53 protein-coding genes and 2 pseudogenes (1 of these 55 only partly in view) are annotated in these 57,671 nt (G+C 66.7%); 29 read left to right on the forward strand and 26 right to left on the reverse strand.

Features of this window, described 5'->3' with window-relative positions; genetic code table 11:
• Positions 1–1,647, reverse strand: partial view of an ATP-binding protein gene (locus ACRXBZ_RS38520; protein WP_433883281.1) — the 5' portion only. The gene continues 666 nt to the left of window position 1, outside the view; 1,647 of the gene's 2,313 nt are visible here — the first part of the coding sequence; it begins with the start codon at positions 1,645–1,647; its stop codon lies beyond the left edge, outside the window.
• Between the two features lie 41 nt (positions 1,648–1,688).
• Complete coding sequence (locus ACRXBZ_RS38525; RefSeq protein ID WP_433883282.1) at positions 1,689–1,907, reverse strand: hypothetical protein; 219 nt, start codon at positions 1,905–1,907, stop codon at positions 1,689–1,691.
• A 79-nt stretch (positions 1,908–1,986) separates the two neighbouring features.
• Between ACRXBZ_RS38525 and ACRXBZ_RS38530 the strand changes: the two genes are divergently transcribed.
• The 8 genes from ACRXBZ_RS38530 to ACRXBZ_RS38565 all read left to right on the forward strand — a co-directional run bounded on the left by ACRXBZ_RS38530 (position 1,987) and on the right by ACRXBZ_RS38565 (position 13,421).
• Entirely contained in the window at positions 1,987–3,471 is a 1,485-nt protein-coding gene (locus ACRXBZ_RS38530) for an aldehyde dehydrogenase family protein (RefSeq protein ID WP_433883283.1), read from the forward strand.
• Between the two features lie 121 nt (positions 3,472–3,592).
• Complete coding sequence (locus ACRXBZ_RS38535) at positions 3,593–5,755, forward strand: hydantoinase/oxoprolinase family protein (protein ID WP_433883284.1); 2,163 nt, start codon at positions 3,593–3,595, stop codon at positions 5,753–5,755.
• Complete coding sequence (locus ACRXBZ_RS38540) at positions 5,755–7,725, forward strand: hydantoinase B/oxoprolinase family protein (RefSeq protein ID WP_433883285.1); 1,971 nt, start codon at positions 5,755–5,757, stop codon at positions 7,723–7,725. Before ACRXBZ_RS38535 ends, ACRXBZ_RS38540 begins: the two co-directional genes overlap by 1 nt.
• Positions 7,726–7,738: 13 nt before the next feature.
• Positions 7,739–8,020 carry a hypothetical protein gene (locus ACRXBZ_RS38545; protein ID WP_433883286.1) on the forward strand — a complete coding sequence of 94 codons (282 nt, stop codon included), beginning with the start codon at positions 7,739–7,741 and terminating at the stop codon, positions 8,018–8,020.
• Positions 8,017–8,790 (forward strand): SDR family NAD(P)-dependent oxidoreductase, encoded by a 774-nt coding sequence (locus ACRXBZ_RS38550; protein WP_433883287.1) that lies wholly within the window; start codon positions 8,017–8,019, stop codon positions 8,788–8,790. Before ACRXBZ_RS38545 ends, ACRXBZ_RS38550 begins: the two co-directional genes overlap by 4 nt.
• 800 nt (positions 8,791–9,590) lie before the next feature.
• On the forward strand, positions 9,591–11,129 hold the full coding sequence (locus ACRXBZ_RS38555) for an MBL fold metallo-hydrolase (protein ID WP_433883288.1): 1,539 nt from the start codon (positions 9,591–9,593) through the stop codon (positions 11,127–11,129).
• A 208-nt stretch (positions 11,130–11,337) separates the two neighbouring features.
• Complete coding sequence (locus ACRXBZ_RS38560) at positions 11,338–12,009, forward strand: Crp/Fnr family transcriptional regulator (RefSeq protein WP_433883289.1); 672 nt, start codon at positions 11,338–11,340, stop codon at positions 12,007–12,009.
• Positions 12,010–12,083: 74 nt separating this feature from the next.
• Complete coding sequence (locus ACRXBZ_RS38565; RefSeq protein ID WP_433883290.1) at positions 12,084–13,421, forward strand: MFS transporter; 1,338 nt, start codon at positions 12,084–12,086, stop codon at positions 13,419–13,421.
• Between the two features lie 221 nt (positions 13,422–13,642).
• Here the strand turns inward: ACRXBZ_RS38565 and ACRXBZ_RS38570 are convergent, their stop codons facing one another.
• Positions 13,643–14,881 (reverse strand): IS1380 family transposase, encoded by a 1,239-nt coding sequence (locus ACRXBZ_RS38570; protein ID WP_433884102.1) that lies wholly within the window; start codon positions 14,879–14,881, stop codon positions 13,643–13,645.
• A gap of 138 nt (positions 14,882–15,019) precedes the next feature.
• Positions 15,020–16,468 (reverse strand): IS1380 family transposase, encoded by a 1,449-nt coding sequence (locus tag ACRXBZ_RS38575; protein WP_433877998.1) that lies wholly within the window; start codon positions 16,466–16,468, stop codon positions 15,020–15,022.
• Positions 16,469–16,666: 198 nt separating this feature from the next.
• Between ACRXBZ_RS38575 and ACRXBZ_RS38580 the strand changes: the two genes are divergently transcribed.
• Genes ACRXBZ_RS38580 through ACRXBZ_RS38590 form a run of 3 tightly spaced genes read left to right on the forward strand, consistent with a single transcriptional unit; the run spans position 16,667 to position 19,667 of the window.
• Complete coding sequence (locus ACRXBZ_RS38580; protein ID WP_433877503.1) at positions 16,667–17,743, forward strand: tyrosine-type recombinase/integrase; 1,077 nt, start codon at positions 16,667–16,669, stop codon at positions 17,741–17,743.
• A complete protein-coding gene (locus tag ACRXBZ_RS38585; RefSeq protein ID WP_190818330.1) occupies positions 17,740–18,072 on the forward strand; it encodes a helix-turn-helix domain-containing protein in 333 nt (110 codons plus the stop codon). The genes ACRXBZ_RS38580 and ACRXBZ_RS38585 overlap by 4 nt, the downstream gene beginning before the upstream one ends.
• A 5-nt stretch (positions 18,073–18,077) precedes the next feature.
• Positions 18,078–19,667, forward strand: a complete 1,590-nt coding sequence (locus tag ACRXBZ_RS38590; protein ID WP_433877504.1) for an integrase — start codon at positions 18,078–18,080, stop codon at positions 19,665–19,667.
• Between the two features lie 162 nt (positions 19,668–19,829).
• Here the strand turns inward: ACRXBZ_RS38590 and ltrA are convergent, their stop codons facing one another.
• From ltrA to ACRXBZ_RS38625, 7 genes are all read right to left on the reverse strand, one after another.
• Positions 19,830–21,317, reverse strand: coding sequence for a group II intron reverse transcriptase/maturase (gene ltrA / locus ACRXBZ_RS38595; RefSeq protein ID WP_433883291.1), 1,488 nt, complete (start codon positions 21,315–21,317; stop codon positions 19,830–19,832).
• Positions 21,318–21,850: 533 nt separating this feature from the next.
• Complete coding sequence (locus tag ACRXBZ_RS38600) at positions 21,851–22,147, reverse strand: hypothetical protein (protein ID WP_433883292.1); 297 nt, start codon at positions 22,145–22,147, stop codon at positions 21,851–21,853.
• Between the two features lie 302 nt (positions 22,148–22,449).
• Positions 22,450–23,280, reverse strand: a complete 831-nt coding sequence (locus ACRXBZ_RS38605; RefSeq protein WP_433883293.1) for a PDR/VanB family oxidoreductase — start codon at positions 23,278–23,280, stop codon at positions 22,450–22,452.
• 269 nt (positions 23,281–23,549) lie between these two features.
• A complete protein-coding gene (locus ACRXBZ_RS38610; RefSeq protein ID WP_433883294.1) occupies positions 23,550–23,867 on the reverse strand; it encodes a non-heme iron oxygenase ferredoxin subunit in 318 nt (105 codons plus the stop codon).
• Position 23,868: 1 nt separating this feature from the next.
• Positions 23,869–25,134 carry a cytochrome P450 gene (locus ACRXBZ_RS38615; protein ID WP_433883295.1) on the reverse strand — a complete coding sequence of 422 codons (1,266 nt, stop codon included), beginning with the start codon at positions 25,132–25,134 and terminating at the stop codon, positions 23,869–23,871.
• 58 nt (positions 25,135–25,192) lie between these two features.
• Positions 25,193–26,182 (reverse strand): substrate-binding domain-containing protein, encoded by a 990-nt coding sequence (locus tag ACRXBZ_RS38620; RefSeq protein WP_433883296.1) that lies wholly within the window; start codon positions 26,180–26,182, stop codon positions 25,193–25,195.
• Positions 26,183–26,581: 399 nt separating this feature from the next.
• Entirely contained in the window at positions 26,582–27,469 is an 888-nt protein-coding gene (locus tag ACRXBZ_RS38625; protein ID WP_433883297.1) for an IclR family transcriptional regulator, read from the reverse strand.
• A gap of 521 nt (positions 27,470–27,990) precedes the next feature.
• Here ACRXBZ_RS38625 and ACRXBZ_RS38630 point away from each other — a divergent pair.
• The 4 genes from ACRXBZ_RS38630 to ACRXBZ_RS38645 all read left to right on the forward strand — a co-directional run bounded on the left by ACRXBZ_RS38630 (position 27,991) and on the right by ACRXBZ_RS38645 (position 31,739).
• A complete protein-coding gene (locus ACRXBZ_RS38630; RefSeq protein ID WP_433883298.1) occupies positions 27,991–29,466 on the forward strand; it encodes a 2-hydroxymuconic semialdehyde dehydrogenase in 1,476 nt (491 codons plus the stop codon).
• A 250-nt stretch (positions 29,467–29,716) separates the two neighbouring features.
• The gene (locus ACRXBZ_RS38635; RefSeq protein WP_433883299.1) at positions 29,717–30,142 is read left to right on the forward strand and encodes a RidA family protein; all 426 of its coding nucleotides are present in this window, start codon (positions 29,717–29,719) and stop codon (positions 30,140–30,142) included.
• A gap of 78 nt (positions 30,143–30,220) precedes the next feature.
• Positions 30,221–30,742 carry a 3-hydroxyanthranilate 3,4-dioxygenase gene (locus ACRXBZ_RS38640; RefSeq protein ID WP_433883300.1) on the forward strand — a complete coding sequence of 174 codons (522 nt, stop codon included), beginning with the start codon at positions 30,221–30,223 and terminating at the stop codon, positions 30,740–30,742.
• Between the two features lies 1 nt (position 30,743).
• Positions 30,744–31,739 (forward strand): amidohydrolase family protein, encoded by a 996-nt coding sequence (locus tag ACRXBZ_RS38645; protein WP_433883301.1) that lies wholly within the window; start codon positions 30,744–30,746, stop codon positions 31,737–31,739.
• Positions 31,740–31,823: 84 nt separating this feature from the next.
• Here ACRXBZ_RS38645 and ACRXBZ_RS38650 read toward each other — a convergent pair whose 3' ends face one another.
• Positions 31,824–32,804: an IS110 family RNA-guided transposase gene (locus ACRXBZ_RS38650; protein ID WP_433884103.1), complete on the reverse strand. Its 981-nt coding sequence runs from the start codon at positions 32,802–32,804 to the stop codon at positions 31,824–31,826.
• 222 nt (positions 32,805–33,026) lie between these two features.
• Between ACRXBZ_RS38650 and ACRXBZ_RS38655 the strand changes: the two genes are divergently transcribed.
• On the forward strand, positions 33,027–33,596 hold the full coding sequence (locus tag ACRXBZ_RS38655; protein ID WP_433878551.1) for a DUF6431 domain-containing protein: 570 nt from the start codon (positions 33,027–33,029) through the stop codon (positions 33,594–33,596).
• Positions 33,597–33,633: 37 nt separating this feature from the next.
• Positions 33,634–33,822 (forward strand): hypothetical protein, encoded by a 189-nt coding sequence (locus tag ACRXBZ_RS38660; protein WP_433883302.1) that lies wholly within the window; start codon positions 33,634–33,636, stop codon positions 33,820–33,822.
• A 54-nt stretch (positions 33,823–33,876) separates the two neighbouring features.
• On the opposite strand, the gene ACRXBZ_RS38665 is transcribed toward ACRXBZ_RS38660, so the two are convergent.
• The 3 genes from ACRXBZ_RS38665 to ACRXBZ_RS38675 are packed head-to-tail and all read right to left on the reverse strand — an operon-like array spanning position 33,877 to position 37,315.
• Complete coding sequence (locus ACRXBZ_RS38665; protein ID WP_433878553.1) at positions 33,877–34,437, reverse strand: DUF6262 family protein; 561 nt, start codon at positions 34,435–34,437, stop codon at positions 33,877–33,879.
• On the reverse strand, positions 34,434–36,725 hold the full coding sequence (locus ACRXBZ_RS38670; RefSeq protein ID WP_433883303.1) for a tyrosine-type recombinase/integrase: 2,292 nt from the start codon (positions 36,723–36,725) through the stop codon (positions 34,434–34,436). The genes ACRXBZ_RS38665 and ACRXBZ_RS38670 overlap by 4 nt, the downstream gene beginning before the upstream one ends.
• A gap of 44 nt (positions 36,726–36,769) precedes the next feature.
• Entirely contained in the window at positions 36,770–37,315 is a 546-nt protein-coding gene (locus ACRXBZ_RS38675; protein ID WP_433883304.1) for a tyrosine-type recombinase/integrase, read from the reverse strand.
• Positions 37,316–37,456: 141 nt separating this feature from the next.
• Between ACRXBZ_RS38675 and ACRXBZ_RS38680 the strand changes: the two genes are divergently transcribed.
• Genes ACRXBZ_RS38680 through ACRXBZ_RS38690 form a run of 3 tightly spaced genes read left to right on the forward strand, consistent with a single transcriptional unit; the run spans position 37,457 to position 41,702 of the window.
• Entirely contained in the window at positions 37,457–38,638 is a 1,182-nt protein-coding gene (locus ACRXBZ_RS38680) for a tyrosine-type recombinase/integrase (RefSeq protein ID WP_433883305.1), read from the forward strand.
• Positions 38,635–41,124, forward strand: coding sequence for a tyrosine-type recombinase/integrase (locus ACRXBZ_RS38685; RefSeq protein WP_433882207.1), 2,490 nt, complete (start codon positions 38,635–38,637; stop codon positions 41,122–41,124). The genes ACRXBZ_RS38680 and ACRXBZ_RS38685 overlap by 4 nt, the downstream gene beginning before the upstream one ends.
• On the forward strand, positions 41,121–41,702 hold the full coding sequence (locus ACRXBZ_RS38690; RefSeq protein ID WP_433882206.1) for a hypothetical protein: 582 nt from the start codon (positions 41,121–41,123) through the stop codon (positions 41,700–41,702). Before ACRXBZ_RS38685 ends, ACRXBZ_RS38690 begins: the two co-directional genes overlap by 4 nt.
• 54 nt (positions 41,703–41,756) lie before the next feature.
• On the opposite strand, the gene ACRXBZ_RS38695 is transcribed toward ACRXBZ_RS38690, so the two are convergent.
• From ACRXBZ_RS38695 to ACRXBZ_RS38715, 5 genes and pseudogenes are all read right to left on the reverse strand, one after another.
• Positions 41,757–42,461, reverse strand: a complete 705-nt coding sequence (locus ACRXBZ_RS38695; RefSeq protein WP_433883306.1) for a hypothetical protein — start codon at positions 42,459–42,461, stop codon at positions 41,757–41,759.
• 129 nt (positions 42,462–42,590) lie between these two features.
• Positions 42,591–43,037, reverse strand: a pseudogene (locus tag ACRXBZ_RS38700) (IS110 family transposase); the annotation flags it as partial.
• A 320-nt stretch (positions 43,038–43,357) separates the two neighbouring features.
• Positions 43,358–44,287 (reverse strand): LysR substrate-binding domain-containing protein, encoded by a 930-nt coding sequence (locus ACRXBZ_RS38705; RefSeq protein WP_433883307.1) that lies wholly within the window; start codon positions 44,285–44,287, stop codon positions 43,358–43,360.
• A gap of 136 nt (positions 44,288–44,423) precedes the next feature.
• On the reverse strand, positions 44,424–45,215 hold the full coding sequence (locus ACRXBZ_RS38710; protein ID WP_433883308.1) for a 2-keto-4-pentenoate hydratase: 792 nt from the start codon (positions 45,213–45,215) through the stop codon (positions 44,424–44,426).
• Entirely contained in the window at positions 45,212–45,382 is a 171-nt protein-coding gene (locus ACRXBZ_RS38715) for a hypothetical protein (protein ID WP_433883309.1), read from the reverse strand. The genes ACRXBZ_RS38710 and ACRXBZ_RS38715 overlap by 4 nt, the downstream gene beginning before the upstream one ends.
• A gap of 113 nt (positions 45,383–45,495) precedes the next feature.
• Between ACRXBZ_RS38715 and ACRXBZ_RS38720 the strand changes: the two genes are divergently transcribed.
• On the forward strand, positions 45,496–46,254 hold the full coding sequence (locus ACRXBZ_RS38720; protein ID WP_433883310.1) for an IclR family transcriptional regulator: 759 nt from the start codon (positions 45,496–45,498) through the stop codon (positions 46,252–46,254).
• A gap of 30 nt (positions 46,255–46,284) precedes the next feature.
• Here ACRXBZ_RS38720 and ACRXBZ_RS38725 read toward each other — a convergent pair whose 3' ends face one another.
• Positions 46,285–47,007, reverse strand: coding sequence for an IclR family transcriptional regulator (locus ACRXBZ_RS38725; RefSeq protein ID WP_433883311.1), 723 nt, complete (start codon positions 47,005–47,007; stop codon positions 46,285–46,287).
• A gap of 133 nt (positions 47,008–47,140) precedes the next feature.
• Here ACRXBZ_RS38725 and ACRXBZ_RS38730 point away from each other — a divergent pair, with 133 nt between their 5' ends.
• From ACRXBZ_RS38730 to ACRXBZ_RS38755, 6 genes are all read left to right on the forward strand, one after another.
• Positions 47,141–47,977, forward strand: a complete 837-nt coding sequence (locus tag ACRXBZ_RS38730) for a 2-keto-4-pentenoate hydratase (RefSeq protein WP_433883312.1) — start codon at positions 47,141–47,143, stop codon at positions 47,975–47,977.
• Positions 47,974–48,924, forward strand: a complete 951-nt coding sequence (locus ACRXBZ_RS38735; protein WP_433883313.1) for an acetaldehyde dehydrogenase (acetylating) — start codon at positions 47,974–47,976, stop codon at positions 48,922–48,924. The genes ACRXBZ_RS38730 and ACRXBZ_RS38735 overlap by 4 nt, the downstream gene beginning before the upstream one ends.
• Positions 48,921–49,934: a 4-hydroxy-2-oxovalerate aldolase gene (gene dmpG, locus ACRXBZ_RS38740; RefSeq protein ID WP_433883314.1), complete on the forward strand. Its 1,014-nt coding sequence runs from the start codon at positions 48,921–48,923 to the stop codon at positions 49,932–49,934. Before ACRXBZ_RS38735 ends, dmpG begins: the two co-directional genes overlap by 4 nt.
• 379 nt (positions 49,935–50,313) lie before the next feature.
• Positions 50,314–50,922 carry a hypothetical protein gene (locus tag ACRXBZ_RS38745; protein WP_433883315.1) on the forward strand — a complete coding sequence of 203 codons (609 nt, stop codon included), beginning with the start codon at positions 50,314–50,316 and terminating at the stop codon, positions 50,920–50,922.
• A 189-nt stretch (positions 50,923–51,111) separates the two neighbouring features.
• Positions 51,112–52,326, forward strand: coding sequence for a Mu transposase domain-containing protein (locus ACRXBZ_RS38750; RefSeq protein WP_433883316.1), 1,215 nt, complete (start codon positions 51,112–51,114; stop codon positions 52,324–52,326).
• 62 nt (positions 52,327–52,388) lie between these two features.
• On the forward strand, positions 52,389–52,541 hold the full coding sequence (locus ACRXBZ_RS38755; RefSeq protein WP_433884179.1) for a hypothetical protein: 153 nt from the start codon (positions 52,389–52,391) through the stop codon (positions 52,539–52,541).
• Here the strand turns inward: ACRXBZ_RS38755 and ACRXBZ_RS38760 are convergent.
• From ACRXBZ_RS38760 to ACRXBZ_RS38780, 5 genes and pseudogenes are all read right to left on the reverse strand, one after another.
• A pseudogene (locus tag ACRXBZ_RS38760) lies at positions 52,494–52,748 on the reverse strand (DUF6262 family protein); the annotation flags it as partial. The gene ACRXBZ_RS38755 and the pseudogene ACRXBZ_RS38760 sit on opposite strands and share 48 nt — an antisense overlap.
• Complete coding sequence (locus ACRXBZ_RS38765) at positions 52,745–53,164, reverse strand: hypothetical protein (protein WP_433883317.1); 420 nt, start codon at positions 53,162–53,164, stop codon at positions 52,745–52,747. The gene ACRXBZ_RS38765 and the pseudogene ACRXBZ_RS38760, both read right to left, overlap by 4 nt.
• A gap of 33 nt (positions 53,165–53,197) precedes the next feature.
• Positions 53,198–53,389, reverse strand: coding sequence for a tyrosine-type recombinase/integrase (locus ACRXBZ_RS38770; protein WP_433883318.1), 192 nt, complete (start codon positions 53,387–53,389; stop codon positions 53,198–53,200).
• The gene (locus ACRXBZ_RS38775) at positions 53,317–54,900 is read right to left on the reverse strand and encodes a site-specific integrase (RefSeq protein ID WP_433883319.1); all 1,584 of its coding nucleotides are present in this window, start codon (positions 54,898–54,900) and stop codon (positions 53,317–53,319) included. Before ACRXBZ_RS38775 ends, ACRXBZ_RS38770 begins: the two co-directional genes overlap by 73 nt.
• The gene (locus ACRXBZ_RS38780) at positions 54,890–56,080 is read right to left on the reverse strand and encodes a tyrosine-type recombinase/integrase (protein ID WP_433883320.1); all 1,191 of its coding nucleotides are present in this window, start codon (positions 56,078–56,080) and stop codon (positions 54,890–54,892) included. The genes ACRXBZ_RS38775 and ACRXBZ_RS38780 overlap by 11 nt, the downstream gene beginning before the upstream one ends.
• 49 nt (positions 56,081–56,129) lie before the next feature.
• On the opposite strand from ACRXBZ_RS38780, the gene ACRXBZ_RS38785 reads away from it, so the two are divergent.
• Complete coding sequence (locus tag ACRXBZ_RS38785) at positions 56,130–56,420, forward strand: ATP-binding protein (protein WP_433883321.1); 291 nt, start codon at positions 56,130–56,132, stop codon at positions 56,418–56,420.
• A gap of 124 nt (positions 56,421–56,544) precedes the next feature.
• Entirely contained in the window at positions 56,545–57,603 is a 1,059-nt protein-coding gene (locus ACRXBZ_RS38790) for a tyrosine-type recombinase/integrase (RefSeq protein WP_433883322.1), read from the forward strand.
• Positions 57,604–57,671 lie beyond the last annotated feature (68 nt).

Genomic DNA, 57,671 nt, shown 5'->3' on the forward strand with positions numbered 1-57,671 from the left:
CAGCGCAACGGCGCGCTCGGCATCGCCCTGCTGGCTCACGATCGTGCCGAGTCTGGACAAGGCCATCGCGGTCAAGGAGTTCACCGCGCCAGCAGCTCGATAATGCGCCAATGCTTGTTCATGCGCGGCTACTGCTTGGGATAGCTCTCCCTGAAACCACTTGGCCATCCCGGTGAACTGCAGCGCGTGGCCCAGTGTTTGCTCGTCATCAAACTCTCGTGCGCGGTCGACGGCTTCGTTGAGGACGGTGAGGGCGTGCGGGATGTCGCCCTGGGCGGTTGCGATCCAGCCAACGACCCACAGCGCTCTGCTCCGTTCGGGGCTGGGCTCGGTGTCGCAGGCCAGCGCCCGGTCCAACCACCGCCGCCCATCGCGGATGGCATGCTGATGCCAGTACCAGTACAGCGCGCCGGCCATTCGCAAACCGGTGCGCGCCTCTCCGGGTTCGGTGAGGCAGAACTCCAGGGCCTTCCACACGTTGGGCTGCTCGGCCTGGAACCGGTTCAACCACTCGACCTGGTTAGGCCCGAACCAGTCCGCTGCTGCCTCCTCGCACAAGCGCAGGTAGTAGTCCCGGTGCCGACGACGCACAACGACTTCCTCGCCGCCGGTAAGCCGCTCATGACCGTACTGGCGGATCGTCTCCAACATCCGGTAACGGGCAACCGGAGCTTCCCTGTCCATGATCAGCAAGGACTTGTCCACCAAACCGGTCAGACCGGTGAACGCCTCCTCGCGGAGCAGGCCATCGCCCGAGCACACCTGCTCGGCGGCAGCCAACTCGAACCCGCCCGCGAACACCGACAACCGGGCCCACAGCGTCCGCTCCAACTCCGTGCACAGGTCAAAGCTCCACCCCACGGCGGCCCGCAGCGCCTGATGACGGGCCGGAGCGGCACGGTCACCACCGGTCAGTAACCGGAAACGGTCCTCCAGACGAGCCAGGACTTCCGGGACAGTCAGCGCCCGCAACCGGACCGCGGCCAACTCGATCGCCAGCGGCAAACCATCCAGCCGCTGACACAACCGGGCCACTGCCCTCTCGTTGTCCCGATTCAGGGTGAACCCCGGCACCACCGCCGCCGCCCGCTCCTCGAACAGCACCAGCGCCTCATACTTGCGCCCTGAGCCATCCCCCGGCAAGGACGCTTCCGGCCGCGGCACAGACAGCGGGGGAACCGGCCATACATGCTCCCCGGCGATACCCAACGGCTCCCGACTGGTTGCCAACACCCGCAGCCCCGGTGCCGCGGGCAGTAGCACGGCTGCTAGGTGCGCACAGCCGCCCAGCAGGTGCTCGCAGTTGTCCAGCACAAGTAGCAGCCGCTTGTTCGCGAGGTAACTGACCAACACCGCTTCCCGATCGCGATTCGACAAATCGGTCAAGCCCAACGTCGCCGCGACCGCATCGGCCAGCAGCGACGGGTCCCGCAGGTCGGCCAACTCCACCAACCACACACCATCGGCGAACGCCCGCCGCAGCTGCTGCGCGACGTGTAGCGCCAACCGTGACTTACCCGTCCCACCAACGCCAGTCAACGTCACCAAACGAGACGTCGACAGCGTACGCTTCACCTCGGCCGTCGCCTGCCGACGCCCGACGAAGCTCGTTACCTCAGCCGGAAAGCTGTCCAGCCCCCGGGACACTGTCTGTCACCACACTCACCGCCCACTGACCAGCTCTCATGCTAGCTCGAACGCGGCGCCTCGAAGGCGGGCAACCCACCGTCAGCACGGCATTGATCTCGTACATCGAAGCGTGTCTGCCGGGTTCGGTGGGAGGTAGCGAGGAAAACGACCCCACCCACTCCACCCGAGCTGAAGCCCGCGTTGCCGCGCAGCAGCCGCACGGCGTCGTCGACCCAGGCGATCGGGTACGCCGGCGGCGTCGGAGCAGTCTTCTGCATGACGGAATTTCCTGGAGGGTGGCGTGGGTCACGTTAAGTCTCTTGGATGTCTCCGAGCGGTCTACTGACGGGAGCAACTATGACCAAGCCCGACTCGTTGCCGGCCTCCGTGGCGCGAGTGCTCGATCGTGACTGGCGGTTGCTGGTCGCGGGAGAACCACGTGCCGCACGGAGCGGACGGACCTTCCAGCGGGTCAGTCCGGTGACAGAGACGGTGATCGCCGAAGTACCGGACGCCGATGCGACCGACGTGGACGACGCCGTCTCCGCGGCGAATGCGGCCCGCTCGCTGTGGCGAGACACCACGGCCGTGGAGCGGGCGGCGCTGGTGCGCCGACTGGCCGATATCGTCGAGGAGCACGGCGAGGAGCTGGCGCTGCTGGACACCATCGACTCCGGCTCGCCGATTTCCGGCTCCCGAGTGGACGTGGCGGTGGCGGTGGCCCAGCTACGGTTGTTCGCCGGGCTGGCGCTGGAACTCAAGGGCGATTCGATCCCGGCCAGCAATGCGCTGCACGTCACCGTGCGGGAGCCGGTCGGGGTGGTGGCGCGGATCGTGCCGTTCAACCACCCGCTGATGTTCGCCTGCAAGGTCGGCGCGCCGTTGGTCGCCGGAAACCCCACCATTCTCAAGCCGCCGGAGGCTGCGCCGCTTTCGGCGCTGCGGCTGGCGGAGTTGGCCGCCGGAGTCTTCCCGCCGGGCGTGCTCTCGGTGGTGGTCGGTGATGGCCCGGTGGTCCCCGACGCGTTGGTGCGCCATCCCAGGGTGCGTCGCATCGGGTTCATCGGCTCAGAGCCGACCGGGCGGGCCATCCAGCTGGCAGCCGCCGAGAGCGGGATCAAGAACGTGACGCTGGAATTGGGTGGCAAGAACGCCATCGTGGTGTTCGCCGACGCCGACTTGGACGCGGCCGCCGAAGGAGCGGTGTTCGGCATGAACTTCACCTGGTCCGGGCAGTCCTGCGGCTCTAACTCGCGGCTGCTGGTGCAACGTGAAGTGCACGACGAGGTGGTTGCGCGCATTGTGGAGTTGATCGAGAGGCGCAGGATCGGTGACCCGCTGGCCGAATGGTCCGAACAGGGCACGATGATCAACCGAGCGCAGTACGAGAGATCGCTGCGGTACATCGACATCGCGGTGGACGAGGGGGCCAAGGTAATCACGGGTGGCGGCCGTCCGAGCGGGCCGGCGTTCGAGCGCGGGCTGTATGTGGCCCCGACGGTACTCACGAACGTCACCCCGAACGCGCGCATTGCGCAGGAAGAGGTCTTCGGACCAGTGCTTTCGGTCATTCCCTTCGACACCGAGGAAGAGGCGATCGAGATAGCCAACGGCGTCGAGTACGGGCTGACCGCGAGCGTGTGGACCCGTGACCTCGACCGGGCGCATCGCGTCATCCGGGAGTTCGAAGCCGGTCACACCTGGATCAACGGTTCCTCGCTGCACTTTCCGAATGTCCCGTTCGGGGGCGTCAAGGGCTCCGGCGTCGGCCGTGAGGAGAGCCTCGAAGAGCTGTTGAGCTACACCGAGCTCAAAGCGATCAACGTGATGTTCCGGCGCTGATCCCGACTTTGCCTGTCCGCGCGAACGGCAATGTCGTTCACCGTCTCGCGGGCCCTGTCAGCGCCGCATTCGCGGCCGAATATAGACGATCCACCGCCACTTTTGACCAACGGAGGTTGCCGTGGCATATGTTATTGGAATTGATATCGGCGGCACCTTTACCGATGCGTTTGCCGCTGACCAACACGGTCGGCTGGCCGCCGCCAAAACGCCGTCCACCCCGCCGAACTTCGCCGAGGGATTTCTCAACGCTATCGACGAGCTGGCCCGTGAGCTCGAAATTCCGGTGAGCCAACTGCTCGGCGAGACCGATTACATCGTGCACGGCACCACGTCGACGTTGAACTCGCTGGTCACCGGTGACGTGGCCCGGGTCGGTTTTCTCACAACCCGGGGTCATGCCGACTCGATCAGCATCATGAACCTGGAGGGCCGCTACGCCGGGCTGGACAGCGAGGAGATCCAGCACATGGCCCGCACTGCCAAGCCGCCCGCGCTGGTGCCCCGCCACTTGATCAAGGAGATCAACGAGCGGATCGACTACAAGGGCGCTGTCGTGGTTGCGCTCGACGAGGACGGGGTGCGGCAGGCGGTGCGGGAGCTGCTGGCCGACGGGGTAGAGGCCATCGCTGTGTCGCTTCTGTGGTCATTCCGCAACAGCGCTCACGAGCAGCGGATCCGCGAGCTCATCCACGCCGAAGCGCCGGAGCTGTACGTCGCGCTGTCCAGCGAGGTCAGCCCGCGTATCCGGGAGTATTCGCGCAGCGTGACCACGATCATGAACACCCAGGTGGGCCCCCGGCTGGCCAACTATCTGAGGCCGCTCGAGGCCACCCTGCGCAAGCGGGGGCTGGTCGGGTCACTTCTGGTCATGCAGGGATCCGGCGGGTGTGTGAGTGCCGCGGACGCGCCGGCGCATGCGGTCACCACCATCGGTTCGGTGCTCAGCGGTGGCGTAGTCGGCTGTACGCGCATGGCTGAGGCGTTGCAGAGCGGCAACGTCATCTCCACCGATATGGGCGGCACCACCTTCCTCGTAGGTTTGGTGGTCGACGGGGCGCCGGTGCGCACCAGCAGCACCGTGCTCAACCAGTACACGATCAGCACGCCGATGGTCGACGTGCACACCATCGGCGCCGGTGGCGGCGCCATCGCATGGGTGGACCCCGGCGGCAACCTGCGGGTAGGGCCCCGGAGCGCCGGCGCTCGTCCCGGTCCGGCCTGCTATGGCGACGGTGGCATCGAACCGACCGTCACCGACGCCGACCTGGTGCTCGGCATCATCAACCCGGACAACTTCCTGGGTGGCCGCAAGAAGCTCGACGTGGCGCTGGCCCGCAAGACGATCGCCGAGCGCCTGGCCAAACCGCTCGGCATGTCCGTCGACGACGCGGCCGCCGCCGTTTACGAGATCCAGAACGCGCAGACCGCCGACCTGGTTCGCAAGGTCGTGGTCAACTCCGGGCAGGACCCCCGGGACTTCTCGCTGTATGCGTTCGGTGGAGCCGGGCCGATGCACTGCGCCAGTTATGCCCGTGATCTCGGGGCGCGGCAGGTCATCGTGCCGATCGGCGCTACGGCGGCGGTGTTCTCCGCCTACGGACTGGCGACCTCCGACATCGTGCTCACCGCCGAACGATCCCAACCGGCCGCGATGCCGGTCGACCCGGCACGCGTGACCGAGGTGTTCGAGTCCCTGGAGACCGAGCTGGCGACCCGGCTTGCCGAGCAGGGGCTCGCCTTCCAGACCGTGCACTACGAGCGGGAGGCGGACCTCCGCTACACCATGCAGCTGGCCGAGGTGTCCACCTCGGTGCCGAACGGGGTCCTCGACGCCGCCGCGGTCGCTGGTATGGAAGCGGAGTTCGAGCGGCGCTACGAGGAGCTCTACGGCGAGGGCACCGGGTTTCCCGACGCCGGGCTGCAACTGATCACCTACCGGGTCCGCGCCATCGGCACGCTGGCAGTCCGTCCAGAACTGCCCGATCACCTACCCGGCGACGGCGAGCCGGTACCTTCCGGCATCCGGAACGTGCTGCTCGATATCACCGTCGGGGCCCAGCCGACCGCGGTCTACGACTACCGCGCGCTCGGTGCCGGCCACTCAATCAGTGGCCCAGCGATCGTGGAAGCACCGACCACCACGGTGGCGCTGCCCCCGGGAACGCACGGCGTGGTCGACCGGCTAGGAAACCTTGTCCTGACCTTCGCCCCGGCCGAGTCGGCCCGCCTTGCCCCCGCCAGCCCGGAGATGGCGGTCGCACTCGAAAAGGAGACCTTCTGATGCCAGTCATTCCCATCGCCGGGTCCGAGCGTTTCGCCCAGTCCTCGGCGCCGCTCGACCAGGACCAGTCCTTCGGCGACCTTGAGCTGCACCGGATAGACGCCGATGCCGTTGCGGGCATCGACGCGTTGACCTACGAAGTAATCCGGCACCGCCTGGTGGCGATCACCGACGATATGGGCGATGCGATCAAGCGGATGTCCGGATCGGTCGTGGTAACCGACTGCAACGACTTCGGTGCCGCGATCATGGACGAGTTCGGCGAGACGGTCCAGGTCGGCCTCTACAACATGCAGCTCGGTTCGTCGCTGGATATGGCGGGCCGGTGGACGCTCCGAAACCGGTCGGGCAGCCCGGGCATCCATCCTGGTGACCAGTTCCTGCTCAACGATCCGTGGATCGGCGGCGGCCTGCATCAGAACGACGTCACCGTGCTGGCCCCGCTGTTCTACGAGGGCCAGTTGTTCTGCTGGACCGGCGCGGTGGCTCACCAAGTCGACCTGGGCGGGGTATCGCCGGGCAGCTGGTCTGTCGAGGGACGCGACGTGTTCTGGGAGTCGGTGCCCATCCCGCCGGTGGCGATCGTCGAGCGAGGGCGACTGCGCGCCGATGTCGAAGACATGTACCTGCGCCGGTCGCGAGTGCCCAAGCTGGTCGGGCTAGACCTGCGGGCCAAGATCGGCGCGAACAACGTCGCCCACGAGCGACTCACCGCGCTGATCGACAAGTACGGCCCGGACACCGTCAAGGCCGTGATGAAACGGATGATGGACGATGCCGAGACCAGGCTGCGCGCCAAGCTGCGCCAGCTCCCCGAAGGAGAGTGGTCTGCGGTCGCGCACCAGGACGGTGGGCGCGCCGACGACCGCCAGGTGCACAAGATCGTGGTGCGGATGACCAAGCAGTCCGACCGGCTGCACTTCGACTTCACCGGAACCGACCCACAGGTCGAGGGAATTATCAACTGCACGCTGGCCGGGCTGCGGGGCGGCATCCTGCCGATTCTGCTGACCATGCTCTGCCCGGACATCCCTTGGGCGCCGGGTGGAATCTACCGCTGCATCGACATAACGAGCGAGCCCGGCACGATCAACAACTGTACGTTCCCGGCCGGGATCGGGAAGGCCTCGGTGAACTCCGCCTGGGCCACCCAGAACGCGGTGTCCGAGACAATCGCGGCGATGCTCACGACCCATCCGGAGCTGAGCCGCTCGGCGACGAGCGTCTGCAGCGGTACTTGGGACCTGACGTTGCTGGCTGGCGTGGACCAGCGCGGCGGCGGTTTCGCCACCATGCTTTGCGACGCGATGGCCGGCGGGCTGGGCGCCAAGGTGGACGGCGATGGGGTCGACACCGGCGGGGTGAACTGCATCCCGATGGGGCGGACCGCCGACGTGGAGATCAACGAGTTCAGTTTCCCGATGCTGTACCTGTGGCGGCGCGAAGAAGTGGACTCCGGCGGCCCGGGCCGTTACCGGGGCGGGGTCGGCGCCTCCAGCTGCTTCATCCCCTACGACTCGCCGGCCGGGGGAGTACATCTCGTGGTGTCGGCGAACGGCAAGGCGGTGCCCCAGGCGCCAGGGCTGGCCGGCGGCTATCCGGCGGCGACCCAGTGGGACGTGTTGATCCGCGACTCATCGGTGCGTCGCCAGCTCACCGAGGGCGTCATCCCCGCCCGAATCGAGGACCTGGGCGGACGCCCGGACACCCTGCCGCCACACGTGGAGACCGACCTTGACGTCGACGACGTCTACTTCACCCACTGGCAGGGCGGAGGCGGGCTCGGTGACCCGCTGCTCCGCGAACCCGAGGCTGTCGCCCGGGACGTCGCGCTCGGAAAGGTGTCGCACCAGGCCGCCGAGCAGATCTACGGGGTGCGGTTCGTCGACCAGGCCGGCTCCGGAGTCGATGTCGAACGAACCGAGCGTCTCCGCCACCAACTGCGCCGGGAACGCGCCGGACTGTCCTGATTGGAGACCGTTGATGGACCTCGACCTCAATTTGACCGTCGGCCCCGAAGGGCACGTCGTCTGCCGACACTGTGGCGCCCTGGTTGGCACGACGACCAGCAGCCCGTTCGACAAGGCGGTGCGCAACGAACGGCCGTCGAGCGCCGCCGGGCCCGGTGTGCACGCCGACCCCGCCCGGTTCACCGACCGCCCAATCGTGTTGCGCCAGGTGTTTTGCCCGAGCTGCCTGGTGCTGCTGCAAACCGAGATCGTGCCCGCTGACGAACCCACCTACCGGGAGTGGAGCTTGCGATGAGGGCGCCGACGATTAAGCGTGGACTGGACGGGAAGGTCATCGTGGTGACCGGTGCCGCCCAGGGAATCGGCGCAGGGTACGCGCGCCGGCTGGTGGCGGAGGGATGCCGGGTCGTGCTCGCGGACCGCAACGCCGACGCGGTCCGCGCCACGGCCGCCAGCCTGACCGGACCGGGCAAGGCCTCCGCGGCCATCTTGGACGTCGCCGACCCGGGCAGCGGCGCTGAGCTGGCCGCCCTCGTCGCGGAGGAGCACGGTCAGCTGGATGGGTTGATCAATAACGCCGCAGTGTTCTCCACGATCACCAGGAAGCCGTTCTGGGAGATCACACCCGAGGAGTGGGACCAGGTCATCGCGGTCAACCTGAAGGGGCCGTGGTTGGTGGTCTCTGCGCTATTGCCGTTGCTGCGCAGGTCGGAGTCGGCGAGCGTGATTAACATTGGTTCGGATGCGGTGCTCATGGGCCGCTCCGGCTACCTGCACTACGTGGCGAGCAAAGGCGGTGTGCAGGGCATGACTTACTCCATGGCGCACGAGTTGGGCCAGTTCGGGATCCGGGTGAATACCCTCTCACCCGGCCCTGTCTACACCGAGATCGCCCGCACCACGGTGAGTCCGGCGCAGAAGCAGGCGATGATCGACGCGCAGGCGCTGCATCGCACGGCCGAGCCCGACGACTTGGTCGGGCTTGCCATGTTCCTGCTCTCGGACGACAGTGCCTACCTCACTGGCCAGACCATCAGCGTCAACGGCGGGCTCGTCCACCGGTGACCTACCCGCGCGCAGCCTTGCTCCGGGTAGCTCGATGAGCAGCCATTCCGAGATCCGCGAGGCGGTCAGCCTCGCGGATCTCGGGTGTTACTGATCCTGCCGCGACGTTTCCGGCCGCGACGTTTCCGGTCCCGACGTCTCCGGTCCCGACGTGCTCGAGGGCGCGGACCGTATCCGCCCCCACTTAGCCGGCCGCACGTTCCTGGAGGAGTTCAACCGCGACCACGCTCGCGGACTGATACGCGACCTCATCGACCTGTCGGGCTGCGGGGTCAACCGGGGTCAACCGCAAGGCATATTCCTTTTCGCGCTATGTCAAGTCCTAGACAGAGCGTAGGCGTCGTCGCTGCCAACATAGTCACAGCCGTGCGACAAGTGCGGGCGCAGCGCAGCAGACGAGCCTTGATCGCTCGAATTCTGGAGATATATTTCGGAAGGAATCATATGAGCCTGTCCAACGACGCCCCTCCGGTCGCCCTTTCAGGGCTGGGTGTTCGATCCTCGTACGGTAGTGGTGCGCTTGAAGTTCTCGGGCTGCCAGTCCCCCTTGACGGTCGAGTATCGACGCACCCAACGACAGTACGAGGTACTGCCTACGCGAACGTCGTGTTGCTGAAGGGATCGACTCATTCCCTTCTCGTCGATCCTGGCCTAGGAGGCTGGTGTTTTTCGGGAAGTACCCGGCAGGCGCCTCGAACTTCGCGGCTTAGGGTGGACTGATTCGATCGGCGACCGTCTTTCCGACCGTCTACGGCGATCTCAGCCCCGCACGATTTGTCCGGGTCGGTCTTTCGATGAAAATGAGGCCGTTCGACACCAGCCACCTAGCGACCCAGTTCGCGGAAATTGCATCGTGGCTGGATGAGACTCTCGACTCAGGGCTCGCCCTGTCGTTGTTCCCGCTCCGTCAGGGCGAGTTCGACTCGGTGTGCAATGTAGTGCCACTGGTTGAACGCTTTTCGGTCGCCCGCGTCTACGGGGCGCAATGGCAGGGCCTTCCGTGGTTCGATTTCCGTGTCCACGACTACGGGCGCCCCTGGACGGGCGCCGCACAGTTCCACAAGATCCAGGCCCCAGGGATTCTGGCGTTGGATTCGGCAGGCACCCGTGATCTCCAGGTCGTAACGGCCGAGCTCATGCTACTGCCGACTCATTGGGTATTCGATCCTCTCACCGGCAGCATGCTCACATCGGACTTGTTCGGTCACGTCTGCGGCCGCGCCGTTCAGTCAGACGTGACCGACTGGGAACAAGACATGACGACCGTGCAGGAGCATCTCGTCGGCAACCGCTACTGGTGGCTGCCTGGCGCACGGACCACTGAAATCGCCGAGGCGATCCGTCAGTTGTTCGCGCAGCGGACGGTCAATCGGATCATCCCCGCCCATGGTGCGATCCTGGAAGGCGAGGAAGTAGTCACGCACCATGTGGAGGTCGTGTGCAGTGTGATCGAAGTCCTCGGCGGCGAGGAACCGGCACGCCCCCTCAGCATCGGATCTGGTTTACCAACGACAGCGCCGAATCACCAATCGGCTCCCCCGCGGCCGACTATTCCGCCTGGTCCGGTCAAGCGAAAGCTACCGCGCGAACTGCAGCCAGGGCTTAACTGGCTCGGCGCCTGCCTGGAGCAGCGCTACAAGGGGCAGATCTTCCACTCCTATAACTCGGTCTACGTCGTCTCCGGCACTCAGCGGTCCGTCATAGTCGAGGGCGGGTTTCCCAGTGACCTTGATGTCCTCGATGCTCAGCTCGACGAGCTGCTAGCCACCGGAATCCCACCCGTGGAGTTTTTGTTCGCGACGCACTGCGAGACCCCCCACGCGAGCGGGATCGGACGTTTCCTGCAGAAGTTTCCGAAAGCCAGGGCCGTGGGAGGCGTACACGACCTACATCTCGTCTTTCCCGAGTTCGCCGACCGCATTCAGGTTCCCGGCCCAGCTGGCGTAAGCCTCGACCTCGGTGGTGGTCGCTTCTTCCGGTCGGTTCCGGCGGTCATACGCGACCTCACGCCGACCTTCTGGGGCTTCGACACCAAGGCTGCCACTCTCTTCCCTGCCGACGGTTTTTCCTTCAGCCACTACCACTCCGAGGCGCACTGCGGCTTGGTCGCCGAGGAAGCCGGTTCCCTAGACATGCCGGATATGACGGCGCTGTTCGCCGAACTCGCTTTGATCTGGACACGATTCACTGATATTGAGCCGTACATCGGGGCCCTCGAAAAGCTGCTGAGCGAACTCGGCGTCGAGCTGATCGCGCCTACCCACGGACTCCCGATCACCGACCTGGCGGCGACCGTGCCGCAGGTCGTCGACGGCTTGCGGCTCGGCGCCTGGCACTGACGACCAAGCCTACGGCCCTCAGGTTTCGGGTCGCCGCCGCTCGACGCTCCGACCAAACCTCTTGTCGGGCTCATAGCCATTCCCGGTGCGCACAGCGAAAGTTTGTGCCTATGTCGTTATCCGAGCAAGGAAATCGTCGGAGTCGACCAATCCGCTCCCGATGCAATCGAGAGATTCCGGTCGCAGGCAGGCTGATGTTGGGAGAGCTGTGAAGCCGTTCATCGATTCCCGAGGATTTGATCTGGCCCCCCACTTTGCCAGTAAGCCCACGATCGACTTTCCCTCTGGTTCGTTAGTGCTAGACAACGCACGCGCCGGCCAATCGGTGATGCTTGTTGAACGCGGTTTGGTAAAGGTGACCACGCTGAACCCAAATGGCGCGGAACGCATGCCATTTTACAAGACACAGGGCGCATTGTTAGGTGATACGCCTCTCTTTGGCGACACTGACAGGCTTCCTCAGGGCGTGCGCATCGTCGCGGTAACACAGGTTCGGGTTCGGGAGATGGAGCGAGAAGACCTACTCCGCGTGTGCCGGAAGTCACCGGAGTTCGCCTTGGCGCTGCTCGAGCGGGCACACCGCAAGATTGAGAATCTCATAGAGCAACTTGAGGTGGCAACCTTTCAACATACGACCGCCCAGGTCGCCGGGCTCCTTCACGCGCTTTGGCAGGAGATGAACAGCGGCCGTGCCGAGCACGGTGACCTGCTACGTCTCACCCATCAGGAGATCGCGACTAGTACCGGGCGCAGCCGGGTCTCAGTGACTTACGCCGTCAACAGGCTACGAGACGCGGGTGCCATCACGCTGCACCGCGGCCGGATTGAAGTTCTCGCCCCACATCTACTGGACCGGGCCAGCTCCCCGGGATGTGAGTAGTCGCGCGCCTTGAGCAGAGAACCTACGGGTTCCACTCGTGGCCCCCCATTCGCCTAAATCAAAGGATGGAAATCGTGAACGTACATCGGCGTACGCGGGCGATCGTGGACAGGCGGCTGTTGTCCGTGCTGTTCGGCCTCATGCTCATCTCGCACATTGATCGCTCCAACGTCAGCTTCGCCGCCCTGGACATGAACCAAGACCTCGGTATGTCCAGCACGATCTTCGGACTTGCCGCTGGTATCTTTTTCATCGGCTATGCTGCCGGAGGCCTCCCGCATGCCGCGATTCTGGATAGGTTCCGCGATCACCGCTGGCTCGGTGCCATGATCGGGCTCTGGGGCCTATCCTGCATGGCACTGGCCGTCGTACCCAACGCGGCACTGTTTGTGCTCTTCCGTTTCCTGCTCGGGCTCGGTGAGGCGGTGTTAATTCCGGCCTGCTACACCTGCCTCGCGCGATTCTACTCCCGCGAGGATCTCTCAGGCGCCACCGCCAAGGTGGGGGCCGCAGCCGCTACTGCCACCCTGATCGGCGCACCCATGGCCGCAGGTCTGTTACAGATCGATTGGGTTGGCCTCGTCGGATGGCAGTGGTTGTTTCTCCTGCAGGGCGCACCTGCCGTAATCATCGCTCCCTTCGTCGGACGCTTGGTTCCGTACGACCCGCAACGCGCCCGGTGGTTGCCCGAGGAAAGTCGCCAATGGCTGCTCGAGCGCACAGATCAGGCGGACGGGCGTGACGACGCAGAAACGGCTCCAGTTTCCAGCGCTTTCGCAAGCATCATTCGTATGCGTCGGGTATGGCTCCTCGGTTTCGTCTACTTCACGATCCAGCTCGGATTCTGGGGACTGATCTTCTTCCTCCCTCAGATCATCAAAGCCGGCTTTGCGCACTTGTCCTCTGTGCAAGTGGCCCTCGTAGCCGCTTTGCCCTACGCCGTCGCGCTCGCCACGATGATTTTCTTCGGTCGAACTTCGGTAATGACGGGCGACCGCCGCTGGCACCTCGTCGGGCTTCTCACCGGCTCGGGCTTCGCGCTAGGCGCCGCAATCGCGGTCGACGGCGCCATTGCGCAGGTCGCACTTGCCGTCGGAATCGCGCTGTCATTCTCGGCAATCGGGCTCTACCATTCGGTCACCGCTTCGACTCTCGCGCCCAACGTGCGGACGATGGGAGTGGCGATGGTCAACGGGCTCGGACTGCTTGGCGGTTTTATCGGCCCGTACCTGTTCGGGTGGCTCAGTGAGAGTACCGGCTTTGATGCCTTCGGTTTCGGCACCTTTGCAGTGTCCTTGCTCGCCGGTGCAGCCGTCGTTGTCCTGAACCCACGACACTTCCCGACAGCGTCGCCCCGAGTTGAGACGATACGGCCACAGTCCCCAGAGCCTTCTCGCGATGCCGTCGCCTAGCTGATTTTGAGGCCGCCGCGGCGAAGGTCGCCACCTGCCCGTGAGTGATTTTGGGTGCTATGCCCGGATCCACCGAGTTGGTTTGGGCGTGGGTTGTTGATCAAGGTTTGGGGGGTGTTGATCGATCATGCTGGTGGTGGGTGTGCGGGGTCCGCCGGCCTGTGGTCCGGCTTATCCACTGTGGTCTCCGGTCGGTGCCTTGTGGGCGGGTGTGGTCAGGGTCAGGCCCCGGCCGGCGGGGAGTGGGTTGCGGTGAACAGGCTGGTGAAGGCCTGTTTCCAGGGCCAGTCGGCGGGGAGGTGCAGCACGATGCGGCGGGCGGAGCGGGCGATACGGGCCGGGATCGTGATGAGCTGCCGCCGCAGGGTGGCGGTGCGGGCTTTGGCGTGGAACTCCGACGCGAGACTGCCTGCGGCGCGCATCAGGTTGTGGGTCAGCGCGGCCAGGGACAGCCAGGCGCCGTTGGCGGCGAGCTGCCCGGAGGGCAGGTGGGCCGCGGCGGAATCGTTGAGGTCGGCGAAGATCTGCTCGATCGTCCCGGCACGGCCGCGGTGCTCGGGCTCGGCGGTGAGCAGCTCGTGCGGGGAGTCGGTGAAGATCGCGTGATAAAGCCAGATGGGGAACAACTCGCCGGTGGCATCGGTGGTGGTGATCCGGGTGCGGCGCACGATCAGCCGGGCGGTGACCGCACGGCCGGGATTCTGGGTGACGTTGGTGAACGCCTCCAGTGTCGTTTCGGCGATCTCGCCCTCATAGATCCACTGCTTGGCGCGGTCGTCGAAGACCGGCCGGTTGAAACGCACGGTCTGCCATGTGTTCTCCTCGATCCCGGCGATCGCGGCCTTCACGGACGCGGTGTGTTTGGCGGTGACCGAGAAAAACGCCCCGGCTTTGCGGATCGCGGCGATGACCGGGCCGGTGAAAAACGCCGAATCACCCCCCACCACGATCGTCTCCGTCGCACCACACGCCCGGGCCGTCTTGATCGCCGAGGTGATCAGTGACGCCGCGCCGCGGGCGGAATTGGCGTTACCGCCCCGTATCCGGGTCGCCGCCACCACCGGCGCCGCAGTGGGGGTGGAGATCGTGGCCATCAGATAGTTCAGGCCCCGCACCTTCGTGTACCCATACGCCGAGCCCTGCTTCCCCGCCCCGTAGACCTCTTTGATCTTCGAGTCGATATCGACGAACACCAGCTCATCGGCCCCCGGCAACAACCCGCACCGCCCGGCCAGGCGTTCCAGCACGATCCGGCCCAGCTTCTCCAGTTGCGCCACATGACCATAGGTGAACCCACGGTGAGGTAGGTTCCCGGGCGCGGTGTCGGTGTTGCCGCCGGTCCGTTTCCTAATAGATAACCCTTGAGTTCCCGGAGGGATGTTCCGTCGTCGGGCGGCCTGGACCAGGCTGTTCTTGCTCGTTCGGGTGGTTGGTTCGTGTTCTGACCCGAATCCGTGAATAGTGGGTTGGGTTGATCATGTTGTATTTGGTGTTGATCTCCGCTGCGGTGTTTTTGGGTTGTGGGCATGGTGGTGGCCCGGTTGTCGCGCCGGGTTCGCGTTGTCCGGGTCCTTGGTCGGGGCCGGTGGGCCGGGTGGTCAGGGGATCGCGGGGAGTGTTCTCAGTGTGGTGAGGATCCCGGCGAGCAGGTGATGTCCGGGTGGGAGACGCAGGATGGCTTGTCCCGCATGGGAAATCAGGCGCGCGGGGACGCAGATGAGCCGGTGCCGTAGGGTTGCGATCATGGCTTTGCCGCCACGGATCCCGTGTCCTGTCACGGTTTCGCCATCGGGCTTGCCGGTGAGTTCGTGTAGCCAGGCGGCAATGTTCACCGCCAGCAGCGCGCCGTGCATCCAGGCGGTGTTGACTTCCTTGTAGCCGCTGGGCAGATGTCGTAGCGCGGCGCCATGTTTGCTGTCGCGAAACAGGTTTTCGATCGTGGTGCGGTGGCGGTACCAGTACTCGACCGCGACCGCCTTGGCTGGGGTGGACACGTCAATGTTGGTGCAGATGAACGAGTAGGCGTAGATCCAGTCAGCACTTCCGAGTTCATCCAGCGGCAGGGTGCGCTGGTTGGGGTGCAGGGTGCGGCGCCGCCGGGAACGGGGATCGGCCGAGACCTGGGAGATGTCCAGTTTCACACGGCGGATGAGGATCTCGGTGCCGGTGGGCCACCAGTTCGGCCTGTAGGAGGCGACCGCGACCTGCGCGCCGGTCATGTCCCGGGCGTCGGTCCAGTCGTCCTCCGAGAGCCCGTCCAGTAGCCGCCACAGAGGTGCGATGCGTTTCGCGCCGATCGCGAACTCCGCACCCTCGGCCAGCGCCGCCCGCGCGAGGGCACCGTCGAAATAACCGGTGTCGGCCCGTAGCCGTATCCGGGCGCCCCGCACCGCACGCGGCAGGCCTTTCAGCGCCCGCCGTAACATCGCCGGTGCGCTCGCACGAGCGTCGTCGTTGCCGGAGAACAACTCCGCGGCCAGCACTGCTTCGGTCTCCGCCCAACACGCCACATGCGGACGCCCCACACGCCGGCCCTCATGGTTATAGGCCACGCCGCGTTTCTTACGCCCGTAGACTTCGACATCGGAGGTGTCCAGGTCGATCGTCACGGAGGCGGCCAGCCGCGCCCGCCGCGCCGCGGGCGAGAGCTCATACGCGCGTTCGGTGACCGCGGCGATCCCGGCCTCCACCGCCGTCCATTGTGGATCAGTGAACCGCCGTGCCAGACCGGCTGCGGTCGTTGAGGGCAATCCCGGCACCGGCGAGATCTTCTGGCCGGCGGCATCCTCACGTACCCGGTCCAGACCGACCAGGAAATCCTGCCCTGCCAGCTGCGCGCACGCCAGCCCCACCATCAGCTCACCCGGCCCGAAGCCTCGGTCCCGTTCCTTAATCGGCCCGACCGCCTCATCCAGCTCCGCGATCACACCCAGCCGGTCCACCAGCTCGGTCACCGCCGCCATCCCCGACACCTGGGTCAACGACAAATCCGGCACACCGACCCGCACCTTCGCTAGCGTGCGCCGGCCATCAACTACACTGCCCACCAGATGGGTGTCCTCTCCGACCAGATGAAATTGACTTCACAATCAACATCATCCCAGGTCAGAGCGACACCCATCACCATATCCCGCCCCAAATCACACCCATACTCGCGGATTCGGGTCTGACTCAACTTCAGGTTCCGTGAGCCGATGTCACGTCTGTTGATGTTCTTGCGGTCGAGCTGAAGTCGGGGAGGCGTGGTGGGGCTTGCGGTCGTGCGGGATCTGCGCGAGATGCGCGAGCCGTTGGGCCCGGAGGAGATCGCGCGGTTCGAGACCGATGTGTTCGCCGGGTTCGTGTTGGCCCGCTCGGCGGCAGGCTTGGCCGATAACACGATCCGTTCGGATGTCTGCCATCTGGAGCAGGTGCGTGCGTGGTTCGGCCGACCGTTGTGGGACCTGCAACCGTCCAACGTGGACTCCTATTTCGGCACGGTGCTGCGGGCGGTGCCGCCCAACACGCGGATGGCGCGGGCGCAGGCGATCAGGACGTATTTCGAGTTCGTCGAGCTGCGGCACAAGGTGGAGATCCACAACCTGACCGGCCGGGTCGTGGAATGCCCGATCGACGAGGTGAACCGACCCCGCGGCCGACGCGAGGCGAAACTGCGGATCCCGCCGTCCGCTGAGCAGATCAGGACGCTGTTCGCCGGGTGGCGCGGCGAGCTGGCGACCTGCCGCAAGTTCGCTCCCACCGCGCGTAACTACGCCGCCGCCCGGCTGATGTCGGAGGTGGGGTTGCGGATCAACGAGGTGCGTCACTTGGATTTGGCCGACATCAAGTGGGACCTGGGCCCGTTCGGCAAACTCCATGTCCGACACGGCAAAGGCGCCCGCGGCTCCGGGCCCCGGGAACGCATGGTGCCGCTGATCAATGACGCGGGCCGGACCCTGCGGTGGTTCGTCGAGGACGTGTGGTGCCAGCTCGGTGACGACCCTGCCCGGCTGGGCGCTCCGTTGTTCTGCTCCGAACGCAAGAACGCCGACGGGACCGGTGCCAGGGTGGGCAACGAGGTGCTGAGGGCCGGGTTGGCTACGGCCGCCGCCGAGCACCTGCCGGACTGGTCGGACCGGTTGACACCGCATGTCCTGCGGCACTTCTGCGCCAGCGAGCTCTACCTGGGCGGCATGGACTTGATCGCCATCCAAGCGACGCTCGGGCACGCCTGGATCGCCACAACTATGAATTATGTTCATGTTCATCGGACGCATGTCGAGGACGCATGGCTGGCCGGGCAGCAGCGGGCCGCGCAACGGCTGAAGGGACTGAGCATATGAGGTGGAACCTGCGGCTGGCTGCCGCCAACCGTGGTATCTGGAAGGCCAGCGAGCTGCAACGGATGCTCGCCGAGCACGGCCTGATGATCAGCGCTGGGAAGATGTCCGGGCTGTGGTCGGGCAGCCCGGCCAGCGTCAAACTCGACGAGCTGAACATCATCTGCGCAGTCCTTGGTTGCGGTGTCGAGGTGTTGCTCATCCCAGAGCCCGACAAGGTCGACCGGCCCGCCCCGCAAGGCGAGTCGACCGCTGCGACCGGTACCAGCGGCGCCGCCGGTGTGACGGTCACGCCGAAACGCCGGGACGGCCGCTCGCTGCCGCCCATGTGAGCCGCGTGGTCACCATGCCCCAACGCCGACACGCGATCGACAAGACGGCGGAAAGCTGCCCCACCTGCCTGGCCTGGGGCGTGCTGTATGGCGGATATTGCCGCGCCTGCTACGACTTCCGCCGCCGCCATGCCCCCGGCCGCTGCGCGGTCTGCGGCCGGCACGTGCCGCTGAAGCACGGCTATTGCAGGCTGTGCTGGTTGCAGGCCGGGGTACTGGCCGACGATCCTCACGTCGTCACCGACGCCGACCTGGCCACGGTCACCTGCCACCAGCTGGCCTTCGCCGGCATGACCAAGATGCGCGGCCCACGCTCCGGAGTGCGCCAGCGCGCTGGCCAGCGAGCCCAGACCAGTGCACGAGTCACCGACCTCGTGCTGGCTGCGCCCCGGCCCGCCGATGGCGGGCAACTGCAACTGCACTTGCCCGGCCCGCAGCGAGCCTTCGGCTGGGAGTTGCACGCCGAATTGGCCAACCCGGTCCTGGTCCGGGTGCGGCGGATCGCCGACCAGCTGGGGCAGGCGCACGGCTGGAACCCCAAGCTGGTCGCCGAGCTGGGCCGGGCACTGGTCATCCTGCTGTCCGGACATGCCGAGGGCGAAGCGTTCCGCTACTCGCAGCTGGTTGACATCCTGCATCGCTACGGCGTCAGCATCGACCGTGTCGCCGAGGTCCTGGATCGGGCGGACCTGTTCGTTGACGACCGCGTCCCGGCGTTCCAGCACTGGCTGGACGGCAAGCTCGCCGAACTCGCGCCCGGCATCGCCGCCGACGTCCACGACTGGGTGCGCACTCTGCACCACGGCGGGCCGCGCAGCCTGCCCCGCAAGATGGGCACGACCCGCCGCTACGTGCGCGCCGTCCACCCCGTGCTCGTGGACTGGTCCGCCCGCTATGCCCACCTGCGCGAGGTCACCGTCGCCGACGTCGCCGCCGTGATCGAAGCCCTGCAAGGACATCGCCGTCGGCAAGCCGTCACCGGGCTGCGGTCGTTGATGCGGCACTGCAAGAAGACCGGCACCATCTTCGCCAACCCTGCCGCTCGACTCCGGGACCGCAGCAACCGCGACGACCCAGTGATCCTTCCCTTGTCTCCCAACGAAATCGACGACGCTACGCAGGCCGCGACCACCCCCGCCGCCCGGCTCACCCTGGCGCTGGCCGCAGTGCACGCCGCCCGCCCCGACGCCATCCGCAAGCTCCGGCTCGACGACGTCGACCTCGGCAACCGGCAGCTCACCATCGCCACGGTGACCCGACCGATGGACCAGCTGACCTACCGTCTCTTGCTCGACTGGCTCACCTACCGGCGTGACCGTTGGCCCCACACCGCCAACCCCCACCTGATCATCAACAAGCAGACCGCGAACACGACCCGGCCGGTCAGCGACAACGCGCTCACCGGTCCGTTCCGTCGCCGAGCCGCCACACTGGAGGCCCTGCGCGTCGATCGCCAACTCGACGAAGCCCTCACCCACGGGCCGGACCCTCTCCACCTGGCCGCCGTGTTCGGGCTCGACGAGACCACCGCCATCCGATACAGCGCCGCCGCCCGTAATCTCCTGCACAGCGCCCACCACGACACCGTGGGTTGAGCACGAACCCAAGGGTCCAACCGCCCCACACAGCCCGAACACCCTTGGGTTCCCGCTGAGAATCCCTCAGTTCGCCTGAACTCCGGGCAGAGCGGGAACCCCCTCCCGAACCCGGCGTACTGATCTCTCAGTACCGGGCTCTCCACGTGTCTTACTCGCTGGTTAGCCGCTGGTGGCAGCTGCTGGTTTCGGGGTCCATGGGGTCGGGATTTTGCTGCCGCGGTAGCGGTAGCGGGTCACCTTGACGCTGGATGCGCCGGTGAATACGACCCCGTTGTGGGCGAACCGCCATCCTTGGTCGCAAAAGCGACGTCGGAGCTGCTTCATTCCCAGCCCGGTCTTTCCGGCGTACTTGGCGCGCGTCCAGCGCATCAGCCGGTTCCACGTGTGGGAGTCGACCGCGCTGAACACTGCCTTGGATACGCCGTGCCGGAAGTAGTTCGCCCACCCCGTCAGGGACCGGTTCAAGCTGAGTATCAGCTCGTCCAGGCTCATGTGGCGGGTTGACCTGTATGTCTTGGCCGAAACTTTGTCCTTGATCGACTGGATCGCCTTCTTGGACGGTTTGGTATAGACATACTGCTTCATCGTGCCTCGCTTGCGCATCCTGCGGATGTCGAAACCGAGGAAGGTGAAGCCCTCGTCGATGTGGACCACGCCGGTCTTCTCCGGTGCCAGCCGTAGCCCGAGTAGGTCGAGCACGGCGGTCACCTCCTCGCGCAGGGCTTCGGCGTGGTGGCGGTCCCCAGCCACCAGCAGGACGAAATCGTCGCAGTAGCGGATGAGTCGCCAGCTTGCCTTGCCCTGTCTTTTGCGTGCTTTCCGTTGCCCGTCTGTCTCCATTTCCTGCCGCCATCGCTGGTCGAAATAATCGTCCAGCGCCGACAGGGCAATGTTGGCGAGTAACGGTGAAAGAATACCGCCTTGCGGGGTCCCGGTGAGTGTCTCTTCCCGATCTCCAAGTTCAGTGAATACCCCGGATTTCAGGAACGCTTTCACCAGCGCGCAGATACGCTTATCTTTGATCCTCATCCGGAGCCGGTCTATCAAAGCCGTATGCGAAATTTCGTCGAAACAGGCCTTGATGTCGGCCTCGAGAATCCACAGGTAACTGCTTCGTCCCGAGGTGAATTGATGGATCTCGGCGATAGCGTCTTGCGCGCGCCGGTTCGGGCGGAACCCATACGAGCACGGCTTGAAGTCCGCCTCGAAGATGGGTTCAAGCACCAGTTTCAGGCTTGCTTGTACCACGCGGTCGATGATGGTTGGAATACCTAGCTTCCGGAATTTTCCGGTCTTTCCCTTCGGTATCGTCACCTGTCGTACTTCGACCGGCCGGAAAGCGCCGGATTTCAGCGCGTCCCGGATCTGGCCCAGGAAAGCCTCGACCCCGATCCAGGTCTCGACGTGGGTTGCTGTCGCCCCGTCGATCCCTGCGGTCCGGGCACCTTTGTTCCTGGAGACACGTTCCCATGCGTGCACCAGAAACGCCGGGTCATAGACGAGGTTGAACAGGTCACCGAACCGGCGGGAGGAATCCTCTCCCGCCCAGCGGTGCAATTTGGTCTGCATCCTCCGTACCGCGAAATAAGCCGAATCAGGATCCGGCCACGTCACGGCGCTGGTATTCACCGGCGCGTCTTCGGGCATTGCTTCCCTTCCTTGACTGACACGCTGCCGCCCTTTCCCATGTACGCGGCTCTCCCGCGCTCGGAGTACTACGACGGCTCCGTCCCATCCACGCCTTCAGCCGGCGTCGCACCTATCCCCGCCCCAGCCTCCGTGGACGGGAGGAAGGCAGGGAACGTACGCGGATGGTTCCCACGTTCACTGTTGTCCGGTCGACGGGTTAGGCATCCGGCTCTACCCCTGCGGCATCGCCATCGGCTACGCCGTAGACAATTCACCGTGGCCTCCGGGCCCAGACTTCTGAGACCCAGCCCGGAGTTGCCCGCCCGCAAAAAAGCGGAACGGGTGCGCACCGCGAACCAGCCCGAATCCACCGGGTTAGAGCTGGCGGGCACTCAAGAGGCGTAACAACACCGGTTTCTCGCGTATACCTTCCCGTCTCGCTCACCGCGCCCGGCCCATCCGGCAGTGCTGAACCGACGCGACTTTGTCGAGGCTGCTCCTGCCCTCCCCGGCGACCCCCGGATCGGGCTGCCTCCAGCTTCACCCCACCGCTACGACGGCGAGGAGATGGACGGTCTCTCACCTCCATCCGAAAAAAACAACAGCGCCTCGTGGCGCACCAGAAACGTGCCCAGTGTCGAGGGCGCCCGGATCCCGTCGAACAACCGCGACATGCCACCGTGGCGGATCACACCCAGATCCTCGAACGAGTCCGCACCACAGGCCATCCCCGCCACGATCGAGGACACCTTCACACCGGGATTCGCCCCCGCCGACCCCACATCCGGCGACAATTTCACCGTCTGCTCAGCCAGATCAGCCACACCGACCTGCTCGGCCAGCCGCAATACCGGCACCAATCCCGCACACGACACGAGATTCGGATCATCGAACCTCACCGACACCGCGCCGGCACTATGCGATGCTTGCATCTAGCAGATGCCCTCTCATCCAGGAACCGATTGTCTCTCTTCCAAGAACAATCATCCCAGGCCAGAGGGCATCTGCCCCACCACGACACGACCCCGCCTGCACAAACTTTCACCACAACACCGGTGGATCCGGGTATAGCACCCAAAAACGCTCACGGGCACGGTCAGCCCGAGGGTGGCTGGTTGAGCCGCGCGTTCGCGAAGCTCGAAGCTTCGGGTCAGAGGTCGAGGACCAGACGCGGGCAGGCCGCGCGTGACACACAGATGAACATCGTATCGTTCCCGGCCTGCTCCTCCGGCGACAAGAGGCTGTCGCGATGGTCGATCGCCCCCTCCAGCACCCGTGTCTCGCAGGTCCCACAAGTTCCTTCCTGGCAGGAAGATGCCACGCTCACCCCGGCTTCCCTGACCACCTCGAGGATCGACGTCTCCGGAGGCACTTTGAGGGTCATGCCGCTCGCTGCCAACTCCACCTCGAATGTCCCTGACAACATCGGCTCGCCGCTCTCCTTGGGTGCGAACCGTTCTACATGCAGCGTGCCCGAGGGCCACTGCGCGCAACTGCGCTCTACTGCCTCAAGCAGTGGTTCGGGCCCGCAGCAGTAGATCAGCGTGTCGGGGCGGGGCTGCGCGAGAATGGACTTCAGATCGATCAACCCCACCTCGTCCTGGGCATAATAGGTGACTTGTGCGGCGTGACCGTTCTCGAGTTGGAGGGCATCGAGGGCGTCCAGGAAGGCCATGGACGCGCGGCTGCGACCACCGTAATGAAACTCCCACTCCGTTCCGGTCCGGGTAGCGGCGCGTGCCATGGGCAGTAACGGGGTCACGCCAATGCCTCCAGCGATGAACACGTAGCGCGCGGCGGGAAGGAGTTCGAAATTGTTCCGAGGGCCACGAACGTCGAGTTGGTCGCCTGCACGCACCTGGTCATGGAGAAAGGCGGAGCCGCCGCGCCCGTCAGGTTCGCGGAAGACGCCGATCTGCCATACCGACTGGTTGGCGGGATCGCCGCACAGCGAGTACTGCCGCACCATGTCACCGGGCATGAGGACATCGAGGTGCGCGCCGGGGGACCAGGCTGGTAAGGGCGAACCGGAGGGGTCCGCCAACTCCAGGATTACGACCCCTTCCGAGCCCGCTCTACGGCTGACTACGCGGAGCCGCAGATTCACGTCATCGTGGGTTCTGGGCACGAGAACTCCTAGTGGGAAAGCGCCGGTTTCCGCCGATAAGGAAGGCCGAGTAACTCGGGTGGAGCGACCTTTCGGCTGCTCAGTCGATCTTCAACCCGCCGTCTGGCTGGCGCTGTGGCGGTCTATTCTTCGGGCACGTCGACCAGCAGATCGTCGCCGTCCGCCGAGACGGGGTACGTCCGAATCGGCTCCATAGCGGGTAGGGCGGCCGCTTTCCCCGTGGTGACATCGAAGCGACCGAAGTGCCACGGGCACTCGATCTCACAGCCAAGCAGCTGGCCCTCGCTGAGCGACTCTTCTTCGTGACTGCATTGGTCATCGATGGCGAAAAGGCGCCCGTCGTCCGTGCGGACCACACATACTGCCCGCCCCGCTACGACCAGGCGACGCAGGCCGCCCGTCGGCAGATCTTCGCCCAATGGCACCCGGTGCAGACTCATCTCAGGCCCCCCGTCCGCTCAGGGTGAACTCGATGGGGTACTCATCCCACAGCCCGTTCATCCGGCCGAGTCGATCGTTCCTGAGCGCAGGGCGGTCCCGGTCACGGCGAACGCCCGCGGAGAACAGCGCCTTGAGGACCTGGACATGACTGCCGTTCACGCCGTCGCTGCCAATGACCACCGGCATGCCGTAACACATGTGGCGCCCGGCGCCGAACGCGACTCCATAGGGCGATACCCCGGCGGGAAATGGCCGACCCGGAATGAAGGCGTCGGCGTCGGGGCCGAACACGTCCGGATCGCGGTTGGCCGCCCCGATGTCCAGGGCGACGTGCTCACCCGCGGCAAGTTTCCTTCCCGACTTGAGGGTCACCGCTTCGGTCGCCGTCCGGTAGAACAGCGGGACGATGGGGTGGAGCCGCACCGCCTCGGCGACAGCCTGGGCGAGGAATTTCTCATCGACGAGAAGGTCGGCACGGTCGGGCTGTTGCTCGCCCCAGGTGAGGCACTCGTCGAGCGAATGGACCAGCGTGAAGGAGCTTGAGAAGGTCCCCGCGTTGATGAAGTCGGTAACCGCCTCACGTACCTGCAGCCCCTGGTCACCTGTCCACGCCGGGTCCAGATCGCGCGCCATGAGCGTGAGCAGGTCGTTGGGCAGGGCGGCTTCCGCTTCCGGAGTGGTGGCCGCATTGACGAGCTTGATGCGCCGTTCAAGCGCCGGCTCGAAGTATCGGGCACGGAACTCGTCCCGAGCCTCGTTCCCCCGAGCCATGACCGGTCGACGGTCGCCCTCCATGTACCAGGAACGCATCGCCTCCTGAATCGGATCGGAAGCTTGTCGCAGGGCTTCGGCGTCGTCGAGCGTGTCGACGCCGTCTAGCCCGATCAGGGCGGCCGCGAGTTGGAAGAATGCCACTCGGGCGAACAGGACCATGTCCGCGCGCGGCACGCCATCGTCGCTCGGGGTCTGGAGGACCCGCTGAAGGTTGCGTTGAATTGTTGGCATCAACACCTCCGAGCGGAAGCGCTGGTCACCCTGACCACGCAGCAGTCGGCCCATTACTCGTCGGCGCGCGCGATGCTCAGGCCCATCGATTTGACGCACCGTCCCCGCACGAAACTCCTCGGTGCCGTCGTGGAGGAAAGGCGCCATCGTCTGCGACCGGAATATCTCCTCGACATCGCGGAAACTCGCGATCGCGTCGATGGTGGTGGGATCTGACACCGCGTTGTGGTAGGGGCACGCGCTGGAACCAGTGGTGGTCATGGCTTCTCTCCTGTCTGCTACATGTCGTGATGCGACGAGGGCAACCGCTACCGGTACCTCATATTCGGGCGATTTCCATCGTCGACGCCGGGAAGAGTTCTTCGACGGCAGGGCGATCGGGAATGAGTCCCTGTTCGTGGGCGTAGCGCACGAACGTCTCGATAACGTGGCGATTAGGCCCGACCCCATACGGCCAGAAGTCGCGGGTGCCGAAGATCCGTTCGGTCTCTTCGGCCTCGGCCACCAGCCAGGGCAGCGAGCACTTGGCGGCCGCCGGCTCGAACACGTCGTGGAGCGCGATCGCCTTCGCCTCCTCGAACCCCTTCATGAGTGAGCGCGCGAGCCACGGGTGGGCATCAAGCACGTCCGCGCGGATGACCACGGTATGCATGATCGGGAAGATCCCGGTCCGCTGGTAGTAGGCCTGTTCTTCCTGCCGGTAGTCCGGAAAGAGGCGCTGAATATGCCCCGCACCGTTTCCGAACCCAGCCGGAGCGTGTGCTGTGTAGATTGCGTCGATCTCCCCGCGCTCCAAAAGCTCCGACAGCGTGTCGTCCGGTCCGATCGGCGACAGATCGATTCCTTCGGGCCGTCGCCGCAGGCTGTCCAGACGGCCCGGCTCGGTTAGTCCGCCCTGGTGGTAGCTCACCGCATCGATAGGAACGCCGTAGTCGTCGGCGAGCATTCCGCGAATCCACACGCCGGCCGTCTGTTGGTACTCCGGTACCCCGATGCTTTTGCCTACCAGGTCGGATGGTGCCTTGATGCCGCTGCGACCGTTCACGTAGATCGCGGAGTGGCGGAACATCCGGGACGGAAACGCGGGAATTGCGATCATGTGTCGCCGCTGAGTAAAGAAGGATCCGAGGTACCAGGCGAAGCTCATCTCGGACGCGTCAAATTCGGAGTGACGGAACATGCGGTGAAAGCTCTCAGGCACTTCCATTGGAATGTAGTTGAGGTCGACGCCCTCAACGCTGACGCGCCCGTCGATGAGTGCCCGTGTGCGGTCGTAGTCCCAACACGCTAGGTCAATGGGCAAACCCATGTTGTGCAACTCCTTACTGCGGACCCGGACAGGAACCCTCGGATGCGGAGGATGGTCAGCCGTACGGGACAGAAGGACGCAGACCCGCGGATATGATCACAAAGATGGACAAGGTTGTCCTGATCTGGTTCAGGTTGCGGTGGGCCACCGGTCGGCTGCCGATCGCGCTGTCTGAGGGCGGGGCAACGGTGCCGGTGCCTGCCACCACTGCTCGCTCGAGCGCGACGTCAGTTCCGAGTGGGTCACGGTCAGCGTTCATGAGGCTGTACTCTCCGGGGCCGTGAGCGGTGCCGACCTGGAGGCGGGCGGCACCGTCTGTTGCCTGCGACATTACGGCTTCGCCGGTGGTCAGTGACCAATCTTCTGCTCTCGGGAAGTTGGCCGGGCTCGGATCCGGGTTCAGTCCGTGGCACCGATCCCGCAGGCCCGTAGCTCGCGTTCGAGTTCGCGTCGGGTGTTGAGCATCAGCTCGATCGCGTTGCCCTCGAACAGTGAGCGGAAGCGCGTCCGTGGGGTGGCGACGGAGAATGCGGCCATCGCGGATGGGCGGTTGGCGATGACCACCATGCCGACGTCGGCGACGCCGGCTTCGGTCTGTTCGACGCTGAGTGCATGCCCATTGCGGCGGACGAGGTCGAGTTCGGCCAGGAGTGCGTGGTACGTCGGTTCGTCGAGGTGTTCGCCTGCGAGTTCGGAGTGGGTCCCGCGGTAGAGGCGGTGGAGGGTGGTGTGATCGAGCTCGGCGAGCAGGGCTTTGCCACCGGAGGTGTATCGGGCGGGCAGCACGGTGCCTTGGCGGTCGCCGACCCGAAGGATGTTGTTGGCCTCGATGCTGAGCAGGAACCGGACTCGGGTGCGGCTGCGAATCATGAGGTTGACTGTTTCGTCCAGGCGATGGGAGAGCAGCTCCAGGTGTGGCGCGGCCAGGTCGCGTAGTTGTTTCGCCCAACTGAGTCCGGCTGGCCCGTTGCCCATGCCTTGTCCGGGCAGGTAGGCACGGTGTTCGTCCTGGGTGGCGAAGCCACGGTAGACGAGCATGGATAGCAGCCGGTGGGCTGTGGACTGCGCTACACCAAGCTCTTGTGCGGCGTCCTTGAGCTGCAGCCGGCCCTCGTCGCGCAGCAGCTGCAGCAGCCGCAGGGCATTGTCGACCGAGGCGATCAGGTACGCCGGCCGCTGTTGGAGCTGACCACCGACGACCTGGTGGAACGAGATCGCCATGGCCGCGGGCGGTGTCGTGCTGGGCCGGCTGTGGGCGTCGACTTTCGGCGGGTGGGCGGTCGGCATCCTGATCACTACCTTCCTCGAGTCGTCCGCTGGAATCGTGGGCATGGCTGACCAACCGGCTCACGATGGCCTTCTTCACAGCCTGGACCACGGCGTCATAGTTGGGAAATGCCGAGGTGACGGTGTCCCATAGCCGTTCGGCTATAGCTCTCCTGCATCGACGTATGCCTGAACAGGCATGTCTTCCGACGAAGCACGCATTGGACGGCTATGGGCGCCGGCGTGACGATGTGTCGGAGCGATCCTGCGACATGGACACGGAGCGCGGTGATGGCGACGGTGGCCCTCGATGAGACGGGAGCCCGTGAACTGCATGACCGAGCTGGCGTCGTTCTGCCACGACGGGCGCAAGTACCTGATATTCACTTTTGCGACGGCCGAATTCGCCGCGCGGCACGGCTAGCAGGCGCAGCTCGGCCGACTGAGTCGAGGAAAGCACCTGACCTCTGCCGATTCGGACAGACTTGATGCCTTTTCGGCCTTTCGTTCAGGCATGGTCAAGAAACGGAAAGTGTGGGCACATGGCGACACACGAACTGCGGTGGATCCGCAACTTCGTCAATGGAAGCTTCGTCGAGCCCGACGTCACGCGTGGCTTCGACAACGTCGACCCGGCTACTGGGCGGGTATTCGCTCGCGTGGATGAGGCTGACTGGTCCCTGGTGGATAGTGCCGTTCGATCCGCCCGGCGGGCACTGCACGGGGGCTGGGCCGACGCCCCGGTGCGAGAACGGACCGCCCTGCTGCGCCGGGTGGCGGATCGGATTGAGGAACGTTTCGACGAGTTCGTGGCGGCCGAGGTCGCCGACACCGGCAAGCCGATCGTCCAGGCACGGGAGATGGATGTGGCGCGGGCGGTGGCAAACTTCCGCACCTTCGCCGACGTGGTCGCCGCGGCGGGCCAGGAGTCCTTCCTCACCGACCTCCCCGGCGGCCGGCGGGCGCTCAACTATGCGGTGCGCAAGCCGCTCGGCGTGGTCGCGGTGATCGTTCCGTGGAACCTGCCGCTGCTCCTCCTCACTTGGAAAGTCGCGCCCGCGCTGGCCTGCGGCAACGCGGTGGTGGTCAAGCCCAGTGAAGAGACGCCGTCGACGGCGAGCCTGCTGGCCGAAGTGCTGGCCGAGGTCGGGCTGCCTGCCGGCGCCTACAACGTCGTGCATGGGTTCGGGGCTGGATCCGCGGGAGAGTTCCTGACCGCGCACCCCGGAATCGACGGTGTGACTTTCACCGGCTCCTCCGCGACCGGCGCGCGGGTCATGACGACGGTGGCGTCGCGAGTGCGCTCGGTCTCCTTCGAACTCGGCGGCAAGAACGCGGCGATCGTGTTCGACGATGTCGACCTGGAAGAGGCGTTGACCGGGCTGACCAGGTCGGTGTTCACCAATACCGGACAAGTGTGCCTGTGCACCGAGCGGGTCTATGTCCAACGGCGGATCTTCGACGAGGTGGCCGCCGCTCTGGTGGACCGGGCGCGGGGTCTCCTGCTTGGCGACCCGAGCGACGAACGCACCACGACTGGACCGCTGATCTCCCAGGCACAAAGGGACAAGGTGCGCGAGTACTTCACCTTGGCCGAGCAGGCCGGAGCCACCGTGCTCACCGGTGGGGGAGTACCGAACCTTGGCTCGGCGCTTGACGGCGGCTCGTGGATTGAGCCAACGCTGTGGACCGGACTGTCAAGCGCGGACCGCCCGATGCGTGAGGAGATCTTCGGTCCGGTTGCCGCTCTCATGCCATTCGACACGGAGGAGGAGGCAATCTCGCTGGCGAATGACACCGAGTACGGCTTGGCCTCCTCGGTGTGGACCAATGACCTGCGCCGAGGTCACCGAGTGGCCCAGCGCATGAATGTCGGCATGTCCTGGGTCAACGCTTGGTTCCTCCGCGATCTGCGTTCGCCCTTCGGCGGCGTCGGGCTGTCGGGCATCGGCCGGGAGGGCGGCGAATCGTCCCTCCATTTCTACACCGAGCCCACGAACGTGTGCGTCCCAGTATGACCACGGTCAGCAGCCGCCGGAAGGTCGCTATGCGCGGGGATTTGATCGCCGACGTCGCACTCGGTCTCGCCCCGCAGCCGGAGGTCACCTACCGGCGTGGGTGCGACTGCCGGCCGGGACGAGCCGGCGCCGACACACGTCGTCCATTGTGGACCGGGAAGTGGTCTGGTCGACGGCGGCGATCCCGGTGGTTCCGGACACGTCGATGCAGCGGTCGCCGGGCTAGCGCCTGTCATCGAAGGGAGTCACAGTGCACGCGTCACGCGTAATCGAGGGGCGGGCGCGGCCACGTGGCCGCTTCCCGCACGTGAAGGTCGTCGGCGACCTGGTCTTCGTGTCCGGGACGAGCTCACGTCGGCCGGATAACACGCTCGCCGGCGCCGAGGTCGACGAGCTGGGCACGACGAATCTGGACATCCGCGTTCAGACCCGGGCGGTAATCGAAAATATCCGCGCGATCCTCTCAGAGGTCGGCGCGGGGCTCGACGACCTCGTCCAAATCACCACGTTCCTGGTGTCAATGAACGACTTCGGCGGCTACAACGAGGTCTACGGCGAGTACTTCGACGAAACCGGGCCGACCCGGACGACCGTCGCGGTGCACCAGCTGCCGCACCCGCACCTGCTCATCGAGATCCAGGCGATAGCCCATGTGCGACATCACGACCGGCCTTAGGCCCGTGTTCGACCGATCAACCACTGACCCAGCGTCCGCCGGCGGGCCGGCGGGACGTCCGCTCCACGGAGGTGCCAGATGACCGAGATTCCACCAGTGATCGACTTTCAGGGCTGGATCGAAGAACACGAACACCTGCTCAAGCCGCCGGTGAACAACCGGACGATGGCGCTGGGCAAGGACTTCATCGTGCAGATCGTCGGTGGGCCCAACCAGCGCACCGACTACCACCTCGACCCCTACGAGGAGTGGTTCTACCAGCTCAAGGGAGACATCCACGTCAACCTGATGACGGAGCACGGGCGGCAGACCGTGCATATCAAGCAGGGGCAGGTCTGGTTGCTGCCCGGCAACATCCCGCACTCCCCGCAGCGCCCTGACCCGGAGTCCATTGGTCTGGTCATTGAAAGGGTCCGCGAAGAAGGCACGCTGGAGAAGTTCCAGTGGTACTGCGAGGACTGCGCTGCGCTGGTCTACGAGACCGAACTCCAGGTGCGCGACATCGTCCAGGATCTGCCGCCGGTGTTCGCCCGGTTCTACGCCGATGAGCAGGCTCGGACATGCCCGAAGTGCAGCGCCCTGCACCCCGGGGTGGGATGACATGGACGGGTTGATCGACGTCCATTCCCATTATGTCCCGCGCGGCTGGCCGGACCTGACCGCGGACGGCGGCGCCGAGGCGCCCTGGCTGAAGGTCGAGTCCGAGCTGGACGCGGTGGTCATGATGGGCACCCGCGAGTTCCGGCGCGTCCAGGCGAACTGCTGGGACGCCGAGACCCGGCTGGCCGACATGGACTCCGACGGCGTCCAGCTCCAGGTGGTGTCCCCGACTCCGGCGTTCTTCAACTACGGGCGCACGGCCGAGCAGGCGGGACGGATCGCCCGGGTGTTCAACGACCTGGCGCTCGAGATCGTCGCGCCCGCGCCGGACCGGCTCCTCCCGTTCTGCCAGGTTCCGCTGCAGGACCCCGATCTGGCCTGCCGCGAGCTCGAACGGTGCATCGCTAACGGACATCGCGGGGTGGAAATCGGGAACCACATCGGTGATCGCGACCTGGACAGCGCGGGCGTGGTGACCTTCCTCCAACACTGCGCGGCGTTGGACACGCCGGTGTTCGTGCACCCGTGGGACATGCCGAACTCGCCACGGCTGGACCGGTGGATGGCGCGCTGGCTCACCGGGATGCCCGCGGAAACGCACCTGTCGATCCTCGCGCTGATCCTGGGAGGTGCTTTCGACCGGATCGATGAGCGCCTGAAGATTTGTTTCGCACACGGCGGCGGCTCGTTCGCCTTCTGGCTCGGCCGCATGGAGAACGCCTGGCACGGTCGGCACGACGTCATCGGCACGTCGGAATTCCCGCCCTCCAACTACATCGGGCGCTTCCACGTCGACTCGGTGGTCTTCGACGAGCGCGCCCTGCGGCTGCTCGTCGACACCGTTGGTGCCGACCGCATCCTGATCGGCAGCGATTACCCCTACCCCCTGGGGGAACGCCCCGTCGGCGAGGTCGTGCGCAAAAGCGACTTCCTAGACGACACTGCACGGCACTTGATCGGCCGCGCCAACGCCGAGCGCTTCCTCGGCCTGACCTGACCGGAAAATAGCCACCGTCAGTGGGCAGGCGGCAGCTTCCCGGCGTCGGCCGGGAAGCTTGGTCCTCGATGTGAAGGCTTGCTGTCAGGCGGCTTGGCTGAGGCTGACGGTGTAGCCGAGGGCTTGCAGCTGCCGGATGTGGCTGCGGGCTTTTTTCTCTTTGTCGATGCGGGTGGTGTGGTAGTCGGATCCGAGGTCGTGGTAGCGGGCGGTGGGATCGGCGAGTAGATGCCAGACGATGATCAGGATGGATCTGGCGATGGCGACGAGCGCTTTGAGTTTGCTGGTGCGTTTGACTAGCCGCCGGTAGCGTTCTCCGAGGAAGGTGTTGGTTCGAACAACCGAGGCGGCAGCTTGGCCGAGAATCCCTTTCAGGTAGGGGTTACCCTTGCCGGTTTTGCCGCTGCTGGTTTTCGAGCCTGACTGGATGGTCCGGGGGGTCAGTTTGGCCCAGGACGCCAGATGATCGGCGGTGGGGAATCGGCTCATATCCAGCCCGATCTCGGCGATGATCGCTTGGGCGGCGTCGGTTCCGATTCCGGTGATCTCGTCCAGCCGCGCCACCGCGGGCAGGATTGCTGCGCCTTCGCCGGTGCCCGCGTTCGGGCCGGTGGTTCCGTCGGCGTCAACACCCTGGGCGGCAGGGATGGTAGCGATCAGCTGCTCGATCCGGGTCGTGAGCGCATCGATCTGACCGGTCAGCGCATCGATCTGGTCCAGCAGCATCCGGGCCAGCTCGGCGTGGTGATGGTCGAACCGGCCGGACAGTGCTTCGACCAGCTCGGTGCGTTTGGCACGCATCCTGCCCCGGGCCAGACCAGCAAGCTTGCGCGGGTCACGCTCACCGGCGATAAGCGCCTGCACCATGTCGCGGGCAGACCGTGTGTCCAGGGAGCTGGCCACACTCGAGACCTTGATCAGCGCGTCCTCGAGCAGCTTCTCCAGCCGGTTGTAGTACCGAGTACGGTCATGGGTCAGATCGATCCGCATCCTCGTGTAATCCCGTGTTGTCCGGCGTTCTGGATGAGGACGTGGAGCCCTGTCGGCGGCATTGACGGTGAGCACGCCCAAGAGCTTCGTCCCCGGCGGCAGAATGAACACCACGCGCGCCCGCCCAGCACAGGGCTGACCGCTCCTGATCCGTCATGTTCACCGTGACGGCAGCACATCGCCTGGCCGTCCGTCGACTATGGACGATCCAGGACCACGATCAGCAACGCGAACTGGCCCCTGGACCGCCGCAAGCGTGATAGGCATGCTGGACCACTGTGCGAGGAGCCCGCCGCCGTGATCATCGTGCTGGACGTCGAGCAGGCCGAGGTCGACCTGCACGCCGGTGCGCTGAGCTGTCCACACTGCTCGGCGGTGCTACGACCGTGGTCCTCCGCGTCGGCCCGACAGATCCGGCAGCTCGACGGTTCGCACCGCCTGGTGCGACCGCGCCGGGCACGCTGTTCGGGTTGCCGGGCCACCCAGGTGCTCATGCCGGCCTGGTGCCTGCCCCGGCGGGCGGACGCGGCCGAGGTCATCGGCGCGGCGCTGGTCGCGAAGGCGCGTGGGCAGGGTTACCGCTCGATCGCGCGTGAGCTGGGCCGCCCGGTCTCCACGGTGCGGCACTGGCTGCGCGGCGTCCGGGGCGATCAGGTGGAGTGGCTGCGGTGTCAAGGTGTGCAGCGGACGTTCGAGCTGGACCAGGACCTGCTGGTGGACCTCGTGGTGCAGGCCACGGCGTTGGGCGACGCGCTGTGCGCGTTGGCTGCGGCCGTGCTGGCCTGGCGGCGCCGTTTCGCCCGACCTGTCCAGGCGTGGACGCTGATCGGGGTTTTCACCGCTGGTCGCCTGCTCGCTCCACCATGATCAACACGGACATGTCGTGGGATCAGTGTGTCCGCAGTTGGTCACCGGCACGGAGGGCGAGGGCCGGCACGATGAGCATGACGGCGTCACCGTGAGCACGAACGGTGCCCTGTTCGTGTTCATCTACAGCGCCGCCGTCATGTTCATTTTGAATGCCGGGCATTCTCTGGGGTTTGGCGCCGTGGTGGAGGTTGAGTCCTCCGCGTTTGCGCTGCTCAGAGGCTGATGTGGTTGAAGTTATCGGTGCAACAGGTGTGGCGCAAGTGGCTGGTGGGGGTTTTCAGCTGTTGGTGTTCGGGGCGTTGATGCGGGCCATCAGCTCGCGGTTGGCGGCGCGGGCGGCGGTGAGGTCCTGGTCGCGTTCCTCGAGCTGGAGGCGCAGATCGGTGACCTGTTGTTCTAAGTGGACGATCCGCTGGTTGAGCTGGTCGATGTCGTCGGGGGCGCCGAGCCCGGACTCGCGCCAGGCTTGCTCGCCGAGGAGCGCGGACAGCCGGGTCTCCAGGTGTTGGGCGCGTGCGGCCATGCGGGCGCAGCGTTGCTGGGCGGCCAACAGGTCGGCCTGCAGGGATGCCCGGCTGACCGCGGGTGCGCCGGCCGCGGTGTTCGGTGGCTGGGCGTCGGCAGCGTGGAGTTGTTCGAGCAGGTCGCGGTGGCGGTAGAGAAAGCTGCGGTCGACCCCGCTGGCGCGCGCGATTGCGCTGACGGTGATCTGATCGCCGTTGGCGACCGCGGTGTGGAGGGCTGTGAGGACGCGCTGGCGGCGTCGGCCGGAGTCCGCTCGTCGTCCTTCGACCATCGCCCTGGCCGTGTCTCGACGATCTGTGTGGTTGGTGGTCACGCGGTGCGCTCCGGGCGGAGGTCGGGCAGGGCTTGGCGGATGCGGGGCATGCCCAGCATCACGGCGCGGTGGCGGCGCACTACCGTGACTGCCTGCTCGAGGTGTTCGCGTTCGGTGGCGGTGAGCTCGTCGAGCCCGGTGGTGATCCGTGCGATGAGCCGCCGGATCCGGCCGATCTCGTCGTCGGAGGGCATGGTCTCGGCGCGCGCCCAGTCGTCGATGTCGCTGGCAGCGAGCACGCGTTCCCGGTTGCGCAGCAGGTCGTCGAGGTATGCCTGCAGGTCCGGCAGGTAGGAGACGTCGGTGCGGAAGTGGTCGCAGCCGGCGCAGCGGAACCGGAACGGGCAGGACTGGCCGCCGGCTTTGACGTTGGAGGGCTCGGCGCAGATCCCGAACGGGACGGCGACCTCCCCGATCGCGCGGCGAGCGCGTTCGGAGTCCAGCAGTTGCTGCGCCTGCCGCCAGATCCGGTTGCCGTGCCGGTCGAACTGCATCGTGGCGACCCGGTCGACGGCCTCGCGGCGGCGCGCGCCGCCGACACGGTAGTAGCCTTTCGTCGTGTTGAGGCTGACATGGTTGAGCAAAGACCCCAGCACATCGATCGGGACACCGGCGTCGGCGTGCCGCTGAGCATACGAATGACGGTAGGCATAGGGCACGATCCGGGCTTTGTCGTACTCGGTGCCATCGGTCCGCAGCAGTGACGGCAGGCTGTCGATCCAGGCGCGGTGCCGGGCACCCAACTGATTTTCGGTGATCGCGCGCCGGCCGTGTGGGTTGGCATAGGCAGCGGGCAACAGCTTCAGTTCCGCCAGCATGGTATCGGGGAACCGGGTGCGGACATGGTCTTTCTGCTCGCTGATCAAGTCCGCGGTCGCTTGCGCGATCGGCAGCCGCCGACCGAGCCGGGCGTTCTTGTGGTTGTCGTAGACCAGCACGGGTAGCCGGTCCTCGTCGTATTCCAGACAGTCCCACGGCAACGCGCAAATCTCGTCCGGTCGCCGGCCGGTGTCCATGATCAGTTCCACTGCGACGCGGATTTCCCGGCAGGAAATGGAATGCTCCAGTGCCGGCAGGTGATCACAGAGCTGCCGCAGGATCTCCGCGGGGAGGTCCCGGTTCGGCTCGGGATCCTCGGGCTTTTGCGGAATATCGCTGGTGACGAGGGCGAAATCATCACCCAGACCAGCGGCCGGGCCGCCGGCGCGGGTCAACCCGAGCGCCCGAAATCGCACCAGCAGCTGCCTGACCTCGCGGCATCGGCGCGTGCGGGCGTCAGTGGACAGTTGCCCTTCAGCGGCGAGGAAAGCCATCCGTTGCAGGAAGGCGTCGATATCGCCGCGTCCCAGCACCGCCGGGTCGTTGCCGTGATCGGTGCGTGTGGCCCGCAGGCTCTCGGACAAGCTGGCCAGGCTGGTCAGGTAGTGATGCGCCGGCCCGGCAGCGTTCTTGCCGCGGCGTCTCGGCAAATCGTCGGCTGCCCACCGCTTGGCCGCCTCGCGCAACCATGCCTGGCTGATCTGGGTGAAGGTCAGACGCCCAGGCAACCCGAACACGGCCAGGTCCCACACATCCTTGACTCGTTCGGTCTCGGGAGTGCGGAAAGCGCGTTGAACATGGCGCACAAAGCAGCGCAGCACCTTGTGCTGATCACCGCGACCATTAAGGTCGCTGCCTGCGAGGGAGACCGGTTGTTCACGCCGCAACTCCCACGCGATCTGACGGAGTCTGGCGGTGCCGGTGAGCGCGCCGTCGCGGGTCCGCTGCTGCAGTCCATAAAGGACCTCCGCGACCACGAGGGCCGGAATGCCGTGCAGGCTGACCTGGCCGGCCCCCTCGATGGCCGGTTCGATCCGGCGCCACCGTCGCTCATCGAAGCCCGGATCGGTGCGGCGCTGATCTCGCCACCGCTCGTCGTGAGCCCGGCAGTAGCGCCGGTTCCTGCGAGCACGGCCACATGCCTCCACCTGGCACAACCGGCCCGGCTGCAGCGGGACAACACCCTCCACCGCGCCCCCGCCCTGGTGATCCTCCGGGCTGGCCATGCTGGTCCGGCACATGCCGCACGTCCGATCGTGGCCATAGACCTGATTGCCGCACCCTTGCGTCTGACACATCCGCCAGCCCAGCTGAGGATGCTCCGACGGCAGCGACAACACCCGCGTCACCGCATCCCACCCGGCCTCGGCCAGGAAAGCCGGATCGATCATCCCAACCAACCGAGCCACCGTGGGCCCGACGTCGCACCCCGCACCGAGCACATGCGCCGCGTCTGCGGGAACAGCCACGGCTATGCTCGACGGCGGCACCGACCTCACCGTCGTAACCGCGTTCACCGCAGGGCTCCCGGCTGCACACGCGGGCTGGGCACACGCTCGACGGCCTCCCGCAGCCGACCCGGGTCGGGATGCAGGTACACCTGCGACGAGGACACCGCGGCATGCCCCAACAGCTCGGCGATCTCGTCCAGGCGGCCGCCGGCGTCGGCGACATTGCTCCCGAACGCGTGCCGGAGCTGGTGCGGCCGGACCGGCTGGTCCAGCCCGGCCCGCCGTGAGCAGGCGGCCATCAACTCGTTGATCGCGTCCGGGCGCATCGGCGCGCCGAGCGGCTCACGGAACAGGTTGACAAACACGAGATCATTGTCTGCGGCTTGCGGCACCTCCATCCGCTCGAACTCGTAGACGTCAAACGCCTGCACAACAAGGAAATCCAGCGGCACCACCCGCTCGCGGCGGGACTTGGCCCACGCCCCGTTCGGGTTCTCGCGGCGCACCACATGCAGATGCGCCCGGGCCACCTTGCACCCCAACAACCGCGAATCCGGCAGCAGATGCACATCGCCGCGGCGCAACCCGCACACCTCGCCAATCCGCATCCCTTCTCCCGGGTTCCTGACCCTGTTGCATGATGTCGCCTGAACCGGGTGATCTTGCTGGTGGTGCGGCGGTTCTCCGTGGGTGTGGTGCTCGTGGCTGGTAGTCGTTCACGACACTGTCCACTTGAGAGTGAGAAACGCATGCGGGCATTCCGGGTGAGGTTGCCGTCCGGCCAGCAGTATTGGACGGTACTGGATGAGGATCTGCAGGTGGTGGCCGTCGCCGATGACTTTCTGCGGCAGCAGCGGTTCGGTCGCGACGGGGCGGAGTCCACGACGAAGGCGTATGCGCATGCGATCGCGTTGTTCCTGCGGTGGTGTGCCCGCACGGGGCGGTCCTGGCAGGCCGGTATCGAACACATGGCGTTGTTCATTACCTGGCTGGCTCATGCCGGGCCGGACACCTCGAGCGCTGAGGCCTCCGGTAGCGGTGGGGTGGTGTTCGCGGGTCCTGGCGCCGCGCTGGCGCGGTCCCCGTCACGGATCAACGCGATCCTGACCGCGGTGCGGGGCTTGGTGGTGCACGCGGTCGCCGCCGGGCAGGCCTCGGCTGGTTTGGTGTCGCTGCTCTATGAGGTGGCCGACGACCGTGATCTGCCGGAGGCCGCTCGGGATGCGGAGGGGCGGATGGCGTGGCGGCTGCGAGCGCGGCATCGGTTGCGGGAGCCGGAAACCACGATCGATCGGGTCAGTGACGCCGAGATTGTCGCGCTGTTGCGGGCGTGCCGCTCGGCGCGGGACCGGCTGATCGTGTTGTTGATGGCTCGGGCAGGGCTGCGCCGTGGGGAGGTGTGCGGGCTGCGCCGCAGCGATGTCCACTTGCTGATGGATTCGCGTGCACTGGGGTGCGAGGTGTCTCGGTCGCATCTGCACGTGGTGCGCAGGGAGGACAATCCGAACGGGGCGTGGGCGAAGTCCCGCCGTCAGCGGGCGGTGCCGCTGGATTTCCTTGTCGTGCAGGCATTCGACACCTACGAGTTCGAACGCATGAGGGTGCCGCAGGCCAGGAACAGTGACCATGTGTTTGTCAATCTGTTCCGTGGCCGGCTCGGCGCGCCGATGCGTCCGGACGCGGTCGGGGAGCTGATGGCGGCGGCCTCTCGCCGGGCGGGGCTCGACGGGCCGGTCCGCGCGCACCAGTTGCGGCATGCCGCCGGCAGCAATTTCGCGGATGCCGGCGCCGGGATCGATGTGGTCGCCGACGTGTTGGGGCACGCTGCGGTCTCCTCGTCGAGTGTGTACGTGCATCCTGACCCGTCCCGCCTGCGGGCTGCGGTGGACGCGGTGCCCAGCCCGCGCGAGCAGGCGGAGGTGGGTCGGTGAGCACCGTCGTGGCGCGCGCCGTCGCGGTCGCCGAGGATGCGCGTGAGTTCCCGCACGTGTTGGGTGGGGTCAAGTTGGACGGCCCGGCGGCGCGCCTGGCCTCGATGGTGGAGCGCGACTTCCTGGATGAGGCGGGGTGGGACCCGGCGATGCGGGTGTTGTCTCCACCCGCGGAGCATCGGCTGCTGGGTAGGCGGGTCTGCCGGGCGCAGGGGTGTGAGGGCACCGCCCACAGCAGGTTCCGCGTGGTGTGTCACCGCTGTTCCACCCGGTTGACCGGGCTGGGGATGAGCGCCGAGGAGATCGCTGCTGCTGCGCAGCTGCCGGGAGAGCCTGCGCGGGCGGAGCGTTGCGCGGTGCCGGGATGCCAGTGCGTGCCGACGATGCGGCATGCGGTGTTGTGCGAACCGCACGCCAAGAAGTTCCGTGTCCGGCGGCCGCGGAGGTCGCTGGAGGAGTTCCTGGCTGATCCGCGGGTGCGACCTTTCCCGCCGATGCGGCCGTGCCAGGTGGCGGCGTGCACCCGGGCGGCGGACGGCGCGTGCGGCTACTGCAATACCCACTATCAGCGCTGGCGCGCGGCCCAGGGAAGCGACCCCGAGCTGGATCAGCGGGAGTGGCAGGCCATCGAATCGGGTGTGGCCGAGCCTGGGCAGGTGAACCTGCGAGCGCTGCCGGTTCGGGTGGCCGTGGAGGTGCTGTTCGGCATCCAGCAGCGTGTCCGTGGCGGGGCGCAGATCCCGCAGGTGAGTTTGCGGGTGCTCTGTGACACGCTGCGCCGTCAACAGGTCGGCTCGATCGAGGACGGTGAGGTTGTCCGCGATAAGCCGGTTCGGGTGTTGCTCACCGCGCTGACCCAGCATGTTCGTCGCGCGCTGGCTGACCCCGGTGTCGAGCAGGGCAAGGATGTCTGGGATTTGGCGATCTTCGGTCACCGCGGAACCCTGTCGTTCCTCGGGATCGGGCAGCCGTGGCTGCGCCGGTCCGTCAAGCGGTGGGCGGCCGAGCAACTGCCCCGCCACCGTGGCCGCGGCGCCGCCCGGGTCCGCAGCAAGGTCAACGCGCTGGGGCTGCTCTCGGAGTATCTCGGCTGCCGATCGGACCGTGGGGGCGATCCTGCCGCGCTGGGCCGCCGGGACGTCGAGGGATTCCTCAATCGGCTGGCCTACCTGGAATCCAGCGATCAGATCAGCCGCTACCGCCGGAACTGCCTCTGCCGCGACGTGCGGGCGGTCCTGGCCGGGATCCGCGCCCTGGGCCTGACCCGGCCCGGTCAGCCCGCGGCGGGGCTGCCCGGCGATTTCGCCCTCGGGCGTAGTGACATCCCGGCCGAACCCGAGCGCGGTGAGCCCGGCCGGGACCTGCCGCCGGAGATCATGGCCACGTTGTGCGCCAACCTCGCCACCCTCGAGCCCGTCGATGTCAGGGTTGCCGCCCAGCTCGGTATCGACACCGGACGCAGGCCCGAAGACATCCTCGGCCTGCCGCTGGACTGCCTGGACCGCGACAAGGACGGTGGCCCCGTATTGGTCTATGACAACCACAAGGCCGACCGGCTGGGCCGGCGTCTGCCGATCAGCCAGGCCACCGCCGCGGTGATCACCGAGCAGCAAGACCGGGTTCGGGCCCGCTTCCCCGCTATCCCACCGGCCCGGCTGGTACTGCTGCCCTCACCACGCCGTAATCCCGACGGGCGCAAGGCGATCAGCATCGACATGCTGGACAACCGCCACCGCGAATGGGTTGATGCGCTGCCGATGCTGCGCACCCGCGAGGGCGCCGAGTTCGACAAGACCAAGATCACCCCATATGCCTGGCGGCATTCTTATGCCCAGCGCCATGCCGATGCAGGGGTGCCGATCGACGTGCTGGCTGAGCTACTTGATCACCGGGACTGGGGCGCGACTCGGCGCTACTACCGCATCGGGGAAGATCGGCGCCGCGCCGCCGTTGACGCGGTCACCGCGCTCAGCTTCGACCGGCACGGCAACCGGATCTGGCGTGACGCGCAGTCCTTTTTGGACTCTGAACATGCTCGCTACGCGATCGGGGAAGTTGCCGTGCCCTACGGCACCTGCAGCGAACCATCCAACGTGCAGGCCGGGGGCGGAGCCTGCCCGGTGCGCTTCCGATGTGTTGGCTGTTCCCACTTCCGGACAACGGTTGCGCACCTGCCCGACCTACAGGCCTACCTCGACGACCTGCTGCACACCCGTGAGCGGCTGGCCGCCACCGTCGACGGGGTCGACGAGTGGGCCCGCCTCGACGCCACCCCCACGCAAGAGGAAATCACCCGGATCCGGCAGCTGATCAACCGCATCAACGGTGACCTCGCCGACCTGGACCAGACCGAGCAAGCCCGCATCCACGACGCGGTCGCGGTGGTGCGCCGTCACCGCGCCGCGCACGCCGTTGCCCTCGGCATGCCCACCGCCCGGACCGCCGCAGTCCCGGCGCCGGCTACCACCGCGGAGGCCACCGCATGACCGCCACGACGAGCCAGCCAGTCAACACCATGCCGGCAAGCAGGAGAACCCAAGCGATGCGCGACGGTCGTCACGCCGACACCGCACGTCGTCGACAACGCGTCCTGGCCGCCCTCGACCGCGCCGTCGCCGAGGGCTCCGAGCTCGGCGCATCCGCCATCGCCCGCGCCGCGGGCGTCGATCGCAGTTTTCTCTACCGACACCGTGACCTGCTGGAGAAGATCCACGCCGCCGACGCCGAGCCACCTGCCACCGACGAGGGCACCGGGCCAGCGGTCACCCGGGCCTCGCTGCAAGCCGATCTGCTCGCCGCGCACGAACGCGCCGCCCGCCTCAACACACGAGTTCAACACCTCGAGAAGCGGCTCTCCGAGGCCCTCGGGGAGCAGGCCTGGCGCGAATCCGGACTCGGCACCCCAACCGACATCGACGCCCTCCACCAGCAGATCACCCACCTCGAACAACAGGTCGTCGACCTACGCCTGCAACTCGCCGAACGCGACGAGGACCTCGAAGCCGCCCGCGCCGCCAACCGCGAACTCATGACCCGCCTCAACGCCCCCAACACCAACAGGTGAACAACCCCAGCAGCCACTTGCACCACACCTGTCGCACCAATAACATCATCACCATCAGCCTCTGAGCTGCGCAAACGCGAGGAAACGACCTCCACCACAGGGCGGACCCGCGGAGAACAACCCCGCCCGAGCCATCAGCAACACGATCAGCCAGTCCCGCGCCGACCGGCACGCCCGCAGCAGCGCGACGATCTCCTCGTCACTGGCCCGATCCACCACCGTTTCCGGCTCACGCAACCGATGCCGCGCCCGCATCCGCCACGTCATGCGGTCGTCCTCACCGCGGGCGGACTCGGGCAGGTCCCGGTCATCGGCCACCTCATACAACAGCGGCACCAGCCTCGCCGGGGCCAGCCCCACGGTCACGGAATGCGTCACGAAACCGCGCACCGCACACAACACCGCATTCACCCGCCGCGCGCCGCGCACCGGCTCCCGCCCCGGCCCGACGACCACCTCGCCACCCGGGACGGCATCAACCCCGCTGGCCTGCGCGCCAGCGTGCTGCAGCCAGGTGATGAACAGTCCCAGATGCTCCACCCCGGCATGCCAGTGCCGCCCGGTCCGGGCACACCAGCGCAGGAACAACGCGATCCCGCCGGCATACGACTTCGTGGTTAGCTCCGAGCCATCACGGCCGAACCGAACATGCCGCAAGAACACGTCCGCCTCGCCAACCACGACCAGGTCCTCATCCAGCACCGTCCAGTACCGCGCGCCGGACGGCAGCCTCACCAGGAACGCCCGCACTCTCCCCACTCCGATCTCGTGACAGGAATCGTGAACGATTACCAGCCACGAGCACCGCACCCCAGGAGAACCACCACACAACCACCACAATCACCCGAATCGGGCGACACCACACAACAGGCCGGCCACCCCAAGAGAACGGGCAACATCCCGTAGCTGACGGATCTCGACCGGTGGCACGAACGACGGACGCAGCAGCCCTTTCTCGGTCAGCTTGGCCAGCCACACCGCATCAAGCTTGTCGGTCTTCGGCCGGCCTGGCACGTTCTTGACCTCCCGGGCGTTGACCAGCTGCACATTCAACCCACGTGCCTCCAGCAGGTAGTACCAGATCCGCCAGTAGTCAGACGTGCTTTCGATGGTGATCTTCTCCACGTGCAGCTCGGCCAGATCCTCCGCCAACTCCAGGACCGCGCCCATGGTTGCCCTGACGTCGAATACCTTGCTGACCCGCCGACCCGTCCCGGACTTGCCTGGCAGGCGAACACACACCTTGCCCGACGCCTTGGCCACATCAATCGCGGCCACCCGCTCAAAGACCCGTTCGTGGTCGCCGTCGGGAATCTCCTCGACCTGTCTGCCCACAACACTTCTCCTTCAGGACCCTTTACCGAAACGGTAAGCGGGGATGCCCAGGGCCTCGGTCGGGAACCGAAATTCTGACCGGCGTGCTCGAAGCTACAGTGCGTGACCCTCCAGGTCGGCCCGCGCCAGACTAGCTAACGGGCTCAAGTCCCAGATAGATGTCGGCATCAGCGGGCACCCCCAACCCACAACGACAGACACCCCGACACACGACAACACCCGAAACCACCAAACCGTGCCCAGATCGTAACCAACTGCCCGCCGCGCCCGACCAAATTTTCACGCCAGCGAGGCGTCACCCGAAGGGACAGGGCGACTAGCTAGGAGGTCTGGTCTGGAGCGTTGATCCCTGCCATCGTCGCAGCGGTGTCCGACAGGCAGTGGATCAACGCCTCGGCGGCGGGGTTCGGCCGGCGCGTCTTTGACACCGTCAAACCGACGCTGTGGCCCACGAGGTCCAGCGGGACGGCCAGCCGCGTGATCCGGCTGTCGTCCCGGGTGATCAGGCTCGGCAGCGCGGCGATGACATCGGTGTCCAGCAATAGCTGCCGCACGGTGAGGAACGACGTGGTCTCGACGCGATTTCCCGGCAGGGGGATGCCGTGCCGGGCGAAGAACTCTTCGAGTTCGCCGCGCAGACTCGTATTCCTCCCGGGCAAGATCCACGGGTACTCGGCTAACGCCATCACCTCGATGTCGGTTCGGCCAGCCAGCGGATGCGTGGCGCGGACGACGAGCTCGATGGACTCGTCGTAGAGCTTGCGCCGCTCCCGGCGATCGTCGGACGGCGCGGTGAGCCGACCGACGATCAGGTCAATTCGACCCGCCTCCAGCTCCACCAGCAGCGCCTCGGGAGTTGCCTCCAGCACGACGACAGTAAGGCGCGGGCGCTGCCGTTTGAGCATCGCGATCGCATGCGGCAGGAGCACGTTCGAGCCAGCCAGGTGCGTACCGACCACGACCGTGCCCTGAGCGGCGTCGGCCAGCTCGACGATGTGCCTTCCCGCCTCAGAGACCTGCGCCATGATCGCCCGGGCGTGGTCTATGAACGCTTCGCCGAAAACCGTCGGTGTGATTCCTCGTGGCCCTCGTTCGAAAAGCTGGACGCCGAGGATGTCCTCCAGCTCATGCAGGCTGCGGGTAACCACCGGCTGAGTGATGTGCAGCTCGGCTGCGGCGCCGACCACGCTACTCTGCCGGGCCAGTGCGTCGAGCAGCACCAGATGACGGAATTTCAACCGTCCGTCCAAGAGTCGCGGGCTCCTCACCCACCCACCCTAACCTCTAGCCCCCTAGATGACCGCGGTGCAGGACCAGGGCCGTGAGCGTTTTTCGGTGCTATGGCACCCAAAATCACTCACGGCATGCTCCGCCGAATCCAGTACGTCATACCGCGGTCAGGGACACCGAGCCGAGAGTGCTGAACTTGGCTCCGATCTGGTCTCCCCGGTGGACGAACACGGCGTCCGTCAGCCCGCCAGTGAGCACGATCTGACCGGGCTCGATGGCCTCACCGCGTTGGGCGAGGTCGTTGGCGGCCAGTGCGAGGGCTTCGGCGGGATGCCCCTGGACGGCAGCTCCGGTGGCGGTGTCGATGACGGTCCCGTTGATGGAGAGCGCGCACGCCTCCAGCGCGAGGTCCAAGCTTTTCGGCGACACGGCCGTCGCGCTGACGACGAAGCGCGCGGAGGACGCGTTGTCGGCGACCACGTCGGCCAGGGTGAACTTGAAGTCGATGTAGCGGGAGTCGATGACCTCGAGCCCTGCATGCACGCTCTCGACGGCGTCGAGAGCGGTCGCCGCGGTCACCCCTGGGCCTTCGAGGCGCTTCCGCATGACGAACACGATCTCGGGTTCGACGCGGGGGTGGATGAACTCATCGAGGCGGAGCGGCACGTCGGCCTCGAGCCGGTAGCCGTCGGTGAGCACCGCCGTCAGTGGGGAGTCGATGCCCATGCGTTCCTGCTTGGCCCGGGAGGTGAGGCCGAGCTTGACCCCGATGACCGTCTCACCGGCGGCGATCTTCTTGTCGATGAGCTGTCGCTGCACCTGGTAGGCGGTGGGGAGGTCGAGGCCCGGCCACTCGGCGGTGATCGGGCCGCGATCCCGCCGCTGCTTCTCGGCTGCCAGCAGCACGTCCGCCGCGGTGTCGACGTCCCAGTTCTTTGCGTCCGTCATGCGCTCACCATTTCCTTCCCGGCCGAGCCGAGTTCGTCGCGCAGCGCGATCGCCACGCCGATGATCATGTCTTTGGGCCCGCCGAAGCTCCTCCGCAGCAGGGTCGACTCCGATCTGGTAGCGGACATCGAACACCGCATGGCGCTGCCGCTGAGCTGTGAACTCACGAGGGAATTCCTCTTGATGACAGGGTGCAGTTGGTTGACATCGTGACCCTGCGACCTGCAATCTTCCTATCGTGTGTGCCAGTGAGCGGGACACTTCGCGCCCCCCGCAGTCGATGATCGCGCGGGTTTCGCTGGTGTTCGGGGCTTTCCGTCCCGAGGACGAGGGACTCGGCGTCAGGGAGATCAGCCGCAGGACGGGCCTGGCCACGTCGACGGTGGCGCGCATCTTGCGTGAGCTCGTCGAGCACAAATTCCTGGAGACGACCGGCCGCGGCGTCCGAATCGGCCTGCGCTTCTTCGAACTCGGCGAGCAGGCGGCGAGGCCGCACGAGCTCCGCAGGCTCGCGCTGGCGAGCATGTCCGACCTGCGCAGCGCGACGAGGCACACCGTGCACCTCGCCGTGCTGGACGGCACCGAGGTCGTCTACGTGATCAAGCTCCGCAGCTGCGAAGCCCCGCCGCTGGGCTCACGGGTGGGCGGCAGGCTTCCCGCCCATGCGACGGGTGTCGGGAAGGCATTGCTGGCCTTCGCGGAACCCGCCGTCGTCGACCATGTGATCTCGGAAGGACTCGCACGGCTGGGCCCGGGCACCATCACCCGGCCGACGCGGCTCCGGGAGGAACTGGCTGCCATCCGGGAGTCCGGGATCGCCTACGAGACAGAGGAATCGGGCCCCGGCGTGGTGTGCGTCGCGGCTCCGATCAGGTACCGCGCGGGCAAACCGATAGCGGCTCTTTCGGTCAGCGCCCGGCTTGGTGAGGCGGACGTCGCCGCGCTCGGGCCCGCCGTTAGAACCGCGGCGATCGCGCTCGGCCGGCAGGCCGCGTGGATGCCGGGGCTCGGCGGGGCGGCGTGGGCCGAGCTGCGGTGAGTGTCACGGTTCGGACTGCAGCGGTGCGGCTCAGCTCTCCGCGCGCAGGACTCGGGACAGGCCCAGAGCCGCGGTCCGCACCGCGGGTGCGAGGTGGGCGGGCCGGAACTGTTCACGGGGGACGGCAACGGAGAGCGCCGCGACGGCAACGGACCCGGCGAACACGGGGGCCGCGATGCAACTTACACCTTGCGCTGCCTCCTGCTCTTCGTACGCCAACCCGGACACCCGGGTTTGTTCGAGGGCGGCGCGCAGGCGTACGGGGTCGGTGAGGGAGAACGGGGTCCGCTGCGGTAATGGCTGGGCGAGAAGTTCCTCAGCGACGCCGGCGTCGGAGAAAGCCAGCAGGGCTTTGCCGATGGCGGTGCAGGTCAACGGCAGGCGCCCGCCGATCCGGGACGGCAGTGACAGCGCGTCGTGGCCATGGATCCGTTCGAGGTAGACGATCTCATCGCCGTCGCGGACACCGAAATGGACGGTCTGCCGAGTGCTTTCGAATAGATCCTGCAGGAAGGGCAGCGCGGTTTCCCGGAGGTCCTGCCGACGAGGGACGAGGGAGCCGAGTTCGAACAGCTTGCCGCCGAGGCGGTAACACTCGCCGGTGCGCTCGAGGAATCCCAGCCTCACGAGCTCGCTGGCGAGGCGGAAGGTCGTGGTTTTCGTCAGACCTGTTCGAGCCGTGAGTTCCGTGAGACGGTACGCATCGCGGTCTGGCCGGAAGGAATCGAGAATCTTAGCCGCCTTGTCGAGCATGTTGCCCTCATTATTGTTCCGTGACATGGAACATATTTTGGCACATCCGTAGGCATTGACCTATACCAAGGGCACGCTGCCGAGCACGCGCTTTCGGCGCGATGGCTCGAACAACAAGACCGGAGGTCTTCGCATGCCGTCACCTCGCCACGAGGAGGCCACGACTGGTGCGGTCTCCACAGCCGTGCACCGGGCCGCGGATCTGCTGCTGGCCGCCACCAACTCAGGGCAGCCATGTCCGCCCGTCCGTGAACTGTTCGCCGACGGCGACATCGAGGCGGCGTATGCCGTGCAGCGGCTGACCACCGAGCGGGCCGTGGCCGCAGGCCACCGGCTGGTGGGCCGCAAGATCGGCCTGACCTCGCTGGCGGTGCAGCGGCAGCTCGGGGTCGACCAGCCTGACTTCGGGGCGCTGCTGTCCCACATGGCCGTGCCGCACGCCGGCCTCGTGCCGGCCGGACGGTTGCTGCAGCCACGGGTGGAGGCCGAGGTCGCGCTCGTCCTCCGCGCCGATCTGCCGGATCCTGGGTGCACGGTGGAGGACGTGGTGGCGGCCACCGAATTCGCCGTGCCCGCGTTGGAGATCGTGGACAGCCGGATCGACGGCTGGGACATTTCGATCGTCGACACCATCGCGGACAACGCCTCCTCGGGCCTGTTCGTACTCGGCGAGGAACGGGTAACGCCGGGCCAGGTGGATCTGAGTTCGGTTCGGATGACGTTGTCGCGCAACGACGAGCCGGTGTCAGCAGGCAGCGGCGCCGACTGCCTGGGTGGACCTCTCAACGCGTCCGTGTGGCTGGCCTCGACACTGGCCCGGATGGGGGATCCGCTGCGTGCTGGCGACATCGTCCTGACCGGTGCGCTGGGGCCGATGGTCACCGCCGAGGCGGGCGATGTGTTCGCTACAGAAATCTCGGGCCTGGGGACGGCGCGGATTCGTTTCGGCACGGAAGGAGAGCGCGCGTGAGTGCTCGCACGAAGGTGGCCGTCGTGGGATCAGGCAACATCGGCACCGATCTGATGATCAAAATGATCCGTTTGTCCGATCAGTTGGAGATCGCCGCGATGGCCGGCATCGATCCGGACTCCGACGGCCTGGCCCGGGCTCGTCGGCTGAAGGTGGCCACGACACACGAGGGCATCGACGGTCTGGTGCGGCTGGACGAGTTCGCCGAGGTCGAGTACGTCTTCGACGCAACCTCGGCCGGCGCGCACCAGCGCCATGACGAGGTGCTACGCGGCCTTGGGCGAACGGTCATCGACCTGACGCCCGCGGCGATCGGGCCGTATGTCGTGCCGCCGGTCAACCTGGATGAGCACCTCGGCGCCCCCAACGTGAACATGGTGACCTGCGGCGGCCAGGCGACCATCCCGATCGTCGCCGCCGTCGCCGCGGTCGCTCCCGTGCACTATGGCGAGATCATCGCGTCGATGTCCGCGCGGTCGGCAGGGCCCGGTACCCGCGCGAACATCGACGAGTTCACCGAGACGACCGCCGCAGCGATCGAGAAGGTCGGCGGCGCCGCACGCGGCAAGGCGATCATCGTTCTCAACCCCGCCGAACCCCCTCTGATCATGCGCGATACGGTGCACTGCCTGGTCTCTGGTGCCGATACCGAGGCGATCACGGCGTCCGTCGAGGCGATGGTGGGCCGGGTCCAGGCCTACGTTCCCGGCTACCGGCTCAAGCAGAAGGTGCAGTTCGAGGCCATCGCCGCCGACGACCCGCTCGGTGCCGTGTTAACGACGGAGGGCGCGCGGGATCCGGTGAAGGTGTCGGTCTTCCTCGAAGTAGAAGGAGCGGCTCACTACCTGCCCGCCTACGCCGGAAATCTCGACATCATGACCTCCGCGGCGCTGCGCACGGCCGAACGCATCGCGGTTCACCGGCGTGGAAAGGAGACCACTCGATGAGCAGGTTGTACATCCAGGACGTGACCTTGCGGGACGGAATGCACGCCGTCCGCCACCGCTACACCCTCGAACAGACCCGCGCGATCGCTGCCGCTCTGGATTCCGCTGGTGTGGCCGCAATCGAGATCGCGCACGGGGACGGGTTGTCCGGTTCGAGCATCACGTACGGGATCGGGGCGCACACGGACTGGGACTGGATCGAAGCGGTCTGCGACGCGACGGATCGAGCGGTGCCCACCACGCTGCTGTTGCCCGGCATCGGCACACTCGGCGACCTGCGCCAGGCTCACTCCCTCGGTATCCGCTCGGTGCGCATCGCCACCCACTGCACCGAAGCCGACATCGCCGCACAGCACATCCAGGCCGCGCGCGAGATGGGCATGGACGTCGCCGGGTTCCTGATGATGGCGCACATGGCGCAGCCGGCCGAACTGGCCGGCCAGGCCAAACTCATGGAATCCTACGGTGCCCGCTGCGTCTATGTCACGGACTCCGGTGGTCGGCTGACCATGGACGGGGTACGGGACCGCATCCGCGCCTATCGCGACGTCCTCGAGCCTGGCACCGAGATCGGTATCCACGCCCATCACAACCTCGCACTCGGCGTGGCCAACAGCGTGGTCGCGGTGGAGAACGGCGCAATCCGCGTGGACGCCTCCTTGGCCGGGCAGGGCGCCGGTGCCGGCAACTGCCCCCTGGAAGCCTTCGTCGCGGTGGCCGACCTCATGGGCCTGGAACACGGCTGCGACCTGTTCCCCCTGATGGACGCCGCAGATGACCTCGTGCGCCCATTGCAGGACCGCGAGGTCCGCGTGGACCGGGAAACCCTCAGCCTTGGCTACGCTGGCGTCTACTCGAGCTTCCTCCGTCACGCCGAGGCCGCCGCCACACGCTACGGCCTGGATACACGCGCGATTCTCGTGGAAGTCGGCCGGCGCGGCATGGTCGGCGGACAGGAGGACATGATCACCGATATCGCGCTCGACCTCGCGGCCCGCGCCGAAACGTGATCCCCGCGGGCGGCCAGTGGCGGCCGGATGCTGCTGCGAGCCCCCACCCTGTTGCGCCTGCAGGCATTCGGCAGCGGTCAGGGCATCTGCAGGTACGCCGGCTCTGATGGCCGTGGTGGCTAGTTGATGAGCAGGCATCGGTCCCATCCGGATGTGGTGTTGAAGGCGTGGTTGTCGGTGGCCGCGCTGAGGGCCAGGGCGATGCCTGCGGCTTGTCAGCTGCCACGAGCTAGGGACCACCCGATGGGGTTTCTTGCCACGGTGGGTCATGGGGCCACCTGGTTGCCACTAATGGGACCACCTGGCGTGTCGTTCCGGGAGATCTCGTGAGTGTCCACATTGGATCGAGTCAAGTTGATCGGCTTGGAGGTCCAGTGGGATGGCGTACCGGGAGGTTGATGTGATCGAGGCGCGGGAGATCTTGCGTGCCTGGCTGGCCGGGAAGGGGCTGCGGAGGGTAGCCGAGCAGGCGGGGGTGGATCGTAAGACCGCCCGCCGCTACATGGAGGCGGCCGTGGCGGCGGGCCTGGTCCGCGAGGCCGGCGAGGGGCAGCTGACCGATGAGCTGCTCGGTCAGGTGGTGGCGGCGGTGCGCCCGGCGCGCCCGACCGGACATGGCTCGGCGTGGGAGGCGTTGGAGGCGCAGCGCGACCGGATCGCGGCGTGGGTCGGCCAGGGCCTGACCGTGGTCAAGATCGAGGAGCTGCTGGTCCGGCAGGGGGTGCGGGTGCCGTATCGGACGTTGCACCGGTTCTGCCTGGAACGCACCGACTATCGCGGCCGCGCCGCGCGGGAGACGGTGCGGGTGGCCGACGGCACGCCCGGCGAGGAGTGCCAGATCGACCGCCCGGATGGGCCTGCTCTACGATCCCTCGGCGGGTCGGCGGCGGGTGGTGCACGCGCTGATCTTCACTGCGGTGTTCTCCCGACACATGTTCGTGTGGCTGACCTTCACCCAGACCCTGGAGGCGATCATCGCTGGGTGTGAGGCGGCGTGGCGGTCCTTCGGTGGAGTCTTCGCCATCCTGATCCCGGACAATGCCTCGGCGATCGTGACCAAGGCGGATGCACTCAACCCGCGGTTCACCGTGGGCTGGTTGGAGTATGCGCAGGCCAGGGGCTTCGCCACGGACCCGGCCCGGGTCCGCTCGCCGCAGGACAAGCCGCGGGTAGAGGGGTGGTGCAGTACGTGCGCGGCAACTTCTTCGCCGGCGAGGAGTTCCTCGACCTGGCCGACGCGCAGGCCCGCGCCGAGACCTGGTGCCGGGACAAGGCCGGTCAGCGGGTCCACGGCACGATCCAGGCCCGCCCGGTCGAGGTGTTCGCCGCCCACGAGGCCGCCGCGCTGCTGCCCGAACCGCAGGCCCCGTATGAGGTGCCGCTCTATGTGGAGGTGACCGTGCACCGCGACTACCACGTGCAGGTCGGTAAGGCGCTGTATTCGGCCCCGAAGGCCTACCTCGGCCAGCGGGTGCAGGTTCGGGCGGACGCCGAGCTGGTCAAGCTGTTCTGTCACGGTCAGTTGATCAAGACCCACCCCCGGCAGCGGCCGGGCGGCCGCAGCACCGACCCGGACGATCTCCCCGCGGACAAGGCCGGATACGCGATGCGGGACCTGCAGCGGCTGATCCGCGCGGCCGCCGCGCACGGGGACAACGTGGGCATCTACGCCGACCGGCTGCTGGATGACAAGCTGCCCTGGATGGACCCGGATGCGGCAGGTCTACCGGCTGCTCGGCCTGGCCAAACGCTACGGCAGCGGCTCGACCGACACCGCCTGCGGCCGGGCGCTGGAGTTCGATGTGGTGTCCGTGTCCAAGATCGCCTCGATGCTCGAGCGCGCGACGGAGAACACCCCGCAACCCGCGCCCCGGGCCGCGCGGGCCGCCGTCCCGGCCCGCTTCGCCCGCGACCCGCAGGAGTTCCGGCGCGTCAAGCCGTACTGGATGAAGGTCATCGACGGCGGAGCGGGGGCCCAATCATGAGTACCACGGTGGTGACCGATCCGGTCTCGCCCGAGCTCAAGCAGGTGCTGCGGCAGCTCAAGCTCGCCAAAATGCTCGACACGCTGCGCGAGCGGATCGTGCTGGCCAAACAGCAGCACCTCACCCACGCGGCGTTCCTCGAGCTCGTGCTGGCCGACGAGGCCACCCGCCGAGACACCCAATCCGCGCAGCTACGGGCCCGCAAAGCCGGGCTCGACCCCGGCATGCGGCTGGAAACCTGGGACGAGACCGCGACAGTGCGCTACGACCGTGCCCTCTGGACCGAGCTGACCAGCCTGCGGTTCCTCGACGGCCCCGACGGAGCCTGCCTGCTCGGACCGGAAGTTATCTGCGGTTCGATCTTTAAATTGCGGTGTCTGCGCAGGTCAGGTTGTTGTTGCGATTGATAGATCGTTGGTGGGTTGCCAGCCTCGTCGGGTGAGCTCGCGGCGCAGGTCGAGGTTTCGCCGTGGGCTTGTTCCAGGGCGTCGCGGAGCGCTTGGACTTCGGCGCGGTGCTGTTTCTTGAGGCGTTCGATCTGGGTGGTGAGGGCGAGCAGCAGGTTGTTGTCGGTGTCGCTGGTGTCGGAAGGTTGCGGTTGGGGCCGGTGGCGGGCGCGTAGGTGCTCGATGCGGCTGCGGAGCTGGGGATGGTTGTAGAGAAACGCGTGAGAGACATCGGCGGCGCGGGCGACGGCTTGGAACGTGATCGGCTCGCCACGTTTGATCAGGTCGCGGATGGCCTGCTCGGCGGCGGTGGTCTTGGCCTGAGACTTGGCCTTGGCCGCAGAGGTCAGCACCGCGATTCGTTCGGTGCGCCTGTTGCTCACCGTGGGGTTCCTGGACGCTGCAGGGTGATGGGGACGGGACCGGTGGTGGGCGTGGTGGGACAGCCGGCGCCTTGACAGGCCCGGCCGGGTTTGTCGTTGAGCGCCGCCAGCAGGCGCTGGAGCGCTTCCCGCTCGGCCTGGCGTTGGGCGAGCCAGACGTTGTCGTCGGGCATGGGCCGGCCGTGCCGCTCGAGGCAGGCGGCGGTGGTTCGTTGGATCAATGCCTCGGTTTCCTCCAGTTGCTGGGCCAGGGTCTGGGCGTGCGTGTTGTCGGTGACGAAGACCGCGCAGGTCAGGCAAGCGTTTCTCTTGTCACAGCTCTGGAGCGGTGGCAGTAGGCACCAGCCGTGCGGCAGGAAGCGGTCGGCGCGGTCGAACAGGTGCAGCCGGTCGTGGTCGTCGCGGGAGAACACCACGGTGGTGCCGTCGGCTTTGAGTTTGCGGGTGGCCTACGCCTGCCCGGCGTGTTCCTCGCGGTGCGCGATGTAGTGCATCGACATGGACGGGGTGGCGTGCCCGGCATAGCGCTGCAGGACGTGGATGGGCAGGCCGAGCTCGGCCAGACGGGTCAGCTTGGTGTGCCGGAACCGGTGGGTATGGCTGAGTTGGACGAGGCGTCCCTTGCCGTCGGTGATCCGCACCAGATCGCTGAACTCGCGCAGCCGCCAGTTGTAGGTCCCCGATGGGTAGGGCTTGACGCCGGACCGGTTGCCCAGCAACTGGACGAACAACTGCGTCGGCCGGACATCGGGGAGCCGTTGGCGGACCCAGCGCTGCTGTTCTTCGATGATCGCCACGACTTCGGCGTCGACGAGGATGGTGTCGGGTGCGATGTCGATTTTGCTTTGGGCGTAGCGGGAACGGGCGATCTCCTCGCCCTCGGCGGCCTCGACGGCGCGATCAGTGGTGCGGACAGGCAGTCGAAGTCGCAGAGACGGATCTCACTGGAGCGGCGGGCGGTGAGGATCTGCAGCAGGATCATGCGCATGGCCTGCGGGTCGTTCATGCCGGTGGCCGTGACCGTCTCGCCGTCGCTGCGGATGATGGGCATCTGCCGGTCTTTGGACAGGCCGAGCAGCGGGAGCGCGGCGGTGATCTGGCCCAGCGCCTGGTCGTCGACGTAGTGCTCATCGTCGAGCAGGCGTTCATGCGGGATCCGGGAGACCTGCCGGAACCAACTGGCCGCGTGAGTGGCGGTGACCCGCACCCAGGGTTCGGCCAGGCTCCCCAGGACGCGGCGGGCTTCGCCGGAGTTGGCGGCCATGAACTCGAACAGTTCGCCGACCGCCCGCACGTCGTCGTTGAGCTGCCGGGCCGCGACCTTGGCCACTATCCGGCGCTGCTTGGTGTGGTCGCTGCGATTGGCAGGGTCGGCGTCCCACCGGCGAAACGCCGCCGCCTGACCCGCGGCCGCGGCCGGGTCGCCCAGGACATCCAGTGGGTTGTCGAAGGCGACCTGCAGCCACCGGTCGAAGCGGTGCAGGCAGCGCAGCCGTTCCTGGCTGACCGTGGTCCAGCGCAACGTGCCGGCCTCCAGCATCGTGCCCAGGCACCACTTGACCGCTTCGCGCAGCCAGCGGTGGGTGATCAGCGTCGGGGAACAGCCATAGTGCGCCATCGGCTCGCGTTCGGACAGCGGGATCCGGGGATCGCAGCGGGGATGCCAGTAGTCCAGCTCCCACCAGTACCCGTCATGGCAGGCCGCGATCAGCGCAGTCCGCGCGAACCCGAAGACCACCCGCAGCCGCGCCCGCACCCCTTTGGACGGGAACCGTCCCCAGCGGGTGGTGTAAAACCAAGTCTGCAGCGCCGAAGCGGTCTCCCAATCCATCTGCCGGATCGAGGGCGGGAACAGGTGATCGTCGCGGATGGCTCGGCGCAAGACGTTGGCCAGCTGGCTCAGCGCCAGCACCGAGGCGCGAGTGCCGTCGGTGGCTTGCCAGTGCGCCATCCAGGCCATCTCGGCCTGAATGAGCTCAGGCAGCCCCGTCAGGTTAAGTTTGTAGTCGATGTTCTCGGTGATGTTCTCCCAGCCCTGGATGCCGGGACCGATCACCGGGCCACGCCAGAACTCCGGCAGGGCCCGCCAAAGCCGCCAGACAGGGTCCTCGTCACCGGTCAGACGCAGCTGGCGGGGGCGGTCACCGGCCATCGTCCACCTGCCAGGCCGAGATGTAGGTCTTCCAGTTCGCAGCGGCCCGCAACGCTTCGTCCTCCCGGACCCAGCCATAGAGGTCCAATGTGGTCTGAACGTGGACGTGGCAGAGTCGGCGAGCGACCACCCACTCCGGTGTCCCAGCCGGCAGCAGCGCGGTGGCGTGCGAGTGCCGGAACCAATGCGGTGACCAGCCGTCCGGGCCGATTCCCTTGCGCCGCAAGGCGTTCACCTTGTCCCGGACCGTGCCCTCCCGCAACGGTGCCAGCAGCGGCGGCCGGGACAGGTTCACCAACAAGGAACTGTCGACGGCCAGCGGCAGCCCGAGTTCGCTGGCGCGGCAGGCCAGCAGGGTCAGGTAGTCGGCGAACAGCCGCTCCAGGTCGGCGCCGACATAGACCCGCCGGGGCCGCATCATCTTCACCCGCGCCTCATTCGGGTTGTCCTCCCGCGGCACCACCTCGACATACGGGGTTTCGCCGCGACCCATCACGAAATCACTGACCCACATGCCCAACACCTCCCCCAACCGGCAGCCAGTCTCAGCAAGAAGAGAGAACAGCAGCCGGTCCCGCAGGTTCCCCACCCAGTCCCCAGCCGTGGTGTCCGCGATGGCACAGCCATCCAGGATCGCCTGGATCTGCGCCGGCAGAAGCACCGGCGGCCGGTCCTGGCGTCGCGACGACCGGCGCACCCGCACCAGTGAGGACGGCTTCGGTGCTTCACGAGCATCCAGGTGAGCGAGAAGACCCCGGGCCGGCCGACGGCGCGGGGCACCCCGTAGCAGACGCTCCGCGACGGGCACGTCGTGGACCGCGTGCTGCCATCGGTAGAAAGAGATCAGCGCCGCCAGCCGCGCCTCCAACGTTTCGGCCGACGGCGGCTCGACTGGCGCGGCGATCGCGTGCTCGACGGTGCGGCCGTTGCGCAACCAGGACAGGAACCCCGCCACCGCCGGAACCCCCACCGCACTCCAGCCGTTGGCCTCGCCGCGCTGCTCCAGAAACGTCCACCACTGGGCCAGCGACGTGGCATAACCGCGCACCGTGTTCGGCGACCACAGGTGCCGATGCGCCTCCAACCACTCCTCGACCGGCCCGACCGTGCGATACGACGCATCGATCACCGTCCACGTGCGACTCCCACCAGCCGGTCGCACCGCAAGACCACACGCCATGCCCGTTCCTTCTCGTTGTTGCATTCCCCCTGATAACCAGGCAACAACGATGACAGAAGGTGATCAACCCTGCTCGTTGACGACGTTGATGAGAGCGCGTCAGCACCCGTGGATAACTTCCGGCACGGGCAAGAGCCACTTCGTCGAGGCCCTGGCACACGCGGCCATCGAAAACGACATGCGCGTCGCGTGGTTCACCCTGGAAACCCTGACCACCGCGGTCGGCAAAGCCAAAGTCGACGGCACCATAGCGCGCGCCATCAGCAAGATCTGCGGCTGCGACCTCATCGTCATCGATCTATGCCGAACCCGCGACTATGACGACAAATCCTGGCGTTGACCACGGAATCCCTTCTTGCGGTGGGTTTATTTGGCTCGTTTGGTCCTGGTTGATCGACATAGTTCCGCTGGTCGGTTGACGCTCTCGGTGTCGGGGCATGGTGCTCCGGGACGGAGGCGAGGTCATGCGAGGAACGCCACGGAGGAAGGCCGGTCTGCTCGCGCCGCAGGTTGAAGATTATCGGACCTGGTTGGCGCAGCACGGATATACGCCGCAGACCACCAGGAACATGCTCAAGGATCTAGGGCAGGTCGGGCTGTGGCTGGCACGAGCGGGGTTGCGGGTCGATGAGCTCAGCGAGGAGCGGCTTGAGGACTTTCTGGCCGTCCGGCGTGGTACCCGGCGCCGCGTCCCCGGAATACGCGGGATGGCACCTTTGCTGGCCTTTCTTCGCGAGACCGGAGTGGTCGCCCAGCCGCAATCCGCGCCGACTCCAATAACGACCTTGCTCGAACAATTCCGGTCCTGGATGGAGAAGGAACGTGGCCTGGCGACGCCGACGGTGCTGCGCTATGAGAACACCGCCCGCCGTTTCCTGACCGAGCAGGCGATGACCGGCGGGGACCTCACCCCGGCGCGGCTGAGCGGGGCGGATCTGAATGCCTTCCTGCTGCGGGAATGCGAACGAGTCTCGGCCGGGTCAGCCAAAGGACGCGTGGCGGAACTGCGGGCACTGATGCGATTCCTCCACCTGCGCGGTGCCATACCTCTTCGGCTCGGGTCGGCGGTGCCCCCGGTCGGCGGCTGGCGCTTGGCCGCAGTGCCGCCGACCATGACCGCTGCCGACGTCCAGCTACTGCTGGATCACTGCCCGCGTGACACCGCCGTCGGCGTCCGCGACTACGCGATCTTGACGGTGGTGGCGCGGCTGGGCCTGCGCTCGATCGAGGTGGCCAGACTGGAGTTGGGTGACGTGGACTGGCGAGCCGGGGAAATCGTCGTGCGCGGCAAAGGCCGTCGTGAAGACCGCCTTCCGCTGCCAGCCGAGGTCGGTGACGCGCTGGTCGCCTACCTTTCTGGTGACCGGCCCCGCCAGCAGGCCCGCCATCTGTTCCTGACCTGCCGCGCCCCACGCGGACCGATCCGGGCGGACCTGGTCGGCGATGTCGTCGAGCGGGCCTGCCTGCGAGCCGGCCTGCCCAGGGTGGGACCGCACCGACTGCGGCACATTGTCTCCGCTTAGTTCCCGTGTTGCGATTGGCCCTGAACGGGCTGGCGGCCTGGGTGTTTGGGTGTTGCGCCGGGCCGTGT

The organism is Saccharopolyspora hattusasensis, assembly GCF_050972075.1.
Taxonomy (GTDB): domain Bacteria; phylum Actinomycetota; class Actinomycetes; order Mycobacteriales; family Pseudonocardiaceae; genus Saccharopolyspora; species Saccharopolyspora hattusasensis.

Coding starts and splice junctions, on each gene's coding strand:
- ACRXBZ_RS38775 (WP_433883319.1), bottom strand. CDS start 54,900: ATGGCCGGTGACCGCCCCCGCCAGCTGCGTCTGACCGGTGACGAGGAC.
- ACRXBZ_RS38585 (WP_190818330.1), top strand. CDS start 17,740: ATGAGGTGGAACCTGCGGCTGGCTGCCGCCAACCGTGGTATCTGGAAG.
- ACRXBZ_RS38780 (WP_433883320.1), bottom strand. CDS start 56,080: ATGGCGTGTGGTCTTGCGGTGCGACCGGCTGGTGGGAGTCGCACGTGG.
- ACRXBZ_RS38625 (WP_433883297.1), bottom strand. CDS start 27,469: ATGCCGACCGCCCACCCGCCGAAAGTCGACGCCCACAGCCGGCCCAGC.
- ACRXBZ_RS38675 (WP_433883304.1), bottom strand. CDS start 37,315: ATGCGGATTGGCGAGGTGTGCGGGTTGCGCCGCGGCGATGTGCATCTG.
- ACRXBZ_RS38785 (WP_433883321.1), top strand. CDS start 56,130: ATGACAGAAGGTGATCAACCCTGCTCGTTGACGACGTTGATGAGAGCG.
- ACRXBZ_RS38550 (WP_433883287.1), top strand. CDS start 8,017: ATGAGGGCGCCGACGATTAAGCGTGGACTGGACGGGAAGGTCATCGTG.
- ACRXBZ_RS38790 (WP_433883322.1), top strand. CDS start 56,545: ATGCGAGGAACGCCACGGAGGAAGGCCGGTCTGCTCGCGCCGCAGGTT.
- ACRXBZ_RS38545 (WP_433883286.1), top strand. CDS start 7,739: ATGGACCTCGACCTCAATTTGACCGTCGGCCCCGAAGGGCACGTCGTC.
- ACRXBZ_RS38680 (WP_433883305.1), top strand. CDS start 37,457: ATGCGGGCATTCCGGGTGAGGTTGCCGTCCGGCCAGCAGTATTGGACG.
- ACRXBZ_RS38555 (WP_433883288.1), top strand. CDS start 9,591: ATGAGGCCGTTCGACACCAGCCACCTAGCGACCCAGTTCGCGGAAATT.
- ACRXBZ_RS38640 (WP_433883300.1), top strand. CDS start 30,221: ATGACCGAGATTCCACCAGTGATCGACTTTCAGGGCTGGATCGAAGAA.
- ACRXBZ_RS38615 (WP_433883295.1), bottom strand. CDS start 25,134: ATGACCACCACTGGTTCCAGCGCGTGCCCCTACCACAACGCGGTGTCA.
- ACRXBZ_RS38730 (WP_433883312.1), top strand. CDS start 47,141: ATGCCGTCACCTCGCCACGAGGAGGCCACGACTGGTGCGGTCTCCACA.
- ACRXBZ_RS38630 (WP_433883298.1), top strand. CDS start 27,991: ATGGCGACACACGAACTGCGGTGGATCCGCAACTTCGTCAATGGAAGC.
- dmpG (WP_433883314.1), top strand. CDS start 48,921: ATGAGCAGGTTGTACATCCAGGACGTGACCTTGCGGGACGGAATGCAC.
- ACRXBZ_RS38725 (WP_433883311.1), bottom strand. CDS start 47,007: ATGCTCGACAAGGCGGCTAAGATTCTCGATTCCTTCCGGCCAGACCGC.
- ACRXBZ_RS38690 (WP_433882206.1), top strand. CDS start 41,121: ATGACCGCCACGACGAGCCAGCCAGTCAACACCATGCCGGCAAGCAGG.
- ACRXBZ_RS38745 (WP_433883315.1), top strand. CDS start 50,314: ATGGCGTACCGGGAGGTTGATGTGATCGAGGCGCGGGAGATCTTGCGT.
- ltrA (WP_433883291.1), bottom strand. CDS start 21,317: ATGCCCGAAGACGCGCCGGTGAATACCAGCGCCGTGACGTGGCCGGAT.
- ACRXBZ_RS38645 (WP_433883301.1), top strand. CDS start 30,744: ATGGACGGGTTGATCGACGTCCATTCCCATTATGTCCCGCGCGGCTGG.
- ACRXBZ_RS38710 (WP_433883308.1), bottom strand. CDS start 45,215: ATGACGGACGCAAAGAACTGGGACGTCGACACCGCGGCGGACGTGCTG.
- ACRXBZ_RS38610 (WP_433883294.1), bottom strand. CDS start 23,867: ATGAGTCTGCACCGGGTGCCATTGGGCGAAGATCTGCCGACGGGCGGC.
- ACRXBZ_RS38605 (WP_433883293.1), bottom strand. CDS start 23,280: ATGCCCGGTGACATGGTGCGGCAGTACTCGCTGTGCGGCGATCCCGCC.
- ACRXBZ_RS38720 (WP_433883310.1), top strand. CDS start 45,496: ATGATCGCGCGGGTTTCGCTGGTGTTCGGGGCTTTCCGTCCCGAGGAC.
- ACRXBZ_RS38525 (WP_433883282.1), bottom strand. CDS start 1,907: ATGCAGAAGACTGCTCCGACGCCGCCGGCGTACCCGATCGCCTGGGTC.
- ACRXBZ_RS38530 (WP_433883283.1), top strand. CDS start 1,987: ATGACCAAGCCCGACTCGTTGCCGGCCTCCGTGGCGCGAGTGCTCGAT.
- ACRXBZ_RS38540 (WP_433883285.1), top strand. CDS start 5,755: ATGCCAGTCATTCCCATCGCCGGGTCCGAGCGTTTCGCCCAGTCCTCG.
- ACRXBZ_RS38620 (WP_433883296.1), bottom strand. CDS start 26,182: ATGGGTTTGCCCATTGACCTAGCGTGTTGGGACTACGACCGCACACGG.